Origin of the sequence: Streptomyces sp. NPDC001530, from assembly GCF_042894545.1 — a bacterium.
GTDB lineage: Bacteria > Actinomycetota > Actinomycetes > Streptomycetales > Streptomycetaceae > Streptomyces.
Genome location: NZ_JBIAVS010000007.1, coordinates 170464 through 227153 on the forward strand (window position 1 = coordinate 170464; position 56690 = coordinate 227153).

Genomic DNA, 56690 nt, shown 5'->3' on the forward strand with positions numbered 1-56690 from the left:
TCCGGCAACCGCGCAGGCGCGGCCCGTGCGGCCGCCGCAGGCTCCCACCGGTCAACCGACAACCGCACAGGCCCCGACCGGCCAACCGGCAACCGCGCAGGCGCGGCCCGTGCGGCCGCCGCAGGCTCCCACCGGTCAACCGACAACCGCACAGGCCCCGACCGGCCAACCGGCAACCGCACACGCTCCGACCGGTCAGCCGTCAGCCACGGAGGCTCTCGCCGAGCTGGCCGCTGTCGTACGGCCCAGGGAAGGGCAGGGGGCCGTGCCCTCGTCCGCCACGGACACCGTCGGCGGTGTCCATCTCGCCGCCTACGCCCTCGGTGCCGGGCAGGGCTTCGTGCTCGGGGTCGGGGCGCCGCGCCGTGAATCCGGGGACCACACCATCGCCTCCGTCGCGGCGGTCCTGCTCTCGCTGCTCACCGGGGAACACCAGAGCGGCAGCGGGGCGGCGCGGCTCGCGGCGCTCGTGCGGGTGCTGCTCGGGGCCGCCCCCGAGGACGTGGCGCCGCTCCTCGGGGGCGAGCGGTGGGTCGTCGTGCACGCCCGCCCCGCCGGGGACGGCCCCGCGCCGGACGCCGTCGCCGCGTCCGCGCTGGGGGCGGCCCTGGGTTCCGCGCTGGTCGACGCGGGCGGTGACGTCGTACGCGTCCTCGTCCCCGGCGACCGCGTGCCCACCGCGCAGCCGGGCTGGACGTGCGGGGTCAGCGCACCGGTCGGCCCGCACGAGTGGGCGGCCGCCGACAGCCAGGCGGCCCGCGCGCTGGCCCGCGCCCGCGCCACGCGCACCGCGCTGGTCCGCCATGGCGAGCGTCCCGCCCTCGCGGACCTCGTGCCCCCGGCCGACGCCGAGGCCCACGCCCGAGCCCTCCTCGCCCCCATCGCCGCCGCCCCCGCCCTCACCGAGACCCTCCGCACCTGGCTCTCCCTGCACGGCAGTTGGGACCGTACGGCGGTGGCGCTGTCCGTTCACCGCAACACGGTCCGCCAACGCATCGCGCGGTGCGGGGCGTTGCTGGGGGCGGACCTCGACGATCCTGATGTGCGGATGGAGTTGTGGTTCGCGCTCAGGGGCGAATGAGGCCAGGCGCCGGCGACGGAGCCCTTCGGCGTGCCGGGCGTCCGCACATCCCCCGAGACCCTGGGGGAGCACTGCAGCAAGGCCCTCGCCGCTCCCGGGCCCAATCGCCGTGCGCGTCCATGTGACCGGCGGAGCGCCAGGTACTGACCCGCCGGTACCGGCCCCCTCTGGCGTACCCGGGGCGACGGCGCCCACGACACGCGCGTCGTGGGCGCCGTCCGCGAAGGGACGGGGGTGCTACCACAGGTGCCATGAACGAAAGCCCGGAGCGACCACGCGTCCGGCCCGGAGTGGATCTTGTGCCAAAAGACAGGATGCTCGCTCTCACCGACGGTGTGATGGCCATCGCCATGACACTGCTCGTGCTGGACATCGAGCTGCCCGAGGGGCTTCGCGGGGCCGAGCTGCGCCGGGCGCTGGATGACGTTCAGTCCCAGGTGGCCGCCTTCCTGCTGAGCGCGGTGGTGATCGCGTTGTTCTGGCGAGCCCACCATGCGGCCGTGCGGAACGCCGAGTGGATCGACCCGTACCTGTTCTGGCTCCATGTCGCGTTCCTGGTGCTGGTGTCCTTGATCCCGTTTCCCACCCGTGTCCTGGAGGACTACGGCGACCGGTTCCTCGGTCCCGGTCTGTACGGGGCCGTCATCGGCGCGGCCGCACTGGTGCTGTACGCGCTGGACCTGCACATCAGCCGCTCGGCCGGCGTCACCTGGCGCCACGTCCCGCTGCCTGCCCAGGCCGTCGTGTTCCTGCTCTCCGTGGGCATCGCACGCGTCTCGCCCACCGCCGCGATCTACAGCTGGGCCGCCGCCGTGCCCCTTTCGGTGGTGGCCGACCGTGTCGCGGCACGTGCTCGCCGGCAGGGCGTGTCTGGACGCGGGCCTGCCGAACGGCCCTGATCAAAGCCAACCGTGGCGGTAGGTCGTCCTCGTCGTTTCCGACGACACCAGATCGCCGCGCTGCTGCCCGGGCCGCGCCCCAGACCGGGGCCGTCGGCGGCAAGCGGGCTGTTCGGGGGAACGGCCGGTGTGGTCAGCGCGATGCAGGGGGCGGGGCTCCTACGGTCGGCTGGTATGACGCACCCATCGAAGGACGCGGCCAACCCCACCCGGCGCACGGCGCTCACCGGGCTCGTCGGTGGGGCCGGGGTCGTGCTGGCAGCCGGCTGTACGACCCTGGGAACCTCCGCACCACGGCCCACCCCGAGTCCCACGGTGTCGGCCACCGGTTCCGGGGGCGGTGCCACGCCCGGGGTGATGACCCTCTTCAAGGACCCGGGGTTCAACTTCAGCGGCCTTCTCGCCCTCGGCGCGGCCGGCCAGGGCTCCGGCGAAGTGGGCGAGGTGCTCACCGCCGTGAACGCGATCAACAAGGCCGGGCTCTCCTCGCAGACGTATGTGGAGACCTTCAGGAAGCTGGGTGACCAGCTGATGAAGGCGCCCGAGGGCGACAAGCCCGGGACGGAGACCTCGCGCTTCCGTGTGCTGAGGGCATCGCAGTACTACGCCCAGGCGCTGTTCTTCGTCCTCGGCTCCGAGGACCCCGGTAGCGAGGAGCAGCTGTACAAGGCCGGGCGCGGCGCCTGGGACACGTTCTGCAAGCTGTCCGACCCGGCCCCGGTGACGGCGAACGTCCCCTACCAGAAGACGCCGCTTCCGGTCTGGTTCTTCCGCCCGGACGACTCCGGCAGGCAGCGCCCCACCGTGATCCTCACCAACGGCAGCGACGGACAGAACGTCGACATGTGGACCTACGGCGTCTCGGCCGCCCTGGAGCGCGGCTGGAACGCCCTCGTGTACGACGGGCCGGGCCAGGGGCAGCTGCTGTTCGTGGACCGCGTGGTCTTCACGCCGCGTTGGGAGACGGTGGTCACGCCCCTGGTGGACTGGCTGGCCGCCCGCTCCGACGTGGACACCGACAGGATCGCCCTGACCGGGCTGAGCATGGGAGGAGACCTGGCACCGCGGGCCGCGGCCTTCGAGAGCAGGATCGCCGCTCTGGTGGCGATGCCCGGGGTGCTGTCGCCGTGGATGGGTTTCCCCGCGGAGATCCGGGAGATCCTCACCCCGAGCAAGGAGGAGACGAACAACATCTGGAACAAGGAGGTCGTCCCCGAGCTGCCTCCGGACCAGGCCGCGACCATGAAGAAACGGATCGAGCCGTTCTCCGTGCCGGCGATGCTCGCCGCCCGCGAGGGGAAGATGTTCACCGACTTCTACACCCCGGCCACGCTCATCGAGTCGCTCGACATCACGAGCGTCGTGGGGCGCATCAAGACGCCCACCCTGGTCCTGGACTACGACGACGAGCAGTTCTATCCCGGGCAGCCGCGCCAGTTGTTCGACAAACTGACGTCCCCGAAGGACTACGTGAAGCTCACCGCGTCCACCGGCGCACAGCTGCACTGCTCCCCGATGGCCCCGCAGCAGCACTGTGAGGTCGTCTTCGACTGGCTGCAGGAGACGTTGCCGGGCCGCTGACCGCGCCCAGTGGGCTTCTGACGGCCCGCCAGGCCCTGAATGCTGCTGGACGCGTGCGTACATCTGGAGTACGGCTTCGAAGCCTGAGGCCCCCTCAGGACCGAACCCGAGTGGTGCGCAGGCCGATTCCCCCAGGCCCCCCGAGTGACCCACATCCCAGCGCTCGGGACACCGGCCCCCCGAACGGAGCGCACCGGCACAATAGGAACCATGCCGATACCCGGGACCCCCAGCCGCGCCGAGCTCGTCGACCACCTCGTACGGACCCGTATCGCGGGCGACGTCGCCACGCCCCGCGAGAACAACCTCTCCCACTACCGCAAGCTCGCGAACGGCGACCGCAACTTCTGGCTCGGCCTGGAGCTCGGCGACCGCTGGACCGACGAGCAGGACGTGCTCGCGGTGATGGCGGAGCGGTGCGGAGTCAGCGACGACCCGGAGTACCGGTACGGGCAGGACACCATCGACCCCGAGCTGACCGTCGACGCCCTGGAGCGGGCGGCGGCCCGGCTGCGCAAGGCGGCGGACGGCGAGCAGCGGGTGCTGTTCGCCACCGGCCACCCCGGCGGCCTCCTCGACGTGCACCGCGCCACCGCCGCCGCCCTGCGCGCCGCCGGCTGCGAGATCGTCGTCATCCCGGACGGACTGCAGACGGACGAGGGGTACGTCATGCAGTTCGCGGACGTGGCGGTGCTGGAGCACGGGGCCACGCTGTGGCACACCCACTCGGGTGAGCCGATGCGCGCGATCCTCACCGGCCTGGAGCGCGAGGGGCGTCCGCTGCCGGACCTGGTCGTCGCCGACCACGGCTGGGCCGGCTGCGCCGGTCAGCTCGGCATCGACTCCATGGGGTACGCCGACTGCAACGACCCCGCCCTCTTCCTCGCCGAGGCCGAGGGCACCGTCCAGGTGACGATCCCCCTGGACGACCACGTCACGAGCCCCCGCTTCTACGACCCGATGACGGCGTACCTGCTGGCGGAGGCGGGCCTCGTCTAAGCGGTGCCGGGCGGCGTAGGGGCGTGCCCTCACGCCGCCCGGCACCGGTTAGAGACCGGCGATCGATGCGGGGGCGCGCTCGGCGCGGGCGAGCCCCCGGATCACGTCCACCGTCCCGTGCCGCCGGACCGCGAGGCGGGTGAGCAGCTCGACCACCGGCGCGCTCACGCGCTCGGGGAAGTCCGGGGTCGGCAGGCCCACGCTGTGCGCCAAGTCGTCGGCGTGGACGACGAGTTCGAGCAGCCGGGTGAGCAGGAAGTCGTCGAGGTCGAGGGACCAGTCGCCCCAGGAGGGCATCTTGATCGGCCGCCCGGCGGGCACGTCCGGCAGCTCGGCGCCCAGCCACCCGACCGCCTCCCGCACCCGTGCGAGGAGCGCCTCGTGCCCGTCCACCGCCGTGGCCTCGCCCCCCTTCCGGATCCGTACGTTGACGGCGCCGTCGACCCCGGCGTCCAGCCAGGTCACCCGCTCCAGGTAGTACTCCCGCAGCGACACCACCGGCTCCCCGGGCTCCGGCTCCGTGAGCAGCCGCGGAAGGGCCAGCTCCTGCCAGGCGGTGTGCCCGGCCAGGCCCCCGACGCTGAAGTCCCGCAGCGCGCTGGGCTTCTCCCAGGCCGCCGCGACGGCGGGCTCCGCGAGCAGCTCGGCCACGGTCCCGGCCGCCTCCAGGAAGGCCTCCCGGATCCGTCCCCCGCGCCAGTTCCACGACTCTTCCGTACGGCTCATACCGCCCCCTCGGGTCCGCAATGCGAGGCGCACGATCCTTCCACCCGCGCCCCCGCCCGCCCAGATCCAATCCCGCACCACTGGACCACGGACCAGCTCAACCGGCTTTCATGGTCAGGGATTCAGTCCCCCTCGACCGCCGCGACGCGATGCCGTCCCGGACGCCGGAGCCGGTGAGCCGGCCGCCCACCGGACCGGCCCCCGGCGCGCAACAGCCCTACCGAGGAACGCGGACCACGCCCTCCTGGATCACCGAAATGGCCAGGCGGCCGTCCTGCGTGTAGATGCGGGCCTGCCCGAGGCCACGCCCGCCCGACGCGGACGGCGACTGCTGGTCGTACAGCAGCCATTCGTCGGCGCGGAACGGGCGGTGGAACCACATCGCGTGGTCCAGCGAGGCCCCGACGACGTCGCCGGTCACCCAGCCGCCACGTCCGTGCGCGAGCAGGATGGAGTCGAGGAGCGTCATGTCGGAGACGTATGTGGCGAGGACGACGTGCAGCAGCGGGTCGTCGGCGAGCTTGCCGTTCGTGCGGAACCACACCTGGGAGCGCGGCTCACGGACCTCGCCGACGGTGCCGTACGGCGGCGCGTCGACGTAGCGCAGGTCGACGGACTCGCGGGCCTCCAGGAGGCGCTCCACGACGACCGGGTCGGAGAAGACGTCCGCGTACCGCGGCAGCAGTTCGGCGGCCGTGGGCAGCGTCTCCGGGTCGGGTGCGGGCGGCATCTCGGCCTGGTGCTCCATGCCCTCCTCGTACGTCTGGAAGGACGCGGAGAGATGGAAGATCGGCTGTCCGTGCTGGACGGCGACGACCCGGCGCGTGGTGAAGGAACGGCCGTCGCGGATGCGGTCCACCGAGTACACGATGGGCGCGCCGGGGTCCCCCGCACGCAGGAAGTACGCGTGCAGGGAGTGCGCGAGCCGGTCCTCGGGGACCGTGCGCCCCGCGGCGACCAGCGCCTGCGCCGCCACCTGCCCGCCGAAGACGCGCGGGACGACGGCGGACTTGGACTGGCCGCGGAAGATGTCCTGCTCGATCCGCTCGAGATTGAGCAGATCGAGCAGGGACTGAAGTGCCTGACTCATAACGTCAGTTGTATCGTGAACTTTTTTCGCGGACCTTACAGGCCCATGTCCTTGGCGATGATCGACTTCATGATCTCGCTGGTGCCGCCGTAGATGCGGTTGACGCGGTTGTCCGCGTACAGGCGGGCGATCGGGTACTCGTTCATGAAGCCGTAGCCGCCGTGCAGCTGGAGGCAGCGGTCGATGACGCGGTGCGCGACCTCGGTGCAGAACAGCTTCGCGGACGCGGCCTCGGCCGGGGTCAGCTCACCCGCGTCGAGGGCCTCCAGGGCGCGGTCGGCGACCGCCTCGGCGGCGTCCACCTCGGCCTGGCAGGCGGCCAGCTCGAACTTGGTGTTCTGGAACGCGGCGACGGGCTTGCCGAAGACGGTGCGCTCCTGGACGTACTCCTTGGCGAACCGGACGGCCGCCTTGGCCTGCGCGTAGGCACCGAAGGCGATGCCCCAGCGCTCGGAGGCCAGGTTGTGGCCGAGGTAGTAGAAGCCCTTGTTCTCCTCGCCGAGGAGGTCCTCGACCGGCACCTTGACGTCGACGAACGCCAGCTCGGCGGTGTCGGAGGTCTTCAGGCCGAGCTTGTCGAGCTTGCGGCCGATGGAGTAGCCCTCGGACTTGGTGTCGACGGCGAAGAGGGAGATGCCGAAGCGGCGGTCCTCGGCCGTCGGGGCGGAGGTGCGGGCGCAGACGATCACGCGGTCGGCGTGGACGCCGCCGGTGATGAAGGTCTTGGAGCCGTTGAGGACGTAGTGCGTGCCGTCCTCGGAGAGCTTGGCGGTGGTCTTCATGCCCGCGAGGTCGGAGCCGGTGCCCGGCTCGGTCATCGCGAGGGCCCACATCTCCTCGCCGGAGACGAACTTCGGCAGGAAGCGCTTCTTCTGCTCGTCGGTGGCGAGCATCTTGATGTACGGCAGGCCGAGCAGCACGTGCACACCGGAGCCGCCGAACTGGACACCGGCGCGGGCGGTCTCCTCGTACATCACGGCCTCGAACTTGTACGAGTCGATGCCGGCGCCGCCGAACTCCTCGTCGACGCGGATGCCGAAGACGCCGAGCTCGGCGAGCTTGTAGTAGAAGTCGCGCGGCGCCTGGCCGGCCGCGAACCACTCGTCGTAGACCGGGACGACCTCGGCCTCGATGAAGGCCCGGAGAGTCTCCCGGAACGCCTCATGGTCCTCGTTGAACACCGTACGGCGCACCGCCGGCCCCTCTCTGCGCCTGAACCGGCGCCGCTCTCGCGGATGTGGCTGCTCGCCGTCGGGGTTCCTCAATCGATGGTTGCGGGCCGATGGCTAAGCGCTTGCTCAGCTTCTACGTTACCCGTCGGTCACGACGGTCGTCCAGAGCAACCAAGGCGAGACGCTCGTCACTCCCCGGCGGCCTCGAAGGCTCCCCTGGCCATCCGGTGCAGCAGCGCGGCGGTGCCCGCGCGGCCCGGCAGCGCACCGGGGCGACCCAGGTGCGGGGTGGAGTTGAGCAGGCCGAAAACGGAGTGCACGGCGGAGCGGGCGGTGGGCTCCGTCAGCCCCGGGTACACCTCGCGCACGACCTCCACCCACAGCTCCACGTACTGCCGCTGGAGCTGCCGTACGAGCTTGCGGTCGCTGTCCCGGAGGCGGTCCAGCTCGCGGTCGTGCAGGGTGATCAGGGGGCGGTCGTCGAGTGCGAAGTCGATGTGCCCCTCGATGAGCGAGTCGAGGACCGCCTCGGCGTCCCCGTCGGCCTCCGCCACGCGGCGCTTGCCGCCGGTGAGCAGCTGCCCGCTGATGCCCACCAGCAGCTCGGCGAGCATCGCGTCCTTGCCGGCGAAGTGCCGGTAGAGACCGGGGCCGCTGATGCCGACGGCCGCTCCTATCTCATCCACTCCGACACCGTGGAAACCGCGCTCGGCGAAGAGCCGCGCGGCCTCCTTGAGGATCTGCTCGCGGCGGGTGGGCGCGTCGGTTCTGGTGGCCATGGAAGTAATTCTAGACAGGGAGGTTAGCGGTCGTTAACCTGAAGGAAATGGGTTAACGCTCATTAACAAGGTTCGACAAGGTTCATTGACTGGTGATCACCGGGTGAGGGGACCGCAGGATGCACGAGGCACCTGAGCTGACGAGCGCGGCAGATCCCGCGTCGGAGGCCTGGCGGGCCAACGAGGCGGCGCACCGCGCGCTGGGCGAGGAGCTGCGCGCCAAGCTTCTCGCCGCCCGGCTCGGCGGCGGCGAGAAGGCCCGCGCCCGGCACACCGCACGCGGAAAGCTGCTCCCGCGCGACCGCGTGGACACCCTCCTCGACCCCGGATCCCCCTTCCTGGAGCTGGCGCCCCTCGCGGCCGAGGGGATGTACGACGGGCAGGCCCCGGCCGCCGGCGTCATCGCCGGGATCGGGCGGGTGAGCGGGCGCGAGTGCGTGATCGTCGCCAATGACGCCACCGTCAAGGGCGGCACGTACTACCCGATGACGGTGAAGAAGCACCTGCGCGCCCAGGAGGTGGCCCTCGAAAACCGCCTCCCCTGTGTGTACCTCGTCGACTCCGGGGGCGCCTTCCTGCCGATGCAGGACGAGGTCTTCCCCGACCGCGAGCACTTCGGGCGGATCTTCTACAACCAGGCGCGGATGTCGGGGGCGGGAATCCCGCAGATCGCGGCCGTCCTCGGGTCCTGCACGGCCGGCGGCGCGTATGTCCCGGCCATGAGCGACGAGGCCGTGATCGTGCGCAATCAGGGCACGATCTTCCTCGGCGGCCCTCCCCTGGTGAAGGCCGCCACCGGCGAGGTCGTCACGGCGGAGGAGCTCGGCGGCGGCGAGGTCCACGCGCGCGTGTCGGGTGTCACCGACCACCTGGCGGAGGACGACGCCCACGCGCTGCGGATCGTACGGAACATCGCCGCGACGCTTCCCGCACGCGGACCCCTGCCCTGGACGGTCACGGAGACGGCCGAGCCGAAGGTGGATCCGTACGGGCTGTACGGGGCGGTGCCGGTCGACTCCCGCACCCCCTATGACGTACGCGAGGTCATCGCGCGCGTGGTCGACGGTTCGCGTTTCTCGGAGTTCAAGGCCGAGTTCGGGCAGACCCTCGTCACCGGCTTCGCCCGCATCCACGGCCACCCGGTCGGGATCGTCGCCAACAACGGCATCCTGTTCTCCGAATCCGCCCAGAAGGGCGCCCACTTCATCGAGCTGTGCGACCAGCGCGGCATCCCGCTGGTGTTCCTGCAGAACATCTCGGGGTTCATGGTGGGCCGTCAGTACGAGGCGGGGGGCATCGCCAAGCACGGCGCCAAGATGGTGACGGCGGTCGCCTGCACGCGCGTGCCGAAGCTGACGGTGGTGATCGGCGGTTCGTACGGCGCGGGCAACTACTCGATGTGCGGCCGGGCGTATTCACCGCGCTTCCTGTGGATGTGGCCCAACGCCAAGATCTCCGTGATGGGCGGCGAGCAGGCCGCGTCGGTCCTCGCGACCGTCAAGCGCGACCAGCTGGAGGCGCGCGGCGAGTCCTGGCCCGTCGAGGAGGAAGAGGCCTTCAAGGACCCGATCCGCGCCCAGTACGAGCACCAGGGGAACGCCTACTACGCGACGGCCCGGCTCTGGGACGACGGCGTGATCGACCCGATGGAGACCCGGCAGGTGCTGGGTCTCGCTCTGACCGCGTGCGCCAACGCGCCCCTGGGTGACCCCCAGTTCGGCGTCTTCCGGATGTGAGGGGACCCATGTTTGACACGGTGCTTGTGGCCAACCGGGGCGAGATCGCCGTACGCGTCATCCGCACCCTGCGCGCGCTGGGCGTGCGCTCGGTGGCCGTCTTCTCCGACGCCGACGCGGACGCCCGGCATGTGCGCGAGGCGGACACGGCGGTACGGATCGGTCCGGCACCGGCGGGCGAGAGCTATCTGTCCGTGGAGCGGCTGTTGGAGGCGGCGGCCCGGACGGGAGCCCAGGCCGTGCACCCGGGCTACGGCTTCCTCGCGGAGAACGCGACGTTCGCGCGCGCGTGCGCCGCCGCCGGGCTCGTCTTCATCGGGCCCCCCGCAGAAGCGATCTCCCTGATGGGCGACAAGATCCGCGCCAAGGAGACGGTGAAGGCGGCCGGGGTGCCGGTCGTCCCCGGCTCGTCGGGCAGCGGGCTCACGGACGCGGAGCTGGCCGACGCCGCCCGCGAGATCGGCATGCCGGTCCTGCTGAAGCCGTCGGCCGGTGGTGGCGGCAAGGGCATGCGCCTGGTGCGGGACCTCTCGGTACTGGCCGACGAGATCGCCGCCGCGCGCCGCGAGGCCCGCTCCTCCTTCGGCGACGACACCCTCCTCGTCGAGCGCTGGATCGACCGCCCCCGGCACATCGAGATCCAGGTCCTGGCGGACGCCCACGGGAACGTGGTGCACCTGGGCGAGCGCGAGTGCTCCCTGCAGCGCCGCCACCAGAAGATCATCGAGGAGGCGCCGAGCGTGCTCCTCGACGCCGACACCCGCGCCGCGATGGGCGAGGCGGCGGTCCAGGCGGCCCGCTCCTGCGGCTACCAGGGCGCGGGCACGGTCGAGTTCATCGTCCCCGGCGGCGACCCGTCCTCGTACTACTTCATGGAGATGAACACCCGCCTCCAGGTGGAGCACCCGGTCACCGAGCTGATCACGGGCCTCGACCTGGTGGAGTGGCAGCTCCGGGTCGCGGCGGGCGAGCAACTGCCGTACGGCCAGCGGGACATCACGCTCACCGGGCACGCGATCGAGGCGCGCATCTGCGCCGAGGACCCCGCGCGCGGGTTCCTCCCCTCCGGCGGCACGGTGCTCGCCCTGCACGAGCCGCAGGGCAACGGCGTGCGCACCGACTCCGGGCTGAGCGAGGGCACGGAGGTCGGTTCGCTCTACGACCCGATGCTGTCCAAGGTCATCGCCTACGGACCGGACCGCGCGACCGCGCTGCGCAAGCTCCGGGCGGCCCTCGCCGAGACGGTCACGCTGGGGGTGCAGACGAACGCCGGGTTCCTGCGGCGGCTGCTGGCCCATCCGGCGGTGGTGGCGGGCGAGTTGGACACGGGGCTGGTGGAGCACGAGGCGGACGGGCTCGTGGAGCGAGCCGTCCCGGAGGAGGTCTACGCGGCGGCGGCGCTGCTGCGCCAGGCCGCTCTCGGCCGCCAAGCCGCTCTCGGCCGCCGGACCGCCGGCTGGGTCGATCCGTTCTCCGTGCCGGACGGCTGGCGTCTGGGCGGCGAGCGCGCCTGGACGGCGCACTACTTGCAGGTGCCGGGGCACGATCCCGTGACCGTCCGCGTGCGCGGCACGGCGGACGGCGGCTTCGAGCTGCTGCTCGACGACGAGAGGCCGCCTCTCCGGGCGGCCGGGGGTCTCGCCCCGGCCCGGGAGGGGGGAACGGCGTCCCGGTTCACCTTCCGGCTCGATGGCCTCACGCACACCTTCGCCGCCCTGCCGGCCGGCACCTGGTTCGGCCGCGACGGCGAGGCCTGGCACGTGCGCGACCACGACCCCGTGGCCGCCTCCCTCACCGGCGCCGCCCACTCCGGCGCCGACTCTCTCACCGCTCCCATGCCCGGCACGGTGACCGTCGTGAAGGTCGCCGTGGGTGATGACGTGGCCGCCGGCCAGAGCCTGTTGGTGGTCGAGGCGATGAAGATGGAGCACGTCATCTCCGCGCCGCACGCCGGTACCGTCACCGAGCTGGACGTCACGCCGGGCACGACGGTCGCCATGGACCAGGTACTGGCCGTGATCGCGCCGCACGAGGAGGCGGAATGACCGTTCAGGGACTGCCCATGGTCGTACCGGCCCAGGATCTGCCCGCCCGGGTGCGGATCCACGAGGTCGGCGCGCGCGACGGGCTGCAGAACGAGAAGGCGACCGTGCCGACCGAGGTCAAGGCCGAGTTCGTCCGGCGCCTGGCCGACGCGGGCCTCAGCACGATCGAGGCCACCAGCTTCGTCCACCCGAAGTGGGTGCCCCAACTGGCCGACGCGGAGCGGCTGTTCCCCCTGGTGAGCGACCTGCCGGAGGTCCATCTCCCCGTCCTCGTACCGAACGAACGCGGCCTCGACCGGGCGCTGGCCCTCGGCGCCCGCCGCGTCGCCGTCTTCGCCAGCGCGACGGAGTCCTTCGCCAAGGCCAACCTCAACCGGACCGTCGACGAGGCCCTGGCCATGTTCGAGCCGGTGGTGTCCCGGGCCAAGGCGGACAAGGTGCACGTCCGCGGCTACCTGTCCATGTGCTTCGGCGACCCCTGGGAAGGCCCCGTCCCCGTCCACCAGGTGGTGCGGGTCTGCAAGGCACTCCTCGACATGGGCTGCGACGAGCTGAGCCTCGGCGACACCATCGGTGTGGCGACCCCCGGCCATGTCCTCGAACTGCTCGCCGCCCTGAACGAGGACGGGGTGCCGACCAACACCCTCGGCGTGCACTTCCACGACACCTACGGCCAGGCGCTCGCCAACACCCTGGCCGCCCTCCAGCACGGCGTCACGACCGTCGACGCCTCCGCCGGCGGCCTCGGCGGCTGCCCGTACGCGAAGTCCGCGACCGGCAACCTCGCCACCGAAGACCTCGTATGGATGCTCCAGGGCCTCGGTATCGACACCGGGGTCGACCTCGGCCGCCTCACCGCCACCAGCGTGTGGATGGCCGGACAACTGGGCCGACCCAGCCCGTCCCGCACCGTCAAAGCCCTCTCCCACCAGGAGTGATCCCCATGTCCCTCGACCACCGACTCTCCCCCGAACTCGAGGAACTCCGCCGTACGGTCGAGGAGTTCGCGCATGACGTCGTGGCCCCGAAGATCGGCGACTTCTACGAGCGGCACGAGTTCCCGTACGAGATCGTGCGGGAGATGGGCCGCATGGGCCTGTTCGGGCTGCCGTTCCCGGAGGAGTACGGCGGTATGGGCGGCGACTATCTCGCCCTCGGTATCGCCCTGGAGGAGCTGGCCCGCGTCGACTCCTCGGTGGCCATCACGCTGGAAGCGGGCGTGTCACTGGGTGCGATGCCGCTCCACCTCTTCGGCACGGAAGCCCAGAAGCGTGAGTGGCTCCCCCGGCTCTGCTCCGGCGAGATGCTCGGCGCGTTCGGACTGACCGAGCCGGACGGCGGCTCGGACGCGGGCGCGACGCGTACGACGGCGCGGCTCGACCCCGAGACGAACGAATGGGTGATCAACGGCACGAAGTGCTTCATCACCAACTCGGGCACGGACATCACGGGCCTGGTGACGGTCACGGCGGTCACCGGCCGCACTGCGGAGGGCAAGCCGCTGATCTCCGCGATCATCGTGCCGTCCGGCACCCCGGGCTTCACGGTCGCCGCCCCGTACTCGAAGGTCGGCTGGAACGCCTCGGACACCCGTGAGCTGTCCTTCTCCGATGTGCGCGTCCCGGCCGCGAACCTGCTCGGCGAGGAGGGCCGCGGGTACGCGCAGTTCCTGCGGATCCTCGACGAGGGCCGGATCGCCATCGCGGCGCTGGCGACGGGTCTGGCGCAGGGCTGTGTCGACGAGTCGGTGAAGTACGCCAAGGAGCGGCACGCGTTCGGGCGTCCGATCGGCGCGAACCAGGCGATCCAGTTCAAGATCGCCGACATGGAGATGAAGGCCCACACGGCCCGCCTCGCCTGGCGCGACGCCGCCTCCCGCCTGGTCAGCGGCGAGCCCTTCAAGAAGGAGGCCGCCCTCGCCAAGCTGTACTCGTCCACGATCGCCGTCGACAACGCCCGCGACGCCACCCAGATCCACGGCGGCTACGGCTTCATGAACGAGTACCCGGTGGCCCGTATGTGGCGCGACTCCAAGATCCTGGAGATCGGCGAGGGCACGAGCGAGGTACAGCGGATGCTGATCGCACGGGAGTTGGGGCTCGTGGGCTGACCGCCGCCACCACCGCAGGCACCGCCGTCACCGCAGGCACCGCCGTCACCGGCCTGCGCCCACCTGGGCGCAGGCCGGTCGTGCTCGGCAACTGGGTCGGCGGCACGTGGGCGGTGAGCAAGGGCAAGGCCTGATCGCATCGCCGTACGGGGTGCGGAGTGCCCCGCCCTCTGGACAAGTAGTGAGGTTAGGCTAACCTACCTTCGAACTTGTCCGGCGGGCGCTTCGCCCCGTGCCGAAAGCAGCCACACTCATGTCCAACACCCGTGCCACCCACCTCACCCGTCGCGGCATCCTCGCCGCGGGCGGCGCCCTCGGCCTCGGTGCCGTCCTCGCCGCGTGCGGCGACGACAACGACAAGAAAAGCGGTGGCTCGGACTCGACCAAGGCCGCCGCGAAGTCCGGTCCCTGGACCTTCAAGGACGACCGCGGCACCACGGTCAAGACGGACAAGACCCCGGCGAACATCGTCGCGTTCACCGGCGTCGCCGCCGCCCTCTACGACTACGGCATCGAGGTCAAGGGCGTCTTCGGCCCGACCAAGACGAAGGACGGCAAGGCCGATGTCCAGGCCGGCGACATGGACATCAGCAAGGTGACGATCCTCGGCAACGAGTGGGGCCAGTTCAACATCGAGAAGTACGCGGGCCTCGCCCCCGACGTGCTGATCTCGACGATGTTCGACGACGCGGGCACCCTCTGGTACGTCCCCGAGGAGTCCAAGGCCAAGATCCTCAAGCTGGCCCCGAGCGTCGGCATCTCCGTCTACGACATCCAGCTGCCCAAGCCGCTGGAGCGCATGCTGGCGCTGGCCGAGTCCCTCGGCGCCGATGTGAAGTCCGCGAAGATCGTCGAGGCGAAGAAGAAGTTCGAGACGGCCGCCGAGCGCCTGCGCAAGGCCGCCAAGGCCCGCCCGGAGATCAAGGTCCTCGCCGGCTCCGCGAGCCAGGACATCTTCTACGTCTCCGGCTCGAACCTCTCCATCGACCTGGAGTACTTCAAGGCGCTCGGCGTGAACCTCGTCGAGCCGTCGGCCAAGGCCCTGAAGGCCAGCGGCGGTTGGTTCGAGAACCTGAGCTGGGAGAACGTCGACAAGTACCCGGCCGACATCATCATCATGGACGACCGCTCCTCGACCATCCAGCCGGCCGACATCACCGAGGCCACCTGGAGGAAGCTGCCCGCCGTCAAGGCCGGCCAAGTCATCGCGCGCACGCCCGAGCCGATCCTGTCCTACGACAAGTGCACCCCGATCCTCGACAACCTCGCCGAGGCCATCGAGAACGCGAAGAAGGTCAGCTGACACCCAGCCCCCTGCCGTGATTCCCTGACGATGACTCAGGAGCACTGATGACGACGGCCGTAGCCGCCCCGTTCCGTTTCTTCTCCCTCCAGGTCGTACGGACGAGGCGGCTCGGTCCGTCTCTGGTCCGGGTGACCTTCGCGGGCGCCGATCTGCACGCGTTCCGCTCCCACGGGCGTGACCAGTCCCTCTCGCTCTTCCTGCCGCATCCGGGCCAGCCCGAGCCCGTTATCCCCATCGAACTGGGCGACAGCTGGTGGCAGGGCTGGCGCGAACTCCCGGACGACGTACGGGCGGTGATGCGCTCGTACACCCTGCGCGCCCTGCGGCGGAACCCCGACGAGATCGACATCGACTTCGCGCTGCACGGCGTGGAGCCGGGGGCGGCGACGCCCGCGGGGCCCGCGTCCCTGTGGGCAGCCGCGGCAGCCCCGGGCGACCGCGTCGTCCTGCTCGGCCCGGCGATCGAGGACAACCGGGCGATCCGCTTCCGCCCGCCCGAAGACACCGATCTGATCGTCATCTGGGGCGACGAGACCGCCGTACCCGCCGCCTCGGCCATCCTCGAATCGCTCCCGCCGGGCACCCGTGTCCGCGCCTGGCTGGAGGTCCTTCACGCCGGCGACATCCAGGATCTGGTGACCTCGGCCGACGCCGAGATCACCTGGCTCGTGCGCGGCGACGGGTCCCCCATGGCCGTCGACGCCGTGCGGGCCGCCCCACTTCCGCCCGCCGACGCCCCGTACGCCTGGATCGCGGGCGAGTCCGGCTGCGTGAAGGAGCTGCGCCGGCATCTCGTGCGCGAGCGCGGGATCGACCGCAGGAGGGTCACGTTCGTGGGGTACTGGCGGCGCGGGCTGAGCGAGGAGCAGCTGCGCGAGCAGGGCGAGTAGCTCCAAGTCCCGGGCGCCCTCCGGGAGATCAAACAGAGGCGTACGTCACTGAAGACACAGGTGGGGCGGGGTCGCTCGTTTACTTAGGTTAGGCTAACCTAAGTTACACGGCGGACCCCGCCCCTCTCCTGTCCCGCTCGGACTCTCCCCACACGGAGGACCCCCACATGCGCTCGCACCTGCTCAATGACACGACCGCGGAGCGGTACCGCCGCTCCGTGACCGAAGGAATCGAGCGGGTGGCGGCCAAACTCGCCACCACCGACCGTCCGTTCAGCGGTGTCACGGTCGACGCCCTCGCTCCCCGCATCGAGCGGATCGACCTGGACCAGCCGCTGCACGACACCACGGCGGTCCTCGACGAGCTGGAAGAGGTCTACCTCCGGGACGCGGTCTACTTCCACCACCCGCGCTACCTCGCCCACCTCAACTGCCCGGTCGTCATCCCGGCCGTGCTCGGCGAGGCCGTCCTGTCGGCCGTCAACTCCTCGCTGGACACCTGGGACCAGTCGGCCGGCGGCACCCTCATCGAGCGCAAGCTCATCGACTGGACCAACGAGCGCATCGGCCTCGGCCCGGCCGCCGACGGCGTGTTCACCAGCGGCGGCAGCCAGTCCAACCTCCAGGCGCTGCTCCTCGCCCGCGAGGAGGCCAAGCCAGGGCAGGCAGGGTGGGAAGCCGGGGACAGCCTCGCCGCACTGCGTGTCTTCGCCTCCGAGGTCAGCCACTTCAGCGTCAAGAAGTCGGCCAAACTCCTCGGGCTGAGCGCGAACTCCGTCGTCTCGATCCCCGTCGACCACGACAAGCGCATGCAGACGGTCGCGCTCGCCCACGAGCTGGACCGCTGCAAGCGCGACGGCCTCGTCCCGATGGCCGTCGTCGCCACCGCGGGCACCACCGACTTCGGCTCCATCGACCCGCTGCACGAAATCGCCGAGCTGTGCGCCCAGTTCGGCGCCTGGATGCATGTCGACGCCGCCTACGGCTGCGGGCTGCTCACCTCCCTGAAGAACCGGGACCGCCTCGACGGCATCGAGCGCGCCGACTCCGTCACCGTCGACTACCACAAGTCCTTCTTCCAGCCGGTGAGTTCGTCAGCCGTGCTGGTCCGGGACGCCTCGACGCTGCGCCACGCGACCTACCACGCGGAGTACTTGAACCCCCGCCGCATGGTCCAGGAGCGGATCCCCAACCAGGTCGACAAGTCCCTGCAGACCACCCGTCGCTTCGACGCGCTCAAGCTGTGGATGACGCTGCGCGTGATGGGCGCCGACGGGATCGGCCAGCTCTTCGACGAGGTCTGCGACCTTGCCGAGGAGGGCTGGAAGCTGCTGGCCGCCGACCCGCGCTTCGACGTCGTCGTCGAGCCGTCCCTCTCCACCCTGGTCTTCCGCTACATCCCGGCCGCCGTCACCGACCCGGCCGAGATCGACCGCGCCAACCTGTACGCCCGCAAGGCCCTGTTCGCCTCCGGTGACGCCGTCGTCGCGGGCACCAAGGTCGGCGCCCGCCACTACCTGAAGTTCACCCTGCTCAACCCCGAGACCACGGCGGACGACATCGCCGCCGTGCTCGATCTGATCGCCGGCCATGCCGAGCAGTACCTGGGAGAGTCCCTTGACCGCGCTTCCTGAAGCCACGCACAAGACCTACGACTTCGTGGGGATCGGGCTCGGGCCCTTCAACCTCGGCCTCGCCTGCCTCACCGAGCCGATCGTCGAACTCGACGGCGTCTTCCTGGACTCGAAGCCCGACTTCGAGTGGCACGCGGGCATGTTCCTCGACGGCGCCCACCTCCAGACCCCGTTCATGTCGGACCTGGTCACCCTCGCCGACCCGACGTCCCCGTACTCCTTCCTCAACTACCTGAAGGAGCGCGGCCGGCTCTACTCCTTCTACATCCGCGAGAACTTCTACCCGCTGCGGGTCGAGTACGACGACTACTGCCGCTGGGCCGCGAACAGACTGACCAACGTCCGCTTCAGCACGACGGTGACCGAGGTGACGTACGAGGAAGGGGCCGAGGTCTACGTCGTACGGACCGGGGCCGGTGAAACGTTCCGCGCCCGCCACCTGGTCCTCGGCACGGGCACCCCGCCGTACCTACCGGAGGCCTGCGCGGGCCTCGGCGGCGACTTCATCCACAACTCGCGTTATGTGCAGCACAAAGAGGAGTTGCAGCGCAAGGAGTCGATCACGCTGGTCGGCAGCGGTCAGTCCGCCGCCGAGATCTACTACGACCTGCTCAGCGAGATCGACGTCCACGGCTACCAGCTGAACTGGGTCACCCGCTCCCCGCGCTTCTTCCCGCTGGAGTACACCAAGCTCACGCTGGAGATGACCTCCCCGGAGTACATCGACTACTACCACGCGCTGCCGGAGCAGACCCGCTACCGCCTCACGGCCCAGCAGAAGGGCCTGTTCAAGGGCATCGACGGCGATCTGATCAACGAGATCTTCGACCTGCTCTACCAGAAGAACCTCGGCGGCCCGGTCCCCACCCGTCTGCTCACCAACTCCTCGCTGAACAGCGTCACTTACCGCGACGGTGTCTACGAGCTCGGCCTGCGCCAGGAGGAGCAGGAGAAGGACTTCGAGCTGCGCTCGCAGGGCCTGATCCTCGCCACCGGCTACAAGTACGCCGAGCCGGAGTTCCTCAAGCCCGTCCACGACCGGCTGTGCTACGACACACAGGGCAACTTCGACATCGCCCGCAACTACTCGATCGACACCACGGGCCGGGGCGTCTTCCTCCAGAACGCCGGCGTCCACACGCACAGCATCACGTCCCCGGACCTGGGCATGGGCGCGTACCGGAACGCGTACATCATCCGTGAGCTGCTCGGCACCGAGTACTACCCCGTCGAGAAGACGATCGCGTTCCAGGAGTTCTCCGTATGAGCACCACCCCTGACATAGGCACCTTCACCATCCGCCCGCTCGACCCCACCCAGGACGCCGAGCTGCTGCACGGCTGGGTCACCCACCCCAAGGCCGCCTTCTGGATGATGCAGGAGGCGAAACTGCCCGACGTGGAGCGCGAGTACATGGCCATCGCGGCCAGCGAGTACCACGACGCGTTCCTCGGTCTGCTGGACGGCGAGCCCGTCTTCCTCATGGAGCGCTACGACCCGGCGCACGTCGAACTCGTCGGCCTGTACGAGCCGGAGCCCGGCGACGTGGGCATGCACTTCCTGGTCGCGCCGAGCGACACGCCCGTGCACGGTTTCACGCGGGCCGTGATCACCGCCGTGATGGAGCATCTGCTCGCCGACCCGGCCACCGCACGCGTCGTCGTCGAGCCCGACGTACGCAACAAGGCCGTGCACGCCCTCAACGAAGCCGTCGGCTTCGTACCCGAGCGCGAGATCCAGAAGCCGGAGAAGAAGGCGCTGCTGAGCTTCTGCACGCGGGAGCGGTTCGAGAAGGCGGTGGCCGGATGAGCCTCGCCGACTCCGTCGCCCATCTCTCCCCCGAGCGCTGGGCCCACGCCAACCGTCTGCTCGTCCGCAAGGCGCTCGCCGAGTTCGCCCACGAGCGGCTGATCACGCCGGAGAGTCTGCCGGACGGCCGTTACGAGGTCCGCGGCGACGACGGTCTCACCCGCTACCGCTTCACCGCCCGCCTCCGCGCGCTCGATCACTGGCAGGTCGACGCCGAGTCGATCACCCGGCACCGCGACGGGGACGAACTCCCGCTCGCCGCCCTCGACTTCTTCATCGAGCTGAAGGGCGCGCTCGGCCTGAGCGACGACGTCCTCCCGGTCTACCTGGAGGAGATCTCCTCCACCCTCTCGGGCACCTGCTTCAAGCTCACCAAGCCGCAGATCCCGGTCGGTGAGCTGATCGACGCGGGCTTCCAGGCCATCGAGACCGGGATGACCGAGGGCCACCCTTGCTTCGTCGCCAACAACGGGCGGCTCGGCTTCGGGGTGCACGAGTACCTCTCGTACGCGCCCGAGACGGCGAGCCCGGTGCGCCTGGTGTGGCTGGCCGCGCACCGCTCGCGGGCCGCGTTCACGGCAGGCGTGGGCATCGACTACGACTCCTTCGTGCGCGACGAGCTGGGCGCGGAGACGGTCGAGCGGTTCGCCGCGCTCCTCACGGGCCAGGGCCTCGACCCCGAGGACTACCTCCTCATCCCCGTCCACCCCTGGCAGTGGTGGAACAAGCTCTCCGTGACGTTCGCGGCCGAGGTCGCCCAGCGGCACCTCGTCTGCCTCGGCGAGGGCGACGACGCGTACCTGGCCCAGCAGTCGATCCGGACGTTCTTCAACAAGTCCGCCCCCGAGAAGCACTACGTCAAGACGGCGCTGTCCGTCCTCAACATGGGCTTCATGCGCGGTCTTTCCGCCGCGTACATGGAGGCGACCCCGGCGATCAACGACTGGCTGGCCCAACTCGTCGAGAGCGACCCGGTGTTGAAGTCGACGGGCCTGTCGATCATCCGCGAGCGCGCCGCGGTCGGCTACCGCCACCTGGAGTACGAGGCCGCCACGGACCGCTACTCGCCGTACCGGAAGATGCTGGCCGCCCTGTGGCGGGAGAGCCCGGTCTCCGCGCTCCAGGAGGGCGAGACCCTGGCGACCATGGCGTCCCTGGCGCACGTCGACCACGAGGGCGCGTCCTTCGCGGGCGCGCTGATCGCGCGATCGGGGCTGACGCCGGTGGAGTGGCTGCGCCGCTATCTGCGCGCCTACTTCACGCCGCTGCTGCACAGCTTCTACGCGTACGACCTCGTCTACATGCCGCATGGCGAGAACGTCATCCTGGTCCTCAAGGACGGCGCCGTACAGCGCGCGATCTACAAGGACATCGCCGAGGAGATCGCGGTCATGGACCCGGACGCCGTCCTGCCGCCCGCAGTCGAGCGGATCCGCGTCGAGGTCCCCGAGGACAAGAAACTCCTGTCCCTCTTCACGGACGTCTTCGACTGCTTCTTCCGCTTCCTCGCGGCGAACCTCGCCGAAGAGGGCATCCTCGACGAGGACGACTTCTGGCGCACGGTCGCCGAGTCCGTACGCGCGTACCAGGACGCGACGCCCGAACTCGCCGACAAATTCCGGCAGTACGACATGTTCGCGCCGGAGTTCGCGCTGTCCTGCCTCAACCGTCTCCAGCTGCGCGACAACAAGCAGATGGTGGACCTGGCGGATCCGTCCGGCGCGCTGCAGCTGGTCGGCAACCTGAAGAACCCGATCGCGGGTCGCTGAAGCAGGGCACCTTCTCGGGTGTCCCGAGCCGGGTGGGGCTCAGGAGTATGGTCCTCCTGAGCCCCACCTTTCGTACCTAGGCGCTCGGCCAGGGCACTTGGGGCGACCGGTAGTAGCCGATCCCCAGCGCGTCCCAGCGCGGCCCCTGCGCCGCGAGCCGCACCTTGTACGTGTCCCAGTCGTGCGTCGACGCCGGTGACCAGCCCAGCTCGGCGGCTCCGGGCAGCCGCGGGAACGCCATGTAGTCGATGTGGGCGGAGTTCAGGATCGTCTCCGTCCACAGGGGCGCCTCCACTCCCCGGACGGCCGAACTCGGCGCTCCCGGAAGGTAGGTGCCCGGATCCCAGTCGTACGACCGCTTCACCTCGACCAGGCCAGCCCAGTCGAGCCCCAGCGGGGTGTCGGCGGTGTACTTCATGTCGAGGTAGATCCGGTCGGCCGGCGACAGCACCAGCCCCGTCCCGTTCTGCGCGGCCTTGGCGACCTGCGCCTTCTCCTCGGCACTGGTGTCGTCGAGCCCCCAGTACTGCGCGATCGCGCCCTTCGCCGGAGTGGCCCCGGTCAGCTGATGCCAGCCGATCACCGTCTTGCCGTACTTGGCGACGACGGGCTGCACCTTGTCCATGAAGGTCACATAGTCGGCGTGACTGGTGGAGTGGGCCTCGTCGCCACCTATGTGGAGGTAGCGGCCCGGTGTGATCGCGGCCAGCTCCCGGATGACGTCGTCCACGAAGTCGTACGTCACGGGCTTGCCCACGCACAGCGAGCTGAAGCCGACGTCCGTGCCGGTGTAGAGCGGCGGCGCGACCCCGTCGCAGTTCAGTTCGGCGTACGAGGCGAGCGCGGCGTTGGTGTGCCCCGGCATGTCGATCTCCGGGACGACCTCCAGATAGCGCGAGGCGGCGTACTGGACGATCTCCTTGTACTGGGCCTTGGTGTAGTAGCCGCCCTGCCCGCCGCCGACCTGTGTGGAGCCGCCGTACGGGGCGAGGCGTGGCCAGGAGTCGATCGCGATGCGCCAGCCCTGGTCGTCGCTCAGGTGCAGATGCAGCTTGTTGACCTTATAGAGGGCCAACTCGTCGATGTAACGCTTGACTTGGCCGACGGTGAAGAAGTGGCGGGAGACGTCGAGCATCGCGCCGCGGTAGCCGTAGCGCGGGGTGTCCTTGATGGTGCCGCCCGCGACCAGCCAGGGTCCGGGCTGTACGGAGTTCTTCTCGACGGAGGGAGGGAGGAGCTGGCGCAGGGTCTGGACGCCGTGGAAGAGCCCGGCGGGCCGGCCGGCCGTGATGGTGACGCCGTCCCGGCCGCTGTCGAGACGGTACCCCTCGTCGCCCAACCACTTGGCGCCGAGCCGGAGTTGAATCGATCCGCCGCCCTGCGATGTGACCGGCAGCCGGTAGCCGGTGGAGGGCCGCAGGATGTCCGCGAGGTACTCGCCGACCCGGCGGGCCTCGCGCGAGTCGTCGACACGGATGCGGGCGTCACTGGTGATGCGGTATGGGGATCCGCTCGCGTGGACCGCGGCGGGGGCCGGGACCACCTGCCCCAGAGGGGTCGCGGTTCGGTCGGCCGCGGAGGGTGCCGCGCCGACGACAGAGATACCGGCAGCCGCCACGAGCAGCAGCGTACCGAGAAGACGGGGCGTTCTGTGCTGTCTCACATGCGCTCCCTTCGAATGGGTATAGACCACTCTCCCGCAGACCCGGTGAAACAATCCCCCTCATGGCGGAAATCATCCAGAGAGACGGCACGTGGACCTTCGACGGCGACGCACTGCGGCTGACACCGGGACGCGACAAGAACGTCAGCCTGCTCCGCAAGACCCTGGGTGAACTGACCGTCCCGCTCGGTGCGTTGGCGGGTGTCTCCTTCGAGCAGGGCAAGAAGACCGGGCGGCTCAGGCTCAGGCTGCGCGACGGCGCCGACCCGCTGCTCCAGGCGACCGGCGGCAAGCTCGCCGAGCCGAACGACCCCTACCAGCTCACCGTCGACTCCGACCGCTACGGCGTCGCCGAGTACATCGTGGACGAGGTCCGGGGCGCGCTGCTCCTGGACCAGGTGCCGTCCGATCCCGTCGACGGCTACCTCCTCCCCGGCCCCTCCGTGCCGCTGTCCGCCTCGGCCGGTGACGGCACGGCGAGCTTCGACGGCGAGCACGTACGCCTGGAGTGGAACTGGAAGACGGAGGACGCGAAGTCCGCCGCGGGCACCCGCACGCTCGCCCTGACCGACATCACGGCCGTCGAGTGGCATCCCGCGGTCGGCCTGGAGAACGGCTGCCTGCGCTTCACCGTGCGCGGCGCGGAGACCAAGGCTCCGCCGAAGTACGACCCCAACTCCGTCGAGCTGTGGGGCTTCAAGAAGGACCCGCTGATGGCGCTGGTCGCGGCGGCGGTACAGGCCCGGCTGCCGCACCCGACGGCACCGGCCGTCGCCGACCTACCGCGTCAGGCACTCCCCTCCGCCCCCGCCCCCGAGCAAGTCGCCGAGGCCGACCACGACGCCCTGCTGCGCCGCCTGCGCGAGCTCGGCGAGCTGCACAAGGAGGGCGTCCTGACGGACGAGGAGTTCACGCTGGCCAAGCAGGCGGTCCTCAAGAGGATGTGAGGACCGCCCGCCGGGCGTCGTACGCCCCGCCTTCCGGGCGTACGGGTGGGCCTACTTGGCCCGACGCGCCACCGTGAAGTGGTCGACCTCTTCACCGGTCTCGGCGATGCCGCGCACCTTCAGCGTGGCCAGGTGCCCCTTCGGCGCCGGGGTGACGTCCACGCGCAGGAACGAGTAGTTGAGGTACCGCACCCGCGACCAGGCGACCGTCTCGTTCTGCTTGCCGTCCTTCAGGTTGATGAAGGAGGCGACGGAGTCGACCTCGTTCTCGTGACCCTCGTACGACTGCGGGGCGCTGAACGCGTACAGGCTGCGCCCGGCCGCACCCGCCGTCACGTACACGACACCGTCGGTCTCCGGGTACGCCGTGCCGCCGATCGGCAGCTTCTTGGTGACCGCGTTGCCCTTGATGACGTCGGTGCGCTCGTACTGGTGGTTGTGGCCGTTGATCACCAGGTCAACCGTGTACTTCTCGAACAGCGGCACCCACTCCTGGCGCACGCCCCCCTCCGAGGCGTGCGCGGTGGAGGTGCAGTACGCGCAGTGGTGGAAGAAGATCACGACGAAGTCGACGTCCTTGGACGCGCGGAACTTCTTGAGCTGCGCCTCCAGCCACTTGGTCTGGGTCCCACCGGAGATGCCGAGGTTGGCCGGGATCTCGAAGGACACGTCGTTGGCGTCCAGCGAGATGATCGCCGTGTTGCCGTAGACGAAGGAGTACACGCCCGGGAGGTTCTTCGGGTCCGGGCCGTTGTCCGGGAGGTTCCAGCGGGCCTCTTCGCCGCCGTAGCCGTTGGGCGCGTACCAGGCCTCCATGTCGTGGTTGCCGTACGCCGGCATCCACGGGACCTGCTTGGCGACCGTCTCGGTCTGGGCGAGGAACTGGTCCCAGATGCGCGAGTCGAAGCCGGTGTCCTCCTTCTTGCCCGCGCCGGACGGGTCCGCGTACGCGATGTCGCCGGCGTGCAGGTGGAAGGCCGGGTTTTGGCCGAGCAGCAGGGCGTCGTTGGCGAGGCCGTGGTAGCCGACCCCCTCGTCGCCGAAGGCGGTGAAGGTGAACGGCTTGGCGCTCGCGGGCGCCGTGGTGAAGGTGCCGAGCGTGCCCAGCAGGTGGGGCTCGGCCGGGTCGAAGCCCGCGTGGCCGACGCCGTAGTAGTACGTCCTGCCGGGGCGCAGGTGGGTGAGCTTGGCGTGCAGGTAGTACTGCGTGTGGTCGCCGCTCGCGCCGACGCCGGCCGGGGTGTACAGGGTGCGCACCTCGGCCTCGATCTTGCGGGAGAGGTCCCAGGGGTGGGCGCCGATGCGTATGTGCGGCTTCTTCACCGCGGCCGGAACCTGCCAGGAGACCGTGATCTCCGTGCGCGGGTCGTTGCCGTAGGCGAGGTGACGGCCGAAGGGGGCGACGAGCGCGCCGTCGACCGTCTCGGTGCCGGCGGCCGTCCGCTGCGTCGGAACCGCGGCCTGCGCGACGGCGCCCGGTACGAAGGCGCCGCCCGCGACGGCGCCGAGGGTCACGGCGCCGCCTCTGATCATGTTGCGCCGCGAGAACTTGGCGCGAAGATACTCGTGCTGCTCGGCCATGCTCATCCGCTCGGCGAGCTGCTCCGGTACGCCCATGCGTGGAATGTCCATGGCCACAGAAGTTGCTCCCGGCAATCGACGCGGCGCAAGACACAGGATGGACAGCTTCGGAACAGCCCCCCATAAGAGTTTCAACAGGCATCTGCCCGATATCGGGCACGATTCTTGCGAATCGGCTCCTCTTACCTCAGGATCAACGGGTGCACGACGAACTTGTTGATCATCTGACGCGGTCCACGCCCCTGAACCGGGGCGAGGCGCTGCGGGTGATCCAGGACGTGCTCGCCTACTTCGACGAGACGACCGAGGACTACGTGCGTCGCCGCCATCGCGAGCTCCAGGGCCAGGGCCTGGTGAACGCGGCGATCTTCGAACGGATCGAGGCGGACCTGAAGTACCGCGCGGTCGCGCCGCCGGAGCTCACGCTCAGGCAGTTGCGCCGCATCGTCTACGGCTGACCGGCTCGGCTACGACCGACACCGGGCGAGCACTCATCAATAGAGGGGACAGAAGGACCGTATATGTGCGGAATCGTGGGATATATCGGAAAGCGTGATGTGGCGCCGCTGCTGCTGGAGGGCCTGCAGCGCCTGGAGTACCGCGGCTACGACTCGGCGGGCATCGTCGTCACGACCCCCAAGTCGGCCGGCCTGAAGATGGTCAAGGCCAAGGGCCGGGTCCGTGACCTGGAGGCCAAGGTCCCCGCGCGCTTCAAGGGCACCACCGGTATCGCCCACACCCGCTGGGCCACCCACGGCGCCCCCTCCGACGTGAACGCCCACCCGCACATGTCGGCCGACAACAAGGTCGCGGTCGTCCACAACGGCATCATCGACAACGCCGCCGACCTGCGGAAGAAGCTCGAGGCCGACGGCATCGAGTTCCTCTCCGAGACCGACACCGAGGTCCTCACCCACCTCATCGCCCGCTCCCAGGCCGAGAAGCTCGAGGACAAGGTCCGCGACGCGCTGCGCCTGGTCGAGGGCACGTACGGCATCGCCGTCCTGCACGCCGACTTCTCCGACCGCATCGTGGTGGCCCGCAACGGCTCCCCGGTCGTCCTCGGCATCGGTGAGAAGGAGATGTTCGTCGCCTCCGACGTCGCCGCCCTGGTCACCCACACCCGGCAGATCGTGACCCTCGACGACGGCGAGATGGCCACCCTCAAGGCCGACGACTTCCGCACGTACACCACCGAGGGCACCCGTACGACGGCCGAGCCGACCACCGTGGAGTGGGAGGCCGAGTCGTACGACATGGGCGGCCACGACACGTACATGCACAAGGAGATCCACGAGCAGCCCGACGCCGTGGACCGCGTGCTGCGCGGCCGCATCGACGACCGGTTCTCCACCGTGCACCTCGGTGGCCTGAACCTGGACGCCCGCGACGCGCGTGCCGTGCGCCGCGTGAAGATCCTCGGCTGCGGCACCTCGTACCACGCGGGCATGATCGGCGCCCAGATGATCGAGGAGCTGGCCCGCATCCCCGCGGACGCCGAGCCCGCCTCCGAGTTCCGCTACCGCAACGCGGTCGTCGACCCCGACACGCTGTACGTGGCCGTCTCCCAGTCCGGTGAGACGTACGACGTCCTCGCGGCCGTCCAGGAGCTGAAGCGCAAGGGCGCGCGGGTGCTGGGCGTGGTGAACGTGGTGGGCAGCGCCATCGCCCGCGAGGCGGACGGCGGCATGTACGTGCACGCGGGCCCGGAGGTCTGCGTCGTCTCCACCAAGTGCTTCACCAACACCACCGTCGCCTTCGCACTGCTCGCGCTGCACCTCGGCCGCACCCGCGACCTCTCGGTCCGCGACGGCAAGCGGATCATCGAGGGCCTGCGCAAGCTGCCCGCGCAGATCTCCGAGATCCTGAAGCAGGAGGACGAGATCAAGAAGCTGGCCGAGCAGTACGCCGAGGCCCGCTCCATGCTCTTCATCGGCCGCGTACGGGGCTACCCGGTGGCCCGTGAGGCCTCCCTGAAGCTCAAGGAGGTCTCGTACATCCACGCCGAGGCCTACCCCGCCTCCGAGCTCAAGCACGGCCCGCTGGCACTCATCGAGCCCGCGCTCCCCACGGTCGCGATCGTCCCTGACGACGACCTGCTGGAGAAGAACCGCGCCGCCCTGGAGGAGATCAAGGCCCGCAGCGGCAAGATCCTCGCGGTCGCGCACCAGGAGCAGGAGAAGGCCGACCAGACGATCGTCGTCCCGAAGAACGAGGACGAGCTGGACCCGATCCTGATGGGCATCCCGCTGCAACTCCTCGCCTACCACACGGCGTTGGCACTCGGCCGGGACATCGACAAGCCCAGGAACCTCGCCAAGTCGGTCACCGTGGAATAAGAATCCACAAGACCACCGAAGCGATAATTGAGGAACCCCCGCGGCGAGCAACCAGGTCCGCGAGAGCGGCGCCGGTTTAGGCGCTAAAACCTGAACGATCCCTTGCGCGTGCCACCTTCGCGCAAGGGATCGTTCTTTCAGGGGCCGGAGCCGCCCAATACTCCGGCCCGCGCCAGTCTCAGCCGGTGGCCGTCACCCCCCGGCCGGCGGCGCGTCCAGGCAGTGCGGTGGGCCACTTGGCGAGCGCCGCCGTCGCCGCGTACCAGGCCACGGCACCCGCGGCGACCGCGAACCAGCCGCCGATCTTGGCGAGGCCGTCGTTGTCCGCGAAGCGGGCGATCGCAAGGAGCAGCAGCGAGACGAAGAACAGCCCGTACGTCCCCTGGTCGAGGACGCCGCCGCCCGCCGCCCCGAGCGTCAGGCTCAGCGCGACCAGGGCGAACAGCAGCAGGAACAGGCCTGCGGCGTTGTCGGACATCTGGTTGCCGGACGTGACTGCCCAGGTGAACCACAGCGCACCGACTCCGGAGAAGGCCGTGCCGGTGGCCGCGTCGCGGTCGCGGAACGCGAACAGGCCCGCGACGAAGAGCGCGACGCCGCCGACGTAGTGTGCCAGTGACACGGCGTCGGCTGCCGAAACGCCGTCGATCACATCGGTGTACCCGAGGCCGAAGGCCAACAGGGTGATTCCGAGGGCGAGATGGCCGAGGGTCGTTGTGGTGCTTCCCGCGGAGACGTCATTGTCCACGGCGGGCTCCCTTCGTGTGCATGTGCAGTTGTGCTGCGTGGTACCGGCCGTGCGGTTGGTCCGGCGACCGGTATGTACCCTTCACAAGGGCACAAACCACCTCTACGCGCGAGTAGATTTACGCCGCGGAGAAAGGGAGTTGACCGTGCCCACGGCTCATCTCACCTGGGACAACAGCGAGTTACGGAATGGCAACGCCTCAGGAACGTCCGGCCGCATGGATCAACTCACGACTAGACAGCGCGAATCACGGGAAGACGGTGCGGATCGGGGCGTGACCGCGTAGATCACGGGAGGCAGTGCAGATCGCGGCGTGACCGCGCGGATCACGGCATGACCGTACGGATCACGGGATGACGATCACCGGGCGCTGCGCGCGCTTGGCGAGCCGCCCCGCGACCGAGCCGAAGATGCGCCCGACGATGCCGTGCGTGGAGCCGACGACGATCGCGTCCGCCTCGTACTCCCGCCCCACCTCTTCGAGTTCGTGGCAGATGTCACCGCCGCGCTCGACGAGGATCCACGGCACTTCGGCGAGATATTCGGCACAGGCGAGTTCCAGCCCGAGTACCTCGGTGCGGTGGTCCGGTACGTCGACGAAGACCGGTGGCTCGCAGCCCGCCCACACCGTGGTGGGCAGCCGGTTGGCGACATGCACGATGATCAGGCCCGAGCCGGAGCGGTGGGCCATACCGATCGCGTAGGCGAGGGCGCGCTCGCTGGACGTCGAGCCGTCGAAACCGACGACGACGCCGTGCTTGAAGGCGGGATCGCAGGACTGGCGGGGTTCTTCCGCCGCCAGGGGCTCGGCCGCCGTGGGATCGGCGAGCGGGCGCTTGCGGTCCGCGGGATCGAAGAATTCGTGACCGGCCATGGGTATCTCGGCGTTTGGATCCTCGTGGTGGGGACGACAACGATCGGCAGAGCTGTGTCCGGGAATCATCTTCCCAACCCCATACCCCCAAGGGTACGGCGGCACGCCTCCTCTGCCCAGATCCCGCGCGCGCTACGCGGCGTTCCCCGGAGCATGCATGAGAGGCGCCCGTAACGCAATGGCCGCTGCCCCGTACAGGCGGTTTGCACAGGGTTCACCCAGGGGCCCGGAGTTTCCTCGCCGTACACCGCCGGCCAGGCAGTGACCGGCCGGTCGAACACGCGTTGAACCGGTCAGCCACCGCCATGGAGAGCATGGAGAGCACAGGAGTACTAGGGAGCAGACCGTGCCCGGACCCGAGACCGCGCCCCGCCCCTCCCCCGCGTCCCAGCACTCCCCCGAGTCCCAGCACTCCCCCGCGGCATGCCCCTCGCCCTCGGCACGCCCCGCGTCGCCACCCGTGCCGGACACCGCGAGCGCCGTGGTCCGCTGGGCGGCCTTCAGCTGCGTCCTGGTCCCGGTGGTCCTCGTCTGGTACGGCACCTCGCTCGCCGGCGCGGCAGGTACGGCCCTGGGCCTGGCGGCCGTGACCGGGGTCTGCCGGGTGCTGCTGCGGCAGTCCGAGCGGGGCGCGGCGCTGCTGCGGGCCGAGGAGCAGGGCGCGGGGGGACCGCGCGCCGAGGAGCGGGCCCCGCACCGCGGCCGGCACGGCAGGAGCTGGCCACAGGACCTGTCCGGAGTCATCGGTTCACGCATCGCGACCGGCGCGCCCGGCAGAAGTAACGCGAGGGCCCACAGGGGCGGTCGGCACGGTGGGGGAAACAAGCCGGTCGACTGACCGGTTTGCGCGCACGCCCCCGCTTCTTTTCAGCCAACTTCTGCAGAGCGCGCATCCCCAGGTCGAACGACCCTCCAACCCCCGTTCGACCTGCGCTGAAAGGGCCACAGAGGGCTCGCGCACCCTACGTGGATTGGCCACTGCCACGAGGCGCACTTCCCTGCACGGCCCACGAGTGCAACGCTTCGTGATCGAATGCTTCACGCCAAGTTGCCATGTCGACATTCTGCCGAGTGCCGAACTGGTCACCTTGGCGTCACGAGACACAGTAGATTCGATCTTGTCTTACGGCGGGGGACTCGTGCAGGACCGAGGGGAAACGTGCAGGAGCGACACAACCGAGGAGCCGCGACCACCGAGGGGGGCTTAGCAGTATGAGCCACGACTCCACTGCCGCGCCGGAAGCCGCGGCCCGGAAGCTTTCCGGGCGACGCCGCAAGGAGATCGTCGCGGTGCTGCTGTTCAGCGGCGGCCCCATCTTCGAGAGTTCCATACCGCTGTCGGTGTTCGGGATTGACCGCCAGGACGCCGGCGTGCCGCGCTACCGCCTCCTGGTGTGCGCGGGCGAAGAAGGCCCACTGCGGACCACAGGGGGCCTGGAACTCACCGCACCACATGGCCTGGAAGCGATCTCCAGGGCAGGCACGGTGGTCGTGCCCGCCTGGCGGTCGATCACCTCGCCACCACCGGAGGAAGCGCTCGACGCACTGCGCCGGGCGCACGAGGAGGGCGCCCGCATCGTCGGGCTGTGCACCGGCGCCTTCGTGCTGGCGGCGGCAGGCCTGCTGGACGGACGGCCGGCGACGACCCACTGGATGTACGCACCGACGCTGGCCAAGCGCTATCCGTCGGTGCATGTGGATCCACGAGAACTCTTCGTGGACGACGGAGACGTCCTGACGTCGGCGGGTACGGCGGCCGGAATCGACCTCTGCCTCCACATCGTGCGGACGGACCACGGCAACGAAGCGGCCGGTGCGCTGGCCCGCAGGCTCGTGGTCCCGCCGCGCCGGAGCGGCGGTCAGGAGCGCTACCTCGATCGGTCTTTACCGGAGGAGATCGGCGCCGACCCCCTCGCGGAGGTCGTCGCCTGGGCGCTGGAGCATCTCCACGAGCAGTTCGACGTCGAGACGCTGGCGGCACGCGCGTACATGAGCCGCCGCACCTTCGACCGCCGATTCCGCTCCCTCACCGGGAGCGCTCCCCTGCAGTGGCTGATCACTCAGCGCGTCCTGCAGGCGCAGCGCCTCCTGGAGACTTCCGACTACTCGGTCGACGAGGTCGCGGGCCGCTGCGGCTTCCGCTCGCCGGTCGCGCTGCGGGGACACTTCCGGCGCCAGCTCGGATCGTCCCCGGCCGCGTACCGGGCGGCGTACCGCGCCCGCAGGCCGCAGTCCGAGCGCTCGCCGGAGGCAGACGGCTCCACCGGGCCGGCCGGACCGCCACCGGCGCTGCCCCAGGAGAGCCCGGTTCCGATGCAGACCCGCCGCACGGCGGCGGCCAGCACCGTGGGCCCGACCGCGTCCTCCGCGTCCCTCTCGACGGACCACCCGGGCAAGCCCGGCCCGCCGGACCTGTACGCGGCAAGCCGCCCGAGCCTGCCGGGGCAGCGGAGCGCGCCGTAGTACGGCCGTAGCACGAGGGGGATGGGGTCCGCGCCGTGGGTGCGGGCCCCTTCTCCTGCGGTGCGGGTTCGCCCGAGGTGCGGGCCCCGCCCGAGCGCACGGGTGGGTCCACCTGGCCGGAGCGGGCCGTAGGGTAAGACATATGAACGATCGCATGGTGTGGATCGACTGCGAGATGACCGGGCTCTCGCTGTCGGACGACGCGCTCATCGAGGTGGCCGCGCTGGTCACCGACTCGGAGCTGAACGTGCTCGGCGAAGGGGTGGACATCGTGATCCGCCCGCCGGACGCGGCGCTGGAGACGATGCCGGACGTGGTGCGCCAGATGCACACGGCCTCCGGCCTCCTCGACGAGCTCGCCGCGGGCACGTCCCTGGCGGACGCCGAGGAGCAGGTCCTCTCCTACGTACGTGAGCACGTCAAGGAACCGGGCAAGGCCCCGCTGTGCGGAAACTCCGTGGGCACGGACCGCGGCTTCCTGCTCCGTGACATGCCCACCGTCGAGGAGTACCTCCACTACCGCATCGTGGACGTCTCCTCCATCAAGGAGCTGGCCCGCCGCTGGTACCCCCGGGCGTACTTCAACAGCCCGGAGAAGAACGGCAACCACCGCGCCCTCGCCGACATCCGCGAATCCATCGCCGAGCTCCGCTACTACCGCGAGGCGATCTTCGTCCCGCAGCCCGGCCCCGACTCGGAGACCGCCCGCACCATCGCGGCGAAGCACGTCCTGCCCGCCGAGTAGCCCTGCGCCGGGGCCCTGCCGGGCCCCCGCAAAAGCCGTGCGCGAGCACCCCTTCGGACCCTGTACACTTTTTCTCGGCCGGTCAGGGAAACCAAGACCGGTCGTGGTGGGTGTAGCTCAGCTGGTAGAGCACCTGGTTGTGGTCCAGGATGTCGCGGGTTCAAGTCCCGTCACTCACCCTTGATGATCAAGGCCCGATCTGCGACAGCAGGTCGGGCCTTGATTCGTTTCGCCGTTTGGGGAACGTCACGCCTGGGGCGGGCTCGCGGCGCGCCAGGCCGTCGCGAAGTGATGGACGTTCTCGAAGCGGTCGGCGGGGTCGGCGCGGGTGGCGCGGACGATCACCGTCTGCTGGGACGGGGTGCCGCGCCAGGCGCGTTCCTCGTCGCCCGCGTCGAGGAGGAGGCGGGCGGTGCGGCCCAGGGTGAAGACGGTCGTGCGGGTGTCGATGACCGCGCCGCGGACGAACTCCTCGGGGGCCATGAAGCGCCGTGAGCCCGGCAGGCGTTCCTCGTCGAGGACGAACGGGCCCGGACGGTATTCGTCGAGGTCGACCAAGTGGATCGCGTCGCGGGCGAAGTCGTACAGGAGCGCGCCGTCGTAGAAGTCGACCGCGACATGGCCGGCGGCCTCCACCGCGAGGTGGGCGTCCAGGATCCGGTCGAAGGCGCGCAGTACGCGGCCCGTCGGCAGGGCGCGGAAGCGGGCCATCGGGCCGTCCGGGCTCGTACGATCGCGGGGGCCGCGCCGGGTGGGGTGGTACAGCACCTCGCCCTCCCGCCAGGGCATCACCACCGCCCAGCCGCCATCCCGTACGGCGATCCGGTGGACCTGCGGGACGATCGCCGAGTGCCGTACGGCCCGGTGGAAGGCCCAGCCGCGCGCGAGCGAGTGGCGCGCGCGATCCGTGACCGCCTCCTTGACGAACCAACGCGCCCCGTCGAGCAGCCGCACCCCGTACGACACGCACTCCGAGTCCTGCTCCCGGAACGCCCTGAACACCTCACCCACCCGGCCCAAGTACGACTCCACGGCGGGCACTTCGTCAACTCCCAGCAAGGGGTGCAGGACCATGTCGCCAGAGTGCCTCACTAGGGTGCTGCCATGTGGAAAGACGCGGCGGGTGAGGTGGCGGCCGAGGCCGAGTTCAGGGATCCCGTCGGGGTGGACGCGCCGGTCGACGCCGAGCGGCGGCTGGGGTGCCGGCTGCCCGCCGAGTTGACCGGGCTGTTCCGGGAGACCGACGGCATCGTGGGCCCGTACGGGATCGATGTCGTCTGGCCGCTGGAGCAGATCGTCGAGCGGAATCTTCTCTTTCGGTCGGACCCGTCGTTCGCCGGGCTGTACATGCCCTTCGAGCCGCTGCTGTTCTTCGGCGACAACGGCGGCGGTGATCAGTTCGCGTTGGTGCGGACTCCCCCGCGCGCGGACATCTTCGTATGGGATCACGAGGACGACAGCCGGCGGTGGGTCGCCCGGGATCTGCGGGACTACCTCGGGCGGGCGCTCACCGGCGGCGGGGACGACTGGTACCGGTAGGCGGACACACGGCGCCTCCCGAGACACGGTGCCTCATGAAGAGGCCCGCACCACCAGCTCCGCGGGCAGCACCAGCTGCCGCTTCTCCAGCCCCCGCGACACCGCCGGGCGGCGGTCCGCGATCTCGTCGAGAAGGAGGTCGATCATCGCGCGGCCCATCTCCTCGATCGGCTGGCGGACGCTGGTCAGCGGCGGGTCCATGTGGCGGGCGATGGCCGAGTCGTCGTAGCCGACGAGTGCCACGTCGTCGGGGATGCGGCGGCCCACCTCGCGCAGGACCTGGCGGGCGCCGGCCGCCATGACGTCGGAGCCGGCGAAGACCGCGTCCAGGGAAGGGCACCGGGCCAGCAGTTCGGTCATCGCCCGGCGGCCGCCCTCCTCCGTGAAGTCGCCGGGGACGATCAGCCGGTCGTCGACCTCGCGGCCCGCGTCGGCCAGCGCCTCGCGGTAGCCGTCGACGCGGCGCTGGGCACCGAAGACGTCGAGGCGGCCGGCGAGGTGGGCGATCGTCCGGCGGCCCTGGGCGATCAGGTGCTCGACGGCCGCGCGGCCCCCGCCGTAGTTGTCGGAGTCCACCGACGGCAGCGTCTCGTCGGCCGAGCGGCGGCCGCTGATCACCGCCGGGATCTCCAGCTGGGAGAGCAGGTCGGGGAGCGGGTCGTCCGCGTGGACGGAGACGAGGAGGACGCCGTCCACCCGGTGCGCCGCCAGGTACTGGGCCAGCCTCCGCCGCTCCCGGTCGCTGCCCGCGAAGATCAGCAGGAGCTGCATCTCGGTGTCGGAGAGCGCCGCGCCCACGCCCCGCAGCATGTCGGAGAAGTAGGGCTCGGCGAAGAAGCGGGTCTCCGGCTCGGGGACGACCAGGGCGATGGCGTCCGTGCGGTTGGCGGCGAGGGCTCGGGCCGCCGTGTTGGGGACGTAGCCGAGTTCCGCGACCGCCGCCTCGACGGCGGCGCGGGTCGCGTCGCTGACCCGTGGGGAGCCGTTGATCACCCGGGACACCGTCCCGCGGCCCACTCCGGCCCGCGCGGCGACCTCCTCAAGGGTCGGCCGCCCCCCGCTCCGGCCCCGTGCTCCGTGGCCTGCCATGGTCCGCCTCCCGTCGACAACGCGTAGACACCGCGTGTGGCCTGGAATCTAACAGTCGTGATCCGGGGGCGTTGCCGGGCTTCCTCGGTCGCGCCCCGGGCTCCTGCCGAGGATCGTTTTCCGCCCCCGCCGCCTCTGCCCTTCCCGTCCCTGGGGCTGCCGCTCCCCGACCCCCGCTGTCGCGCTGACGCGCTCATACTCGAACGCCGGACGGGCCAAATGCCCTTATCTAACAGGCCGATAACTGAACGCATCTCTCCGCGCCCCCACCCTTGACACCCCCGCCCGGACCGACGACTCTTCAACACATCACCTGTGGGAGCGCTCCCACGGTACCTGACACATACACATCCCGCACGTTCCCCGCCCGAGCCGCAGCGAAGAACCAACGGGCCCAACAATGCAGTTGGCCGGGGGGTCGGCACGTCAGGCAACAGGAGGACGCAATGCGCACGAGTACCCGCGGGTCCCGCAGGCTGATGGCCCTCGCGGCCGTCGCCGCGCTGACGACGGGGCTGCTGGCCGGCTGCGCCGAGGACTCGGACGACGGCCACTCGAACTCGGGCGGCGGTGGTGGCGGTGGCAAGACCACGCTGACCATCGGCACCTTCGGGGTCTTCGGCTACAAGCAGGCCGGCCTCTACGACGAGTACATGAAGGAACACCCCGACATCACGATCAAGGAGAACGTCACCACTCGTACCGACGTGTACTGGCCCAAGACGCTGACCCGTCTGCAGGCCGGTTCGGGAACCGACGACATCCAGGCCATCGAGGTCGGCAACATCACCGAGGCGGTCCAGACGCAGGCCGCCAAGTTCGTCGACCTCGGCAAGGACGTCGACAAGTCCCAGTGGCTGGACTGGAAGAACGCCCAGGCCACCACCAAGGACGGCAAGCTGATCGGGCTCGGCACCGACATCGGCCCGATGGCGATCTGCTACCGCAAGGACCTGTTCCAGAAGGCCGGCCTCGAGACGGACCGCACCAAGCTCGCCGAGCAGTGGAAGGGCGACTGGTCCAAGTACGTCGATCTCGGCAAGGAGTACATGAAGAAGGCGCCGAAGGGCACCAAGTACGTGGACTCCGCCTCCTCGGTCTACAACGCGGCGCTCGGCGGTCAGGACGAGCGGTACTACGACAAGGACGGCAACGTCATCTGGGACAAGTCCACGGGCGTGAAGAACGCCTGGGACGCCGCGATGGAGGTCGCGACCAGCAACATGTCGGCGAAGCTGAAGCAGTTCGACCCGACGTGGGACCAGGGCTACGCCAAGGGCACCTTCGCGACGGTGGCCTGCCCGGCGTGGATGATCGGCTACATCGAGCAGAAGTCCGGTGCGTCCGGCAAGGGCAAGTGGGACGTGGCGGCGGCCCCGACCGCGTCCAACTGGGGCGGTTCGTTCGTCGGCGTGCCGACGGCGAGCAAGCACCAGAAGGAGGCCGTCGCGCTGGCGAAGTGGCTGACCGCGCCCGAGCAGCAGGCGAAGGTCTTCGCCAAGCAGGCGAGCTTCCCGTCGACCCCGTCGGCGTACGCGAGCCTGAAGCCGCAGGCCGACACCACCACGTACTTCTCGGACGCGCCGATCACGCAGATCTTCTCCGACTCGGCGAAGACCATCCCGACGCAGTACTTCGGCACGAAGGACCAGCCGATCGGCACGGCCATCACCGACATCGGCATCCTCCAGGTCGAGCAGAAGGGCAAGACCCCTGACCAGGGCTGGAACGCGGCCAAGTCGGAGATCAAGGACGTGCTCGGCCAGTGACCAGCTCCAAGCAGGCTCTCGCGCAGACCGCGCCGAGCGCCGACGCCGCGCCCGGTGACCAGCCGGGCGCGGCCCGCCGCGCTCACGGTCGCGGTACGCCGCCCCCGGGCACGAGCTCCTGGCGCAGCCGGCTGTACCGCTGGGACATGAAGGCGTCGCCGTACGCGTTCATCGCCCCCTTCTTCGTCATCTTCGGGGCCTTCGGGCTCGTGCCGCTGCTGTACACGGCCTGGTACTCGCTGCACAACGTGCAGTTGTCCGGCCTGGACCACCAGACCTGGGCCGGCCTGGACAACTACAAGAACCTGCTGTCCTCGGAGTTCTTCTGGAACGCCCTGGAGAACACCTTCACCATCGGGGTGATCTCGACGGTGCCGCAGCTGCTGATGGCGATCGGGATCGCGCATCTGCTCAACTACCGGCTGCGCGGCTCGACCGTGTGGCGGGTCGTGATGCTCACCCCGTACGCCACCTCGGTGGCGGCGGCCACGCTGGTCTTCACGCTGCTGTACTCGTGGGACGGCGGCCTGATCAACTGGCTGCTCCACTTCGTCGGGATCGACCCCATCAACTGGCGCGAGTCCGACTGGGGCGGGCAGTTCGCCGTCTCCTCGATCGTGATCTGGCGGTGGACCGGCTACAACGCGCTGATCTATCTGGCGGCGATGCAGGCGATCCCCACCGATCTGTACGAGTCGGCCGCGCTCGACGGGGCGGGCCGCTGGCAGCAGTTCCGCCATGTGACGGTCCCGATGCTCCGGCCGACGATCCTGTTCACGGTGGTGGTGTCCACGATCGGCGCGACCCAGCTCTTCGGTGAGCCCCTGCTGTTCGGCGGGGTCAGCGGTTCGAAGGGCGGCTCCGCGCACCAGTACCAGACGCTCGGTCTGTACATGTACGACCAGGGCTGGAGCATCGGCAACCTCGGCAAGGCGTCCGCGATCGCCTGGTCGATGTTCCTGATCCTGCTGATCGTCGCCGCGATCAATCTGCTGATCACCCGACGGCTGAGGAAATCCCAATGACCACAAGTGAACTGACCCTCCCTCAGGCGAAGGAGAAGGGCGCGGGCGGCCGGAGCCCCGGACGCCGCCGTATGCTCGGCGCGGGCAAGCAGCTGCACGCGGGACCGGTCACGTACGTCGTCCTGGCGGTTCTCGCGCTGGTCTCGCTGGCACCGCTGCTGTGGACCGCGATCGCGGCCTCACGCAACGACCAGCGGCTCGCGCAGTCACCGCCGCCGCTGTGGTTCGGCGGGAACCTGTTCAAGAACCTCGAGGCCGCGTGGGACCAGGCCGGGCTCGGCACCGCGATGGTCAACTCCACGATCGTCGCCGGGACCATCACCTTCGGTACGGTCCTGTTCTCCACGCTCGCCGGATTCGCCTTCGCCAAGCTGCGGTTCAGGTTCTCCAGCACCCTGCTGCTGCTGACCATCGGCACGATGATGATCCCGCCGCAGCTGGCCGTCGTACCCCTCTACCTGTGGATGAGCGACCTGGGCTGGTCCAACCAGCTGCAGACGGTCATCCTGCCCACCGTGGTGAGCGCCTTCGGCACGTTCTTCATGCGGCAGTACCTGGTGCAGGCGCTGCCCACCGAGCTGATCGAGGCGGCGAGGGTCGACGGGGCGAGCAGTCTGCGTGTCGTGTGGCATGTCGTCTTCCCGGCGGCACGCCCCGCGATGGCGGTGCTCGGACTGCTGACCTTCGTGATGGCCTGGAACGACTTCCTGTGGCCGATCATCGCGCTCAACCAGCAGAACCCCACTGTCCAGGTCGCCCTGTTCTCCCTCGGCACCGGCTACATCCCCGACCAGTCGGTGATCATGGCGGGCGCGCTGCTCGGCACACTGCCGCTGCTCATCGCCTTCCTCCTGTTCGGCAAGCAGATCGTGGGCGGCATCATGCAGGGCGCGATCAAGGGCTGACCCCTTCTTCTTCAGCTTCTTCAGGGGGCCGGGTCACCGCCGCCTCGGCCCCCTTCCTCCCTCCTTCCCCCTCCTCCAACTCGTCGGTCCCCACGACCCCTTATGGGAGCGCTTCCATGCCTGAGCCCATTACCCCCGTGACCTTTCCTCCCGCCTTCCTCTGGGGCGCGGCGACCTCCGCGTACCAGATCGAGGGGGCGGTGCGGGAGGACGGCCGCACGCCCTCCATCTGGGACACCTTCAGCCATACGCCGGGAAAGACGGCCGGCGGCGAGACCGGTGACATCGCTGTCGACCACTACCACCGCTACCGCGACGACGTGGCGCTGATGGCGGAGCTGGGCCTGACGGCGTACCGCTTCTCGGTCTCCTGGCCGCGCGTGCAGCCGACCGGCCGCGGCCCCGCCGTCCAGCGCGGCCTGGACTTCTACCGCCGCCTGGTCGACGAGCTGCTGGCGCACGGCATCAAGCCCGCCGTCACCCTCTACCACTGGGACCTGCCGCAGGAGCTGGAGGACGCGGGCGGCTGGCCCGAGCGCGACACGGCGCTGCGTTTCGCCGAGTACGCGCGGATCGTCGGCGACGCGCTCGGCGACCGCGTGGAGCAGTGGATCACCCTCAACGAGCCCTGGTGCAGCGCCTTTTTGGGGTACGGCTCCGGGGTGCACGCTCCTGGCCGTACGGACGCGGCGGCGTCGCTGCGTGCGGCCCACCACCTCAACCTCGCCCACGGCCTGGGCACTTCGGCCCTGCGCGCCGCGATGCCCGCCCGCAACACGGTCGCGGTGAGTCTCAACTCCTCGGTGGTCAGGCCGTTTTCGCAGGATCCGGCGGACCTGGCGGCGGTGCGGCGCATCGACGACCTCGCCAACGGCGTCTTCCACGGCCCGATGCTGCACGGCGCGTACCCGCAGACGCTGCTGGCGGCGACGTCCTCGGCCACGGACTGGTCGTACGTTCTCGACGGCGACCTGGCGGCGATCAACCAGCCGCTCGACGCGCTGGGGTTGAACTACTACACGCCGACGCTGGTGTCGGCGGCGCAGGCCGCCGAGGCGGGCCCGCGCGCGGACGGCCATGGCGCGAGCCCGTACTCCCCCTGGCCGGGCGCGGACGACGTCGCCTTCCACCAAACCCCGGGCGAGCGTACGGAGATGGGCTGGACGATCGACCCGACGGGCCTGCACGACCTGATCATGCGCTACTCGAGGGAGGCCCCGGGTCTGCCGCTGTACGTGACGGAGAACGGCGCGGCGTACGACGACAAACCGGACCCGGAGGGCCGCGTCCACGACCCCGAGCGGATCGCGTATCTGCACGGCCACCTGCGCGCGGTCCGCCGCGCCATCGCCGACGGCGCGGACGTCCGCGGCTACTACCTCTGGTCCCTGATGGACAACTTCGAGTGGGCGTACGGCTACGGCAAGCGCTTCGGCGCGGTGTACGTGGACTACGCGACGCAGGCCCGTACGCCGAAGTCGAGCGCCCTCTGGTACGGGCAGGCGGCGCGGACGGGGGCGCTGCCGCCGCTGACGGCCGCCGAGTAGGGCGTCGAGACGACGCCGGCTACGGCGCCGGGTACGACGCAGAGCGAGCCACTGCGCGGGGGAATGGGGGGACGGGGCGCGGCATCTGAGGGGGGTGCCGCGCCCCGACGCCGCCCGGCCCTGTCAGACGGGCTTGAGCGGGTCTCAGTACTCCGGGGGCCTGACGGCTCCACCCGGTGGGCGTGAAAATCGGTGTGCGGCCGCCCGGCGGACGTCGAGGAAACTTGGTGCGATCGGGAGCCCGGGTCTCAGTTGCCCGGTGTCTCACCGACCTTGTCCACGACTCCGGCGCCGAGCAGGGCCACCTCGTCCGAGCCGAGGTAGTTGAGGGACTCCTTGTCGAAGACCCACGTGTCGCGGTCGTCGCCGCCCTTGAAGCTCAGGCCGATCCCCGGGCGGCCGGCGAGGTCCTTGGCGTTCTCGACCACCGAGACGCCCGGGATCTTCGCCGCGGCACGGTAGAGCGCGGCGTCCACCTCGGGTAGGAGTGTCGCGTCGTCGAGCATGTCGCCGATCATCTCCAGCGCCGCGCCCCGGTTGATCGAGTCCTTGTCCTTCGTGTCGTCGTAGACCTTCTTGAGCAGCGCGTCGGGGTCGGTGGGCAGTGCCTGCAGCTCCCGGTACGTGCTGACGTTCGGGTCGGGGGACAGCCTCATGTCCTCCGGGGTGCCCTTCGGGACCCGATGCCCCGGGAGGTTCGGGCCCGACAGCACCGTGATCCGGGCCAGTCCGGGGCGCTTGCCGTTGACGGCGGTCCAGTCCGAGCGGCGGTAGATCTGGGTGCCGCTGTCCTCTACATCCGTGATCTCCAGGGAGCCCTGGGTGCGGATGTAGACGTACTGGTCGTCGCGGACGGTCAAGGACTTCTTCGCGGCGGCGACCGTGGCGATGCGGTTCAGGAGGTCGACCGCCTCCTGATCGGTCGTGGGAGTCTCGGATCCGCCGGTGCCGACGACGACCGCGGCGGCGACCGCGGCGGCTGTGGCAAGGGGTACGGCGATGATGGCGAACCGGCGGCGGGGGGCGAGGTCTCGCGACCCGGGCGCCGTCGCGATCTCCTGGACTTCCTGGACTTCCTGGACTTCCTGGGTGAACTCTCGCATCAGATGGTCCTCCAGCAGGTCATGGCGGTCGCTCGTCAGGACCGGCTCACCCGGGCTCGGCAGCAGCCTGGCCAGTTCTTCGCGCTCTTCGGGGTTCATCGGTGCTTCTCCTGGGTCGACCGGGCCGCTTCGGGGCGGCCACCCGGTACCTGTCCGGTGCGAGGGCGGAGTCTCGGTTTCTCCTGCCTGGGCGAGACATCCGGCGGTCTGGGGGCACTTGGCGATCCCGGGCTCTGCGGTGGCCGCCCGCCGGACGCACGCCGGGCCAACTCCGCCTCCGCCAAGCGCCGCAGGCGTTGCCTGGCCCGGGAGAGCCGCGACCGTACGGTGCTGGCCGGTACGCCGAGGGCCTCGCCCGCGGCCGCGTAACTCAGGCCCGACCAGACGCACAGGGCGAACACCTCGCGCTCGGATCTGCGGAGCCGGCCGAGCACGGTGCGGGCGGCGGCGAGCCGTTCGGCGTGCTCCAGGCGGCCGACGAGTTCGTCTGCGAAGTCGGGCACGGTGTCGTGGTCCGCCGGGCGGTCCGGGAGACGGGCGAGCGCGGCGCCGTGCCGACGGGCGGCTCGGCGGGTGTTGCGCAGGACGTTGGTGGCGATGCCGTAGAGCCAGGGCCGCAGGCCCTCGCCCTCGCCCTCGCCCTCGCCCTCGCCCTCGCCCTCGCCCTCGCCCTCGAGGATGATCCTGGCGTCTCCTTCCAAGGCCGCGGCATCCGGTCTCAGCCTGTCCCGCAGCCGCCACGCCTCCAGGAAGGTCAGGGACACCACATCCTCCGCGGCGCCCCGGTCTCCGGTCAGTCGGGCGGCATGGCTGTACACGGCCCGGGCATGCGCACGGAACAGCTCGGCGAAGGCCTCCGGGTCACCGGCCCGTATCCGGTCGCGTAGGGAAAGTTCCACAACCAGCCCTGTCCGCTCGGCAGTTCTCGTCTCTGTGACGGCGCTCACACCCGTGCGGATTCGGGACGGGGCGCGGCACCTGAGGGGGTGCCGCGCCCCGACGCCGTTCGGCCCTTCAAGGCGATCAGAGCCAGGCGACAGGGCCTAGCGGGTCAGGCCCGCCACGATGTTGGTGAGGGTGCGCTCGACGACCTCGTCGCGCTGGGCGGCGGGGAGCAGGGCGAGGGGGCCGTCGAGGATGAGCAGCGAGAGGCCGTGGACGGTCGACCAGGCGGAGACCTCGGCAGCGGGTCGGTTCTCCGGCCGCATCCGGCCCGTGGCCACGAGCGTGTCGAGGGTGTCCGAGAGTTCCCTGAACGCCGCGAACTCCGGCCCGCCCTCGGGGGCTTCGAGGCCGGTGAAGTCGCTCTCCTCCGCCGCTGACGTACGGCAGAAGGCGGTGCGGTAGAGCCCGGGGTGCTCGATCGCGAAGCGGACGTATCCGCGCCCGATCGCCTCGGCCTTGCGCACGGCCTCCTCGCCCGGGTCGTCGAGTCCGGGAACTGCGCGTACGGCCTCGGCCATGGAGGCGGCAAGCGCCTGCTGCCCGTGGATCTTCACGGCCTCCAGGAGATCGCCCTGGCTGTCGAAGTGGCGGTACGCGGCGGTGGGTGACACGCCGACGCTGCGGGCCGCCTCGCGCAGGACGACCCGCTCGGGGCCGCCTTCGGCCGCGAGTTCGACGGCGGCCTCGATCAGTGCGTTGCGGAGGTCGCCGTGGTGGTAGCGGGGCTTGCCGCCCGTCATCGACTCCATGATCCCCATCCTGCCCGAATCCCGGCCCCGTCGGCCCGGCCCAAGGCCCCCGTCCGGCCCGATCCAGGGCCCCGTCCCGTCTGAGTCCATGACTCCGCCCTGCCTGAGTCCATGACTCCATCCTGCCCGAAGTTGACGCCATTAACATCCTGATGTTGACGGCGTTAACATCCTATGCCACTGTCGATGTTAACGACGTAAACATGACGGCGTAGACATCCGGAGGCGATCACCGTGTTCGACCGCATCGCCGGGCTGGCGCTCCATCGGAGCCGGCTCGTACTGACACTCACCGTGGTGGCCGTGGTCGCCATGGGGGCCATTGGCTTCGGGGCGTTCGGCAAGCTCCAGAGCGGCGGCTTCGAGGACCCGAGCGCGCCCTCGGCCCGCGCGCAGCAGCTGATCGACGACAAGTTCGGCGGCGAGAGCAACCTGGTGCTGCTGGTCAGGCCCGACGACGGCGGTGTCGGCTCCCCCGCCGCCGAGCGCGCGGGGCAGGCCCTCACCTCGCGGCTCAAGGACGAGCCGACCCTCTCGAACGTGATCTCGTACTGGGACACCGGCAGCTCCGCGCTGACCTCCCGCGACGGGAAGGCCGCCCTGGTGCTGGCCCACGTCAAGGGCGACGACACCGAGCAGGGCGACAACGCCTCGGCGGTCATCGACGAGTACACGGGTGACCGGAACGGACTGACCGTGCGGGCCGGCGGCGAGGCCGCGGTCGGCGCCGAGGTGCCGACCCAGGTCGCCAAGGATCTCGCGCTGGCCGAGTCGATCGCCGTACCCCTGATTCTCGTCCTCCTCGTGATCGCCTTCGGCAGCATCGTCGCGGCACTGCTGCCGCTGGTCATCGGGCTGATCGCGATCGTCGGCACCTTCGCCGAGCTCTATGTGCTCGGCAGCCTCACCAGCGTGTCGGTGTTCTCGATCAACCTGACCACCGCGCTCGGCCTGGGCCTCGGCATCGACTACGCCCTGCTGATGATCAGCCGCTTCCGCGAACACCTCGCTGAGGGCGCCGACGTCCCGGACGCTCTCCGGCACACGGTGCGGACGGCCGGGCGGACCATCACCTTCTCCGCCGCGACCGTTGCCGCCGCGCTCGCCGCGCTGCTGGTCTTCCCGCAGTTCTTCCTGCGCTCCTTCGCCTACGCGGGCATCGGCGTGGTGGCCATCGCCGCGGTGAGCGCCTTGCTCGTCATCCCGGCACTGCTCGCTCTGCTGGGCCCCCGGATCAACAACGGCCGCCTGCCCTGGGCGCAGACGGTACAGAGCGCCGAGGCACCCCTGTGGGCCCGGCTGTCCCGCACGGTCATGCGCCGGCCCGCCCTGACCGCGCTGCCGGTCCTGGCCGTCCTGCTGCTCGCCGCGAGTCCGCTGCTCGGCGTCACCTTCGGCACGCCGGACGAGCGGGTGCTGCCGGAGAGCGCGCAGAGCCGCCAGGTCGCCACCGCCGTGCAGCACGACTTCACCGGCAGCGACGAGTCGGCCGTACAGATCGTCACGAACGGGCCCGTGTCCCCGGCCGACCTGCGCTCGTACGCGGCCACGCTCTCGCGGCTCGACGGCGCGGTACGGGTCGAGACCTCAGCCGGCACCTACAGTGACGGGCGGTCCGCCCAGCCCGGTCCCGCAGCCGCCGCGCTCGGCCGGCCCGACGCCCAGCGCATCACCGTCGTCACCGGCCTCACCCCCAAGTCGGACGAGGCGCAGGACCTGGTCAAGTCCGTACGGGCGGTCGATCCCCCCGGCGGAACCGAGGCGCTCGTCGGCGGCACCGACGCGCGCCTCGTCGACTCCAAGACCTCGATCGCCGACCGGCTCCCGGCCGCGATCGGTCTCGTGGCGGGCACCACGTTCGTCATCCTCTTCCTCTTCACCGGCAGCGTGGTCCAGCCCCTGCGCGCCCTGGTCCTGAACGGCATCAGTCTCACCGCGGCCATCGGCGTCATGGTGTGGATCTTCCAGGATGGCCACCTGTCCTCCGCGCTCGGCTTCACCCCGCAACCCATGGACACCTCGATGACGGTGCTCATGTTCTGCATCGCCTTCGGCCTCTCCATGGACTACGAGGTCTTCGTCACCAGCCGCATCAAGGAACTCCACGACGCGGGCGCTGACACGGAGACCGCCGTCACCAGCGGCCTCTCCCACACCGGCCGGATCGTCACCATGGCCGCCGGCCTCCTCGCGGTCAGCTTCTTCGCCTTCGGCACGGCCCACGTCAGTTTCATCCAGATGTTCGGCCTCGGCAGCGGTCTGGCGATCCTGATCGACGCGGTGGCCGTACGCGGGGTGCTCGTCCCGGCGGCCATGCGGCTCCTGGGTCGTACGGCCTGGTACGCGCCGAGGCCACTGCGGGCGGTGCACGGACGGCTGGGCCTCAAGGAGGGCGCACCCACGGAGCCCGAGCGCTCACCGGCCAAGGTCTGACGCCCCTGTCCCAGGGCTGCCCTTCCGGACCGCGTGACCACACTGCTGGAGCCGCAACGGCGAGGCCGCAGGCGCCTGTTGGCGGGGGAACCGCCCGGGCCGCCCGCCCAACAAGCGCCCACCGCACCGCCGTTGCGGCTCCACCCTGCGATCAGCTGATCCGCAAGACAGGCTGGGGCAGAGCGAGCCGTGGGTCGCGCCCTAGCGTGAGAAATCAGCACTCGAGCGGAAATAACGGAGATCATCTTCTGTTTGTGACCGGTCGGCACGCTCATTATGGTGGGCCTCTTCATCCGCCCGCCGTGCGTCCATCCGGCGGGCGCGTCTTCGCCCTGTAAGGGAGATCCATGCGCAAGCGCGCAACCTTCGCCGTATTCGCCGCCGCCACCGCGCTGGCCGGATTCGCCGCCCCGGCCGCGGACGCGGAAGTGACCGAAGGCGACGTCGTGATCAGTGACGTCGCATTCGACGGCGGCAAGAACATCGTGGTCGACGTCTACGACAAGACGATCACGGTTTCGGGGACCTTCACCCACCCGTCGGGCATCCAGGACGCGGACTTCGTCCTGTGGCGTGGACCGGACGGCGCGAACCCCTATGAGACCTACGATGACCGCATCGTGTCGAACGAGTACTACGTCCACGCGGACTGCGTCGCCTCGAGTGCCACCACCTCCACGTGCTCGCAGACGTTCACCTTCGAACCGGACTGGACGCTCACCAACGCCGACGCCGGCACATGGAAGGTCAGTGTGCAGGGGGTGGCCAACGACGACAGCTGGACCCACCTGGCGAGCTACACCACCACCCGGCTCCAGCGGCACTCCAAACTGACCGCCAACGCGAGCCCGGAGCCGATCGCCAAGGGCGCGAGCCTCACGGTCAGCGGCAAGCTCACACGCGCCAACTGGGACACGCTGGACTACCGAGGCTATGGCTCCCAGCAGGTGAAGCTCCAGTTCCGCAAGGCGGGTACCAGCACTTACACCACCGTCAAGACCGTGAACACCTCGAGCACCGGTGACCTGAAGACCACGGTCACCGCATCCGAGGACGGCTACTGGCGCTGGAACTTCGCCGGCACCTCCACCACGCCTGCGGTCAAGGCGACCGGCGACTTCGTGGACGTGCAGTAGTCACACCGCCGGTAACTGCTGTGCGGGCGCGGCTTTCCCCTCGGATCAGGTGGTCTCAAGGCGCACGGCCGCCCCAGCAGCGGCCTGCGCGGACCGCGGCGCCCGCCCCAGCAGCAGCCGCAGATCCCCACCCGTGCGGTCCAGGAAGCCCGCCGCGATGGCGGAGTACGTGCCGATAAGCATCGGGACCTGGAACGGCTCGGCGTCGGATGCGGCGAGGCGGGTGCGGGTCTGGGCGAGGGTCTCCGGCGCGTAGGTGACATGGGGGCCGTACGCCTGCGCCAGCTCGGCGGCGCCGAGGGCCTGCTCGCCGACGAGTTCGTAGACGCGGCCCGCGTGGGCGGACGCCTCCACCGCCACGCGTACGGCGGCGTCGGCCAGGTCCTCGCGTGCGACGGCGGCGAGGCGGCCCTCGCCCAGCGGGGCGGTGATCCGGCCGGACGGCGACGGCTGCGTGATCCAGGCCAGGAGCTCGGCGTAGAGGCCGTTGCGCAGGATGGTCCAGTTCATGGCGCTCTCCCGGAGCCGGCGTTCGGTCCAGCGGTGCGGGAGGGCGTACGGGAGGTGGTCGCCGTCGGCGGTCAGGCTCGTGTAGACGACATGGCGGACGCCCGCCTTCTCGGCGGCCTCGATCGCGGCGGCGTGCCGGGCGATGACCGTGTCGTCCTCTCCGTAGCCCGCGGAGATCATCAGCAGGACGTCCACACCCTCGAAGCCCTTGGTGAGGGTGTCCGGATCCTCGAAGTCGACACGACGAGTGGGCAGCGAGGCATTGGTCCGCCGGGGATCGCGCGTGCCGAGGACGGTGTCGTCACGGCCTGCCATGCGCTCGGCGACGAGTGTGCCCAGAGCGCCGGTGGCGCCGGTAACCAGGATCATCAGGGTCTCCCCGCTCGGGTAGGTTCTTTTCGGTAACCAGGACCATCCTGCGGATTCGCAGCCTGAGAGCGTAAGGAGGCACTTCGATGTCGGTGGGGCACACGGAGGTAACCACCACGCCCGTGGTCAGCTGCGGGGACGAACACGAGGACTGCGGGATCCGCGACGTACTCGACCGCATCGGCGACAAGTGGTCGGTCCTGGTCGTGGTCGAACTCGCCCAGGGCGTACGCCGTTTCCGACAGCTGCAACGCGCCGTCCCGGGCATCTCGCAGCGGATGCTCACCCTCACCGTGCGCCGACTGGAACGGGATGGGCTCGTCACCCGGACCGTGTACCCGACCGTGCCCCCACAGGTCGAGTACGAACTCACCGCCATGGGCCACAGCCTCACCCACCTCGTGAAGGCCCTCGCGGACTGGTCGGCGGCTCACCGCGACTCCATCGCCCGAGCACGCCAGGAATGGGACACCGAACATCCCGACTCGGACATCCGCTGACGCATGAGATCTCACAGGTGACCGTCGGCGCGACCGCGGCACTCGCCGACACCGCGCGCCCCGGCCGGGTGGGGGGAGATCCGGCCGGGGCGCGCAACCCCCGTTTGGTGATGGCTATTTGGGGGGCGGATGGTGCCTACTTGCAGGCGGATGGTGGCTACTTGTAGGCGCCGAAGGCCTTCGAGAAGGCGCCCGCGTCCTGGACGATCGAGCTGCAGGTCGCGTCGGCGGAGTTCTTGGCGCCGCCCGCGCACTGCTTGTCGCGGGTCGCGGACCACATCGACAGCCAGCCCAGGCCCTTGGACTGGGCGAAGGACACCAGCTGCGAGGCGTCGTCGACCTTGAAGATCTCGGACGCCACGTCGTTGACGCCGATCATCGGGGTGACGGCGACGGCCTTCCAGGCGGCACTGTCGGAGAGGCCGAGGACGCTCTTGACCTGCGCCTGCGTGGCCGTGGCCGCCTGCTCGGCGTACGTACCCATGTCACCGCTGTACGAGGCGCCGTAGTCCATCGCCATGATGTTGACGGTGTTGATCTTCACGCCGTTCGACTTGGCGTTGGACAGGAGGTTCACGCCGTCCTGGGTGAGGCCCTCGGGCATGACCGGGAGGGTGAAGGACACGTCCAGGTTCGGGTGCTGCTGCTGGAGCTTCGCGATCGCCTTGGCACGGTTGGTGTTGGCGGTCGTGTTCGGCAGCGCGCCGCCCTCGACGTCGAAGTCGACCTTCGTGAGGTTGTACGCGTCCACGACCTTCCCGTACGCCGTCGCCAGCGCGTCCGCCGAGGAGCAGGTCGTCGCCAGCTCCGAACCGGAGGCCCCGCCGAAGGAGACCCGGACGTCGCCGCCCTTGGCGCGCAGGGCGCCGATCTGCGACGCCACCCCGTCACTGGCGAGGTCGGTCACACCGCCCCACTTGGGCGTGCAGCCGCCGCCGTCCGTGATGAAGGCCAGGTTGTAGTCCTTCACGCCGGTGGCCGTGGCGCTGGCGAGCAGGTCGAAGGCGGGGTAGAGGGAGGTGTCGACGTAGGGCGCGAAGCCGGCGCTCGTGGTGCTGCCGCTGCCGGAGCTCTGGGAGGGAGAGGGGGTCGCGGTGGCCGTCGCGGTCGGCGTCGGGGTCACGCTCTGAGAGGCGGTGGCGGTCGGCGTGGCCGTCGGGGTGGCCGTCGGGGTCGCGGACTGGGTCGGGCGGCCGCTCGGCTCGGGCGTCGCGCCGTCGTCCACCGAGCACTTGGAGCTGTCGATGAGACAGCCCGTCGGGTCCGCGGTGCCGTTCACGACGAAGCCGACGGTGACGGACTCGCCGGCCGCCAGGCCGTCCTTGTCCCAGGACGGCGGCTTCACGGTGACATGCTGCCCGCTCACGCTCGACGTGCCGTTCCACAGCGAGCTGAGCTTGCTGCCGGACGGCAGGTCGAACTCCAGCGTCCAGTCGGCCTTCACCTGGTTGGTGTCGTTCGTGATGACGTACTGCGCGGTGTAACCGGTCGACCAGTCACTGGTCTTGGTGTACGCGGCGCCGACGTCGGCCGCCTGCGCGGTGCCGGTGAACAGGAAGGCGCCACCGCCGACCACGGCCGCGGCGACGATGCCGCCTATCGCCTTGTTCCTGCCACTGACCTTGCGCCGGTGCGTGCTGCTCATCGCGTGCCTGCCTTCGCGGATTCACGGGGATTCCAGGGGTGGGTGCGGCAGCACGCTAGCGATCCGGAATCGGGCAAATCGCTTCATCCGGACGGGGGTTGGGGATCTTAGGGTGCGCTTAAGGAAGGCATCGGGGCCGGTTAAAGGTAGAGACCAATTTGGGGCGCAAGGGAAGCCCCCAAGTCGCCGCGGAGCGGCGGGGTGTTGGGCCTGCGGAGCAGGCGAAGAGGGCTGGCGGGCGGGAAACCCGTCGCGGAGCGGCGAAGAGAAACGCTGCGGAGCGGCGAAGAAAAAGGCCCGCGCAGCGGAAGCCACACACCAGCTGAAGCCCTCACAGTGGAAGGCACACAGCAGCTGAAGCCCGCGCAGCGAACCGTCGGCACCTGCAAAGGCCCGCGCAGCGAACCCTTGAGGTCAGCTCACGCCCGCCCGGCGGCGTCGGCGGCGCACGGCCCCCCGGTGCCCCCGCCGGAGCGGGGTCGCCCGCCCGTCCAGCTGGATCCAGATCCGTACCTCGGTCCCGCCCAGCACGGACGAACCGATCCGTACATCCCCGCCCGTCGACTCCGCGAGCCGCCGCACGATGTCGAGGCCGAGCCCCGTCGACCCGTCGCTCCCGGAGCCGCGCCCGCGCGCCATCGCCGCCTCGGGGTCCACGATCCCGGGGCCCGCGTCCGACACCAGCACGATCACGGCATCCTCGCTGTTGTGCACGTCGACCGCGAAGGCCGTGCCCTCCGGGGTGTGCCGGAAGACATTGCCGAGGAGCGCGTCGAGCGCGGCCGCGAGGTCGGCGCGGGCGACGGGTATACGGACCGGCCGGTCGACCCCCGCCACCCGCACCTTGCGGCCCTCGTCCTCCGCGAGCGCCGACCAGAAGTCCATCCGCTCGCGCACGACTTCGGACGCGTCGCACCCGGCGCCGACGCCTATCGCCGCGGTCTGCGGCTTGGCCTCCCGGGCGGTCCGGATGATCGTGTCGACCTCGCGCTCCAGCTGCGCGACGGCGGCCCGGGTCTGCTCGGCGGCCGGCCCGTCGCCGAGCGAGGCCGTGTTGAGCCGCAGCACGGTCAGCGGCGTACGCAGGCGATGGGAGAGATCCGCCGCCAACTCCCGTTCGTTCGCCAGTAGTTGTACGACCTGATCGGCCATGGAGTTGAACGCTACGGCGGCGAGCCGCAGTTCGGTCGGGCCCTCCTCGGGTACCCGCGCCCCCAGCTTCCCCTCCCCCAGTTCATGCGCGCCCTCGACAAGGCGCTGGGCAGGCTGCACCATCCGTACGCCCAGCCGGTCGGCGACCGCGACCGAGCCGATGATGAGCGCGACGCCGACCGCGGCGAGGATCCCCCAGGCCGTGCCGACGCCGTTGCTGACCTCGGACTCGGGGACGTACACCTCGACGACCGCGATTCCGGAGCTCAGCGCGACGGGCTGGAGCAGGGTGGAGCCGCCGGGGACCTCCGTGGTGGAGGCCCGGCCCAGCTTCCGGGTCGTGGTGACGTCCTTGCCGGCGGCACGCCGTTTGCCGATCTCGACCGCGGCCGCGCCGTCGGCGGCGGGTATGTGCACGGCCATCCCGTCGTCCGAGCCCGCCGAGGCGACGACCTTCTCCAACTGGTCCCGGTCGGTGGTGATGGAGAGCGCGGGCGCGATGGCGGCGGCCTCCCGCTCGGCGTTCGAGAACGCCCGGTCCCGCGCCATCTCCTTGATCACCAGACCCAGCGGAACCGCGAAGGCGACCACGACCATCGTGGTCACCGCCACGCACACCTTGACCAGCGCCCACCTCATGGCGCCCACCCCTCGACCAGCGCCCACTTCATAGCGGCTCCGCCCTCGGCGGTTCGACTCGCGGCGGCTCCAGCTTCACCCCGACACCCCGCAGGGTGTGCAGATAGCGCGGCCGTGCCGCCGTTTCACCCAACTTCCGCCGTAGCCACGACAGATGGACGTCTATGGTCTGATCGTCCCCGTATGCCTGCTGCCACACCTCGGCGAGCAGTTCCTTGCGCGGTACGACGACACCGGGCCGCCCGGCCAGGAAGGCGAGCAGGTCGAACTCGCGCCGCGTGAGATCCAGTCGTACGCCGTCCAGTTCGGCCTGGCGCCGCAGCGGGTCGATGGCGAGCCCGCCGACCCGGATGACGGTCGTCGGAGGCACGTCCCCCGCGCTCGTCCGCACGCGGCGCAGCACCGCCGCCATCCGCGCCGACAGGTGCTCGACCGAGAACGGCTTGGTCAGGTAGTCGTCCGCGCCGTCGTTCAGCAGGCGGACGATCTCCGTCTCGTCGTCCCGCGCGGTGGCGATGATCACGGGCACGTCGGTGATTCCGCGCAGCATCTTCAGCGCCTCGGACCCGTCCAGATCGGGCAGTCCGAGGTCGAGAATGACGACGTCGAAACGGAAATGGGCGACCTCGCGCAGCGCCTCGAGGGCGGTGCCGACACTGCGCACGGTGTGTGCCGCGTCGGTCAGATGCCGAATGAGGGCTGAGCGCACGAACTGGTCGTCCTCGACCACGAGCACACTTGCCATGGGCGGCACCGTACGCCATCCGCGCAAGGCAGTTCGGGCCCTGTGGACAACTCGGATCGGCGGGATGTGGACAACCCGGACTGTGACGCAGTCGTGCGACACCCGTGGGGCTGGTGGTGCAGTATGGCCCGCGATGCGCAGAGGACTCGTACACGTACTTGCTTGGTCGCTCGCCACGGGCGCGGCGGTCACGCTGTCGTGGTGGGGTGTCCACACGGTGATGACGGGGACGGCGTACGAGCCGCCACGCGCGCTGCCCATCACGGCGGGCGACGCGACGACCCAGGAGTCGAAGCCGCTCGCCTCCTCGACGCGGCGGGCCGAGCCTTCGAAGAGCGCGTCGAGCAAGCCGCCCGCGAGCCGGAAGCCGAGCCCGACGCCCTCGCCCTCCGGGTCGGCGACCCCGAGCACCACACCCTCACCGACCTCGTCCGGCCAGGTCAAGAGCTACGACACCGACGGCGGCCGGGCGGTCTTCGACCTCGGCAAGACCTCCGCGACGCTGGTGTCCGCGACGCCGGGCTCGGGCTGGTCGATGCAGGTGTGGAAGACGGAGACGTGGATCCGCGTGGAGTTCGCCTCGGGCGCGGACCGGGTGTCGGTCTTCTGCACCTGGCACGACGGTCCGCCGCACGTGGAGATCGGGACGTACTAGACGTACTGAATGTACTAGACGTACTGGATGTACAAGACGACTGGATGTACTAGACGTCCTCGCCGGGCCTGCCAGTCACCGGAAGACGGACGGTGGCGGCGGCGGTGACGCCACTGCCGCCGCGTCCGTGACCGGTATCGCGCCGCCGGTGAAGTCGGTGAGTTCCTTGCCGTGTTCGACCCGTCCGGGGTGCGGGTCGGAGGCCGCGCGGCGGGTCAGTTCGGCGATCGGCAGCGGTTGGCCGGAGGCCACGAGAACCGCGTTCCCGAAGCGTTTGCCGCGCAGCACCGTCGGGTCGGCGACCAGGGCAAGTTCGGGGAAGGCGACCGCCACGGTGGCGATCTGGCCGCGGAGATGGGCGAGCGGGGGCCCGTCGGCGAGGTTCGCGGCGTAGACGCCCCCGGCCTTGACCACCCTGCGTACCTCCGCGACGAACTCGACGGACGTCAGATGCGCCGGTGTCCGCGCCCCGCTGAACACGTCCGCGATCACCAGGTCCGCCCAGTCGTCGGGCACCTTGGCGAGCCCTTCACGCGCGTCGACGGAGCGCACCCGGATACGGGCGTTCGGGTCCAACGGCAGCTCACGGCGGACCAGTTGGACGAGGGCCGCGTCGCGCTCGACGACCTGCTGGGTGGAGCGGGGGCGGGTCGCTGCGGTGTAGCGGGCGAGGGTGAGGGCGCCGCCGCCGAGGTGCACGGCGTGGACGGGCTTGCCGGGCGGGGCGACGAGGTCGATGACATGACCGAGGCGGCGCTGGTACTCGAAGCTCAGATACGCGGGGTCGTCGAGGTCGACGTGCGACTGCGGGGCGCCGTCGATCAGCAGGGTCCAGGCGCGCGCCCGGTCCCGGTCGGGCATCAGCTCGGCGAGCCCGCCGTCGACCGGCTCGACGACGGGTTCGGCGGACGCCTGCCCGCGCCGCGCGCCCCGCCCGGCCGCACGCCTGTCGTCCGCTCGCTTGTTCCTTGCCCTTGCCATCCCGCCATTATCGGGGCGTACGGGCGGGGTGGCTCAGCGGCGGTTGCCTGGGGTTCCTGGGGCTTTTCGGAGGTCCCTGGGGTCCATGGGGTCCATGAGTCCCCTGGGGTCCCTGAGGAGGATCACTGGCAGTTGTCCGCCGCCTCGATGAGCCGGGCCGCCTCGCCCAGCGCCGCCCGCAGCACGGCCGGGTCGGTCGCGAGGTCCGCCTCACCCGGCGGCAGCAGCCAGTCCGAGCCCTCGACCGGGGGCTCGGGGGCGGGACTGAGGCCGCGGCCGTTGGTGTGCGTGCAGGTACTGCCGGGCACGTCCCAGGCGTCGGCGGTGCCGGGCGGCACCAGGAAACCGAGGGTGTCGCAGCCGTCGTCGTGGAGCACGGGCCCGACCGCTTCGCAGGAGCCACGGCGGAGGATGTCCACCGCCTCCAGGCCCTGCCGCGCCGGAACGGTCACCAGGTCGCACTCGGCGACCGGCTGTGGCGGGGCGCTGCACTCCGGGGACGGCCTGTGCTGCGCGGTCGACAGCGATGTACGGAACTCGGTGCTCTGCCTGGTCTCCATCCCGGCCTCCAACGGAACCCCTCCTCATGACGAGTGCGGGTCGGGAGTTCGGGCGGCTCCCGGTCCACAGGGTTCAACGCGCCAGGACGTCAACGGCTACGGCGGAACACCGCCGCAAAGGATGGCAGTTCATGGCAGATCGTGGATGAGATATCCGGTTTGTAGCCAAACCCAACGTGGTGACTCTGTCACAGCAGGTACGTTCTTGCCGCGCCGGAATCAGGACACCCACAAGGCACAGCCCGGGCAACTCGTCCTGGATCCGGCATGGTTCGACGGTTCGCAAGAGAGGGCCCGGCCATGGCGTCGTCAACGGTGACCTCGTCCCAGTCCCCCCGGCCACCGCGGCCGAATCTCGCCTTCCGGCAGCTGCGCGGACAGCGCTCGCCGGGCGAGTTCGCCGCGGCGGTGCGGCGGGCCGCGCGCGAGATCGGCGAGCGGGTCAGCTGTGACGCGCGCTACATCGGGCGCGTCGAGGCGGGCGAGATCCGCTGTCCCAACTACGCGTACGAGCGGGTGTTCCTGCACATGTTCCCCGGCCGCACATTGACCGACCTGGGCTTCGCGCCCCGCTCATCGGTACGCGGGCGCGGGGCGCGCGACACGGACGAGGCGCCCCCTCCGCACTCCACGAGCCTCTCGCACGCCTCACATGAGACGGAGGGGGCGTACGTGGCGTATGAAACGCCGAACCCGCACCACATCCAGATCCCGCACGACCCGCACCACATCCAGATCCCGCACGACCCGCACCACATCCAGATCCCGCACGACCCGCACCACACCCAGATCCCGCACGACCCGCACCACACCCCGATCCCGTACGACCCGCATGACACGTACGACGTGTACGACCCGTACGAGGACCACGATCAGAACCACGAGGAGAGCGACGTGCAACGTCGCGCATTCATGACAGGAGGCACCGTCACCGTGGCGGCGGCCTCACTGGGGCCCTTCGCGGTCGCGTTCGGCGGCAGCGCCGCGGCAGCGGACCGGCGCGTCCACCGGGCGGGTACGTCCGAGGCGGGCGCCCTCGAAGAGGCCGTACGCAAGATTCGACTGCTCGACGACCGGCACGGGGCCGACGGCCTCTACCGGCGCGCGGCGGCACCGCTGCGGACGGCGTACGAGCTGCTCGACGCGGGCACCACCCGGCAGTCGACCGCGGACCGGCTGTACGCGGGGGCGGGCGAACTGGCCATCTCGGTGGGCTGGCTGGCGCACGACTCCGGGCGCTTCGACGACGCGCGCTCGCATTACGCGGAGGCGCTCGCGACCGCCCGGATGTCCGGCGACCCGGGTCTTGAGGCGCACGCCTTCTGCAACACGGCGTTCCTCGCGCGCGATGCGGGACGCCCGCGCGAGGCCGTACGCGCGGCGCAGGCGGCGCAACGCGTCGCGCGCCCCCTCGGCTCCCCGCGACTGCTCTCCCTGCTCGCGCTGCGCGAGGCGGGCGGCTGGGCGGGGCTCGCCGACCGCGCCGGGTGCGAACAGGCGCTGGCGCGTGCGCAGGCGCTCTACGAACGGGGCCCTTCGGAGACGGATCCCGAGTGGATGACCTTCTACGGAGAGGCCGAACTGGAGGGTCTTGAGGCGCAGTGCTGGTCGACGCTGGGCGACTGGCCGCGGGCGGCCCGGCACGCGCGCCGCGCCGCCGAGCTCCAGGACCCGCACTTCACCCGCAACATCGCCCTCTACACCGCCG

Annotated in this window: 49 protein-coding genes and 1 tRNA gene (1 of these 50 running past the window's edge); 31 read left to right on the top strand and 19 right to left on the bottom strand. The window is 70.4% G+C overall.

What is annotated here, in order from left to right; all coding sequences use genetic code 11:
• From ACFY0T_RS15855 to ACFY0T_RS15870, 4 genes are all read left to right on the top strand, one after another.
• Window positions 1-1081, top strand: a 1081-nt coding sequence (locus tag ACFY0T_RS15855) for a helix-turn-helix domain-containing protein (protein WP_388869797.1), incomplete at its 5' end; no start/stop codon positions are given.
• A 314-nt stretch (window positions 1082-1395) separates the two neighbouring features.
• Window positions 1396-1980 carry a TMEM175 family protein gene (locus ACFY0T_RS15860; protein ID WP_388869800.1) on the top strand — a complete coding sequence of 195 codons (585 nt, stop codon included), beginning with the start codon at window positions 1396-1398 and terminating at the stop codon, window positions 1978-1980.
• A gap of 174 nt (window positions 1981-2154) precedes the next feature.
• Entirely contained in the window at window positions 2155-3561 is a 1407-nt protein-coding gene (locus tag ACFY0T_RS15865) for an alpha/beta hydrolase family protein (RefSeq protein ID WP_388869803.1), read from the top strand.
• A 210-nt stretch (window positions 3562-3771) separates the two neighbouring features.
• Window positions 3772-4560 (top strand): phosphatase, encoded by a 789-nt coding sequence (locus ACFY0T_RS15870; RefSeq protein WP_388869806.1) that lies wholly within the window; start codon window positions 3772-3774, stop codon window positions 4558-4560.
• Window positions 4561-4608: 48 nt separating this feature from the next.
• On the opposite strand, the gene ACFY0T_RS15875 is transcribed toward ACFY0T_RS15870, so the two are convergent.
• The 4 genes from ACFY0T_RS15875 to ACFY0T_RS15890 all read right to left on the bottom strand — a co-directional run bounded on the left by ACFY0T_RS15875 (window position 4609) and on the right by ACFY0T_RS15890 (window position 8327).
• A complete protein-coding gene (locus tag ACFY0T_RS15875) occupies window positions 4609-5286 on the bottom strand; it encodes a maleylpyruvate isomerase N-terminal domain-containing protein (protein ID WP_388869809.1) in 678 nt (225 codons plus the stop codon).
• 217 nt (window positions 5287-5503) lie between these two features.
• Window positions 5504-6376, bottom strand: coding sequence for an acyl-CoA thioesterase II (tesB, locus tag ACFY0T_RS15880; protein ID WP_388869811.1), 873 nt, complete (start codon window positions 6374-6376; stop codon window positions 5504-5506).
• A 35-nt stretch (window positions 6377-6411) separates the two neighbouring features.
• Entirely contained in the window at window positions 6412-7569 is a 1158-nt protein-coding gene (locus tag ACFY0T_RS15885; protein ID WP_388869814.1) for an acyl-CoA dehydrogenase family protein, read from the bottom strand.
• Between the two features lie 167 nt (window positions 7570-7736).
• Window positions 7737-8327 (bottom strand): TetR/AcrR family transcriptional regulator, encoded by a 591-nt coding sequence (locus tag ACFY0T_RS15890; RefSeq protein ID WP_388869815.1) that lies wholly within the window; start codon window positions 8325-8327, stop codon window positions 7737-7739.
• 119 nt (window positions 8328-8446) lie between these two features.
• Here ACFY0T_RS15890 and ACFY0T_RS15895 point away from each other — a divergent pair, with 119 nt between their 5' ends.
• The 10 genes from ACFY0T_RS15895 (at window position 8447) to ACFY0T_RS15940 (ending at window position 21626) form a co-directional block, all read left to right on the top strand.
• Complete coding sequence (locus ACFY0T_RS15895) at window positions 8447-10063, top strand: carboxyl transferase domain-containing protein (RefSeq protein WP_388869818.1); 1617 nt, start codon at window positions 8447-8449, stop codon at window positions 10061-10063.
• A gap of 8 nt (window positions 10064-10071) precedes the next feature.
• On the top strand, window positions 10072-12108 hold the full coding sequence (locus ACFY0T_RS15900; RefSeq protein ID WP_388869821.1) for an acetyl/propionyl/methylcrotonyl-CoA carboxylase subunit alpha: 2037 nt from the start codon (window positions 10072-10074) through the stop codon (window positions 12106-12108).
• Window positions 12105-13046: a hydroxymethylglutaryl-CoA lyase gene (locus ACFY0T_RS15905; protein ID WP_388869824.1), complete on the top strand. Its 942-nt coding sequence runs from the start codon at window positions 12105-12107 to the stop codon at window positions 13044-13046. The genes ACFY0T_RS15900 and ACFY0T_RS15905 overlap by 4 nt, the downstream gene beginning before the upstream one ends.
• A gap of 5 nt (window positions 13047-13051) precedes the next feature.
• Window positions 13052-14218 carry an acyl-CoA dehydrogenase family protein gene (locus ACFY0T_RS15910; RefSeq protein WP_388869827.1) on the top strand — a complete coding sequence of 389 codons (1167 nt, stop codon included), beginning with the start codon at window positions 13052-13054 and terminating at the stop codon, window positions 14216-14218.
• A 253-nt stretch (window positions 14219-14471) separates the two neighbouring features.
• Window positions 14472-15521 (top strand): ABC transporter substrate-binding protein, encoded by a 1050-nt coding sequence (locus tag ACFY0T_RS15915; protein WP_388869830.1) that lies wholly within the window; start codon window positions 14472-14474, stop codon window positions 15519-15521.
• Window positions 15522-15568: 47 nt separating this feature from the next.
• Complete coding sequence (locus ACFY0T_RS15920) at window positions 15569-16414, top strand: siderophore-interacting protein (protein ID WP_388869833.1); 846 nt, start codon at window positions 15569-15571, stop codon at window positions 16412-16414.
• A 167-nt stretch (window positions 16415-16581) separates the two neighbouring features.
• Window positions 16582-18048, top strand: coding sequence for a lysine decarboxylase DesA (gene desA / locus ACFY0T_RS15925; protein WP_388869836.1), 1467 nt, complete (start codon window positions 16582-16584; stop codon window positions 18046-18048).
• On the top strand, window positions 18032-19315 hold the full coding sequence (locus tag ACFY0T_RS15930; protein WP_388869838.1) for a lysine N(6)-hydroxylase/L-ornithine N(5)-oxygenase family protein: 1284 nt from the start codon (window positions 18032-18034) through the stop codon (window positions 19313-19315). The genes desA and ACFY0T_RS15930 overlap by 17 nt, the downstream gene beginning before the upstream one ends.
• A complete protein-coding gene (locus ACFY0T_RS15935; RefSeq protein WP_388869841.1) occupies window positions 19312-19857 on the top strand; it encodes a GNAT family N-acetyltransferase in 546 nt (181 codons plus the stop codon). Before ACFY0T_RS15930 ends, ACFY0T_RS15935 begins: the two co-directional genes overlap by 4 nt.
• A complete protein-coding gene (locus ACFY0T_RS15940) occupies window positions 19854-21626 on the top strand; it encodes an IucA/IucC family protein (RefSeq protein WP_388869844.1) in 1773 nt (590 codons plus the stop codon). The genes ACFY0T_RS15935 and ACFY0T_RS15940 overlap by 4 nt, the downstream gene beginning before the upstream one ends.
• Window positions 21627-21702: 76 nt before the next feature.
• Here ACFY0T_RS15940 and ACFY0T_RS15945 read toward each other — a convergent pair whose 3' ends face one another.
• Window positions 21703-23289 (bottom strand): beta-N-acetylhexosaminidase, encoded by a 1587-nt coding sequence (locus ACFY0T_RS15945; protein ID WP_388869846.1) that lies wholly within the window; start codon window positions 23287-23289, stop codon window positions 21703-21705.
• A gap of 62 nt (window positions 23290-23351) precedes the next feature.
• Here ACFY0T_RS15945 and ACFY0T_RS15950 point away from each other — a divergent pair, with 62 nt between their 5' ends.
• Window positions 23352-24236, top strand: a complete 885-nt coding sequence (locus ACFY0T_RS15950; RefSeq protein WP_388869849.1) for a DUF4429 domain-containing protein — start codon at window positions 23352-23354, stop codon at window positions 24234-24236.
• A gap of 51 nt (window positions 24237-24287) precedes the next feature.
• Here ACFY0T_RS15950 and ACFY0T_RS15955 read toward each other — a convergent pair whose 3' ends face one another.
• Window positions 24288-25853, bottom strand: a complete 1566-nt coding sequence (locus ACFY0T_RS15955) for a purple acid phosphatase family protein (RefSeq protein WP_388870507.1) — start codon at window positions 25851-25853, stop codon at window positions 24288-24290.
• A gap of 164 nt (window positions 25854-26017) precedes the next feature.
• On the opposite strand from ACFY0T_RS15955, the gene ACFY0T_RS15960 reads away from it, so the two are divergent.
• Both ACFY0T_RS15960 and glmS read left to right on the top strand, forming a co-directional pair.
• Window positions 26018-26275, top strand: a complete 258-nt coding sequence (locus tag ACFY0T_RS15960; protein WP_388869852.1) for a hypothetical protein — start codon at window positions 26018-26020, stop codon at window positions 26273-26275.
• Between the two features lie 63 nt (window positions 26276-26338).
• Window positions 26339-28156 (top strand): glutamine--fructose-6-phosphate transaminase (isomerizing), encoded by a 1818-nt coding sequence (gene glmS, locus ACFY0T_RS15965; protein WP_388869855.1) that lies wholly within the window; start codon window positions 26339-26341, stop codon window positions 28154-28156.
• 178 nt (window positions 28157-28334) lie between these two features.
• On the opposite strand, the gene ACFY0T_RS15970 is transcribed toward glmS, so the two are convergent.
• Together ACFY0T_RS15970 and ACFY0T_RS15975 are read right to left on the bottom strand one after the other, a co-directional pair.
• On the bottom strand, window positions 28335-28904 hold the full coding sequence (locus ACFY0T_RS15970) for a GPR1/FUN34/YaaH family transporter (protein WP_388869858.1): 570 nt from the start codon (window positions 28902-28904) through the stop codon (window positions 28335-28337).
• 346 nt (window positions 28905-29250) lie between these two features.
• Window positions 29251-29778 carry a universal stress protein gene (locus ACFY0T_RS15975; protein WP_054232865.1) on the bottom strand — a complete coding sequence of 176 codons (528 nt, stop codon included), beginning with the start codon at window positions 29776-29778 and terminating at the stop codon, window positions 29251-29253.
• A 460-nt stretch (window positions 29779-30238) separates the two neighbouring features.
• Between ACFY0T_RS15975 and ACFY0T_RS15980 the strand changes: the two genes are divergently transcribed.
• The 4 genes from ACFY0T_RS15980 to ACFY0T_RS15995 all read left to right on the top strand — a co-directional run bounded on the left by ACFY0T_RS15980 (window position 30239) and on the right by ACFY0T_RS15995 (window position 33165).
• Window positions 30239-30616 (top strand): hypothetical protein, encoded by a 378-nt coding sequence (locus ACFY0T_RS15980; RefSeq protein ID WP_388870510.1) that lies wholly within the window; start codon window positions 30239-30241, stop codon window positions 30614-30616.
• Between the two features lie 374 nt (window positions 30617-30990).
• Entirely contained in the window at window positions 30991-32241 is a 1251-nt protein-coding gene (locus tag ACFY0T_RS15985; protein WP_388869860.1) for a helix-turn-helix domain-containing protein, read from the top strand.
• 142 nt (window positions 32242-32383) lie between these two features.
• Window positions 32384-32986 carry an oligoribonuclease gene (gene orn / locus ACFY0T_RS15990; protein ID WP_388869863.1) on the top strand — a complete coding sequence of 201 codons (603 nt, stop codon included), beginning with the start codon at window positions 32384-32386 and terminating at the stop codon, window positions 32984-32986.
• A gap of 106 nt (window positions 32987-33092) precedes the next feature.
• Window positions 33093-33165 (top strand) — tRNA-His (locus ACFY0T_RS15995).
• 67 nt (window positions 33166-33232) lie between these two features.
• Here the strand turns inward: ACFY0T_RS15995 and ACFY0T_RS16000 are convergent.
• On the bottom strand, window positions 33233-34060 hold the full coding sequence (locus tag ACFY0T_RS16000) for a serine/threonine protein kinase (protein ID WP_388869866.1): 828 nt from the start codon (window positions 34058-34060) through the stop codon (window positions 33233-33235).
• Window positions 34061-34090: 30 nt separating this feature from the next.
• Here ACFY0T_RS16000 and ACFY0T_RS16005 point away from each other — a divergent pair, with 30 nt between their 5' ends.
• Window positions 34091-34525 carry an SMI1/KNR4 family protein gene (locus ACFY0T_RS16005; RefSeq protein WP_388869869.1) on the top strand — a complete coding sequence of 145 codons (435 nt, stop codon included), beginning with the start codon at window positions 34091-34093 and terminating at the stop codon, window positions 34523-34525.
• A 33-nt stretch (window positions 34526-34558) separates the two neighbouring features.
• Here ACFY0T_RS16005 and ACFY0T_RS16010 read toward each other — a convergent pair whose 3' ends face one another.
• The gene (locus ACFY0T_RS16010) at window positions 34559-35614 is read right to left on the bottom strand and encodes a LacI family DNA-binding transcriptional regulator (protein WP_388869872.1); all 1056 of its coding nucleotides are present in this window, start codon (window positions 35612-35614) and stop codon (window positions 34559-34561) included.
• A 446-nt stretch (window positions 35615-36060) separates the two neighbouring features.
• Here ACFY0T_RS16010 and ACFY0T_RS16015 point away from each other — a divergent pair, with 446 nt between their 5' ends.
• From ACFY0T_RS16015 to ACFY0T_RS16030, 4 genes are all read left to right on the top strand, one after another.
• The gene (locus ACFY0T_RS16015) at window positions 36061-37383 is read left to right on the top strand and encodes an ABC transporter substrate-binding protein (RefSeq protein WP_388869875.1); all 1323 of its coding nucleotides are present in this window, start codon (window positions 36061-36063) and stop codon (window positions 37381-37383) included.
• On the top strand, window positions 37380-38408 hold the full coding sequence (locus ACFY0T_RS16020; RefSeq protein WP_388869878.1) for a carbohydrate ABC transporter permease: 1029 nt from the start codon (window positions 37380-37382) through the stop codon (window positions 38406-38408). The genes ACFY0T_RS16015 and ACFY0T_RS16020 overlap by 4 nt, the downstream gene beginning before the upstream one ends.
• Window positions 38405-39313, top strand: coding sequence for a carbohydrate ABC transporter permease (locus ACFY0T_RS16025; protein ID WP_388869880.1), 909 nt, complete (start codon window positions 38405-38407; stop codon window positions 39311-39313). Before ACFY0T_RS16020 ends, ACFY0T_RS16025 begins: the two co-directional genes overlap by 4 nt.
• Before the next feature lie 116 nt (window positions 39314-39429).
• Complete coding sequence (locus ACFY0T_RS16030) at window positions 39430-40860, top strand: GH1 family beta-glucosidase (RefSeq protein ID WP_388869882.1); 1431 nt, start codon at window positions 39430-39432, stop codon at window positions 40858-40860.
• A gap of 248 nt (window positions 40861-41108) precedes the next feature.
• Here ACFY0T_RS16030 and ACFY0T_RS16035 read toward each other — a convergent pair whose 3' ends face one another.
• The 3 genes from ACFY0T_RS16035 to ACFY0T_RS16045 form a co-directional block, all read right to left on the bottom strand.
• The gene (locus tag ACFY0T_RS16035) at window positions 41109-42062 is read right to left on the bottom strand and encodes a CU044_5270 family protein (protein WP_388869885.1); all 954 of its coding nucleotides are present in this window, start codon (window positions 42060-42062) and stop codon (window positions 41109-41111) included.
• Window positions 42059-42862 carry an RNA polymerase sigma factor gene (locus ACFY0T_RS16040; protein WP_388869888.1) on the bottom strand — a complete coding sequence of 268 codons (804 nt, stop codon included), beginning with the start codon at window positions 42860-42862 and terminating at the stop codon, window positions 42059-42061. Before ACFY0T_RS16040 ends, ACFY0T_RS16035 begins: the two co-directional genes overlap by 4 nt.
• A 144-nt stretch (window positions 42863-43006) precedes the next feature.
• Window positions 43007-43657: a TetR/AcrR family transcriptional regulator gene (locus tag ACFY0T_RS16045; protein ID WP_388869890.1), complete on the bottom strand. Its 651-nt coding sequence runs from the start codon at window positions 43655-43657 to the stop codon at window positions 43007-43009.
• Between the two features lie 234 nt (window positions 43658-43891).
• Between ACFY0T_RS16045 and ACFY0T_RS16050 the strand changes: the two genes are divergently transcribed.
• Together ACFY0T_RS16050 and ACFY0T_RS16055 are read left to right on the top strand one after the other, a co-directional pair.
• Window positions 43892-46090, top strand: a complete 2199-nt coding sequence (locus ACFY0T_RS16050; RefSeq protein ID WP_388869893.1) for an MMPL family transporter — start codon at window positions 43892-43894, stop codon at window positions 46088-46090.
• Window positions 46091-46437: 347 nt separating this feature from the next.
• Window positions 46438-47226, top strand: a complete 789-nt coding sequence (locus tag ACFY0T_RS16055; protein WP_388869895.1) for a calcium-binding protein — start codon at window positions 46438-46440, stop codon at window positions 47224-47226.
• A gap of 45 nt (window positions 47227-47271) precedes the next feature.
• Here ACFY0T_RS16055 and ACFY0T_RS16060 read toward each other — a convergent pair whose 3' ends face one another.
• Window positions 47272-48105: an NAD(P)H-binding protein gene (locus ACFY0T_RS16060; RefSeq protein WP_388869898.1), complete on the bottom strand. Its 834-nt coding sequence runs from the start codon at window positions 48103-48105 to the stop codon at window positions 47272-47274.
• Between the two features lie 86 nt (window positions 48106-48191).
• Here ACFY0T_RS16060 and ACFY0T_RS16065 point away from each other — a divergent pair, with 86 nt between their 5' ends.
• Window positions 48192-48605: a winged helix-turn-helix transcriptional regulator gene (locus ACFY0T_RS16065; protein WP_388869901.1), complete on the top strand. Its 414-nt coding sequence runs from the start codon at window positions 48192-48194 to the stop codon at window positions 48603-48605.
• Between the two features lie 157 nt (window positions 48606-48762).
• Here ACFY0T_RS16065 and ACFY0T_RS16070 read toward each other — a convergent pair whose 3' ends face one another.
• From ACFY0T_RS16070 to ACFY0T_RS16080, 3 genes are all read right to left on the bottom strand, one after another.
• On the bottom strand, window positions 48763-50250 hold the full coding sequence (locus tag ACFY0T_RS16070) for a cellulose binding domain-containing protein (RefSeq protein WP_388869903.1): 1488 nt from the start codon (window positions 50248-50250) through the stop codon (window positions 48763-48765).
• Between the two features lie 414 nt (window positions 50251-50664).
• Window positions 50665-52041: a sensor histidine kinase gene (locus ACFY0T_RS16075; protein ID WP_388869906.1), complete on the bottom strand. Its 1377-nt coding sequence runs from the start codon at window positions 52039-52041 to the stop codon at window positions 50665-50667.
• A 28-nt stretch (window positions 52042-52069) separates the two neighbouring features.
• Window positions 52070-52786, bottom strand: coding sequence for a response regulator transcription factor (locus ACFY0T_RS16080; RefSeq protein WP_388869909.1), 717 nt, complete (start codon window positions 52784-52786; stop codon window positions 52070-52072).
• Between the two features lie 133 nt (window positions 52787-52919).
• On the opposite strand from ACFY0T_RS16080, the gene ACFY0T_RS16085 reads away from it, so the two are divergent.
• Window positions 52920-53441, top strand: a complete 522-nt coding sequence (locus tag ACFY0T_RS16085) for a hypothetical protein (protein WP_388869911.1) — start codon at window positions 52920-52922, stop codon at window positions 53439-53441.
• 75 nt (window positions 53442-53516) lie between these two features.
• Here the strand turns inward: ACFY0T_RS16085 and ACFY0T_RS16090 are convergent, their stop codons facing one another.
• Together ACFY0T_RS16090 and ACFY0T_RS16095 are read right to left on the bottom strand one after the other, a co-directional pair.
• Window positions 53517-54422: a spermidine synthase gene (locus ACFY0T_RS16090; protein ID WP_388869914.1), complete on the bottom strand. Its 906-nt coding sequence runs from the start codon at window positions 54420-54422 to the stop codon at window positions 53517-53519.
• A gap of 122 nt (window positions 54423-54544) precedes the next feature.
• Window positions 54545-54982, bottom strand: a complete 438-nt coding sequence (locus tag ACFY0T_RS16095) for a hypothetical protein (RefSeq protein ID WP_388869916.1) — start codon at window positions 54980-54982, stop codon at window positions 54545-54547.
• A gap of 300 nt (window positions 54983-55282) precedes the next feature.
• Here ACFY0T_RS16095 and ACFY0T_RS16100 point away from each other — a divergent pair, with 300 nt between their 5' ends.
• A protein-coding gene (locus ACFY0T_RS16100; protein ID WP_388869919.1) for a hypothetical protein crosses the window boundary here: on the top strand, window positions 55283-56690 show its 5' portion. It continues 206 nt past the right edge of the window; 1408 of the gene's 1614 nt are visible here — the first part of the coding sequence; its start codon is at window positions 55283-55285; the stop codon falls past the right edge of the window.

Excerpts from the sequence above, each read along its gene's own strand:
- ACFY0T_RS15860 (WP_388869800.1), top strand. The coding sequence starts at position 1,396 with ATGCTCGCTCTCACCGACGGTGTGATGGCCATCGCCATGACACTGCTC.
- ACFY0T_RS15865 (WP_388869803.1), top strand. The coding sequence starts at position 2,155 with ATGACGCACCCATCGAAGGACGCGGCCAACCCCACCCGGCGCACGGCG.
- ACFY0T_RS15870 (WP_388869806.1), top strand. The coding sequence starts at position 3,772 with ATGCCGATACCCGGGACCCCCAGCCGCGCCGAGCTCGTCGACCACCTC.
- ACFY0T_RS15875 (WP_388869809.1), bottom strand. The coding sequence starts at position 5,286 with ATGAGCCGTACGGAAGAGTCGTGGAACTGGCGCGGGGGACGGATCCGG.
- tesB (WP_388869811.1), bottom strand. The coding sequence starts at position 6,376 with ATGAGTCAGGCACTTCAGTCCCTGCTCGATCTGCTCAATCTCGAGCGG.
- ACFY0T_RS15890 (WP_388869815.1), bottom strand. The coding sequence starts at position 8,327 with ATGGCCACCAGAACCGACGCGCCCACCCGCCGCGAGCAGATCCTCAAG.
- ACFY0T_RS15895 (WP_388869818.1), top strand. The coding sequence starts at position 8,447 with ATGCACGAGGCACCTGAGCTGACGAGCGCGGCAGATCCCGCGTCGGAG.
- ACFY0T_RS15900 (WP_388869821.1), top strand. The coding sequence starts at position 10,072 with ATGTTTGACACGGTGCTTGTGGCCAACCGGGGCGAGATCGCCGTACGC.
- ACFY0T_RS15905 (WP_388869824.1), top strand. The coding sequence starts at position 12,105 with ATGACCGTTCAGGGACTGCCCATGGTCGTACCGGCCCAGGATCTGCCC.
- ACFY0T_RS15910 (WP_388869827.1), top strand. The coding sequence starts at position 13,052 with ATGTCCCTCGACCACCGACTCTCCCCCGAACTCGAGGAACTCCGCCGT.
- ACFY0T_RS15915 (WP_388869830.1), top strand. The coding sequence starts at position 14,472 with ATGTCCAACACCCGTGCCACCCACCTCACCCGTCGCGGCATCCTCGCC.
- ACFY0T_RS15920 (WP_388869833.1), top strand. The coding sequence starts at position 15,569 with ATGACGACGGCCGTAGCCGCCCCGTTCCGTTTCTTCTCCCTCCAGGTC.
- desA (WP_388869836.1), top strand. The coding sequence starts at position 16,582 with ATGCGCTCGCACCTGCTCAATGACACGACCGCGGAGCGGTACCGCCGC.
- ACFY0T_RS15935 (WP_388869841.1), top strand. The coding sequence starts at position 19,312 with ATGAGCACCACCCCTGACATAGGCACCTTCACCATCCGCCCGCTCGAC.
- ACFY0T_RS15940 (WP_388869844.1), top strand. The coding sequence starts at position 19,854 with ATGAGCCTCGCCGACTCCGTCGCCCATCTCTCCCCCGAGCGCTGGGCC.
- ACFY0T_RS15950 (WP_388869849.1), top strand. The coding sequence starts at position 23,352 with ATGGCGGAAATCATCCAGAGAGACGGCACGTGGACCTTCGACGGCGAC.
- ACFY0T_RS15955 (WP_388870507.1), bottom strand. The coding sequence starts at position 25,853 with ATGGGCGTACCGGAGCAGCTCGCCGAGCGGATGAGCATGGCCGAGCAG.
- glmS (WP_388869855.1), top strand. The coding sequence starts at position 26,339 with ATGTGCGGAATCGTGGGATATATCGGAAAGCGTGATGTGGCGCCGCTG.
- ACFY0T_RS15975 (WP_054232865.1), bottom strand. The coding sequence starts at position 29,778 with ATGGCCGGTCACGAATTCTTCGATCCCGCGGACCGCAAGCGCCCGCTC.
- ACFY0T_RS15985 (WP_388869860.1), top strand. The coding sequence starts at position 30,991 with ATGAGCCACGACTCCACTGCCGCGCCGGAAGCCGCGGCCCGGAAGCTT.
- orn (WP_388869863.1), top strand. The coding sequence starts at position 32,384 with ATGAACGATCGCATGGTGTGGATCGACTGCGAGATGACCGGGCTCTCG.
- ACFY0T_RS16000 (WP_388869866.1), bottom strand. The coding sequence starts at position 34,060 with ATGGTCCTGCACCCCTTGCTGGGAGTTGACGAAGTGCCCGCCGTGGAG.
- ACFY0T_RS16005 (WP_388869869.1), top strand. The coding sequence starts at position 34,091 with ATGTGGAAAGACGCGGCGGGTGAGGTGGCGGCCGAGGCCGAGTTCAGG.
- ACFY0T_RS16010 (WP_388869872.1), bottom strand. The coding sequence starts at position 35,614 with ATGGCAGGCCACGGAGCACGGGGCCGGAGCGGGGGGCGGCCGACCCTT.
- ACFY0T_RS16015 (WP_388869875.1), top strand. The coding sequence starts at position 36,061 with ATGCGCACGAGTACCCGCGGGTCCCGCAGGCTGATGGCCCTCGCGGCC.
- ACFY0T_RS16025 (WP_388869880.1), top strand. The coding sequence starts at position 38,405 with ATGACCACAAGTGAACTGACCCTCCCTCAGGCGAAGGAGAAGGGCGCG.
- ACFY0T_RS16030 (WP_388869882.1), top strand. The coding sequence starts at position 39,430 with ATGCCTGAGCCCATTACCCCCGTGACCTTTCCTCCCGCCTTCCTCTGG.
- ACFY0T_RS16035 (WP_388869885.1), bottom strand. The coding sequence starts at position 42,062 with ATGAACCCCGAAGAGCGCGAAGAACTGGCCAGGCTGCTGCCGAGCCCG.
- ACFY0T_RS16045 (WP_388869890.1), bottom strand. The coding sequence starts at position 43,657 with ATGGAGTCGATGACGGGCGGCAAGCCCCGCTACCACCACGGCGACCTC.
- ACFY0T_RS16055 (WP_388869895.1), top strand. The coding sequence starts at position 46,438 with ATGCGCAAGCGCGCAACCTTCGCCGTATTCGCCGCCGCCACCGCGCTG.
- ACFY0T_RS16060 (WP_388869898.1), bottom strand. The coding sequence starts at position 48,105 with ATGATCCTGGTTACCGGCGCCACCGGCGCTCTGGGCACACTCGTCGCC.
- ACFY0T_RS16065 (WP_388869901.1), top strand. The coding sequence starts at position 48,192 with ATGTCGGTGGGGCACACGGAGGTAACCACCACGCCCGTGGTCAGCTGC.
- ACFY0T_RS16070 (WP_388869903.1), bottom strand. The coding sequence starts at position 50,250 with ATGAGCAGCACGCACCGGCGCAAGGTCAGTGGCAGGAACAAGGCGATA.
- ACFY0T_RS16075 (WP_388869906.1), bottom strand. The coding sequence starts at position 52,041 with ATGAGGTGGGCGCTGGTCAAGGTGTGCGTGGCGGTGACCACGATGGTC.
- ACFY0T_RS16080 (WP_388869909.1), bottom strand. The coding sequence starts at position 52,786 with ATGGCAAGTGTGCTCGTGGTCGAGGACGACCAGTTCGTGCGCTCAGCC.
- ACFY0T_RS16085 (WP_388869911.1), top strand. The coding sequence starts at position 52,920 with ATGCGCAGAGGACTCGTACACGTACTTGCTTGGTCGCTCGCCACGGGC.
- ACFY0T_RS16090 (WP_388869914.1), bottom strand. The coding sequence starts at position 54,422 with ATGGCAAGGGCAAGGAACAAGCGAGCGGACGACAGGCGTGCGGCCGGG.
- ACFY0T_RS16095 (WP_388869916.1), bottom strand. The coding sequence starts at position 54,982 with ATGGAGACCAGGCAGAGCACCGAGTTCCGTACATCGCTGTCGACCGCG.